The organism is Roseburia sp. TF10-5 (assembly GCF_003462365.1).
In the GTDB taxonomy this organism is placed as follows: domain Bacteria; phylum Bacillota; class Clostridia; order Lachnospirales; family Lachnospiraceae; genus Roseburia; species Roseburia faecis.
In genome coordinates, this window is the sequence record NZ_QTYW01000005.1 from 1 (window position 1) to 57671 (window position 57671).

Genomic DNA, 57671 nt, shown 5'->3' on the forward strand with positions numbered 1-57671 from the left:
TTAAAAGCCGATGGAATTTACTCTTGCACTGGAATTTACTTTTTCAAGTCAGCTATTTTATTTCTGTTTCATATTAAATATCAGAATTTTTTGCTGATAAATACAACTATCGTATCAAGAAAATTACAAACTGTTTGGTGATAAAATACTCGCCATTTCTTGTATATTTTCCACTAATTTATATAAAAATCGAGATCAACTTACTTTACATGATTATTTTTTCTGGCTCGATATTATTTCTTTCTTAATAAATACTCATATTAGTAATTTGTAGTTTCCTGCAATGCTTTGTTAAAATACAGATTAAAAAACAAGGAGCCTATAACATGGAAAATTTCAATATTCAGTTAAAGAGTTATATTCAATTTTGCCAGACTCAAAAATGTCTGGACGCAAAAACCATATGTGCATATAACATTGATATCTCCCAATTTGCCCGTCATATCAATTGCTCGGAGCTTGATGATATTACATCTAAACATATAGAGTCTTATATTGCACACTTACATTCTTCCTATAAACCAAAATCTGCTAAACGTAAAATTGCATCCTTGAAGGCATTCTTTCATTATTGTGAATTTAAGGAAATAATTAACAAGAATCCATTTGATAAAGTTGAAATCCGTTTCAGAGAACCAATTACTCTTCCCAAAACGATTTCATTGCAAACTTTAGAAATCTTTTTTAACTACAATTTATAATCAATATACCTCTGCCAACACACCGTATAAGCGGAAAAAAGCCTTTCGGGATATTGCAGTTGCCGAACTTTTGTTTTCAACCGGAATGCAAATATCAGAACTATGTAACCTCTCTCCTTCCGATATCAACCTCAATGATAATATTGTACTTATACAATATATAGCAGCAGACTTTCTAATGAACCTATTGAATCCTTAAATCGAAAAGTTAAAGACTTGAAAAAACTCGGACGTGGCTATCGAAACTTTGAGCATTTTCGAATCCGATTCCTATATGCGACCAGGGACACCTCTGTTATAAATGGAATAAACGATTACAATCCCGTCACTTATTTTAATATGGAAGATTAAAAAATATTTCGTTTCAAAACAGATCAGGCAGGTCGAAAGACCTGACTGTGTATCTATTCATGGTTTGATTAAGAAGCCCCTACGGAATGCCCCTAAAAAACTTCGGGAAACCCCACTAAACTTTGGAGACCCGACCACTTATTGCAGAAAACGGCATAAAAAGAAACCAGACTCCAGATTCTATCTGTTGTCTGATTCCTTTTTTCATTTAAGCATATTTCTATTTTATGCAAACATCCTTCTGTATTTCACTATTCCTGCATCTTCATATCAAATTCCTCTGATCCTGACACACCCTAATCCAAACAGACTATACAACACATATCTTGCTTAATGTTCTTCTAAAATTTGCTGTTCATAAGCCTTTGCTACCAATGCCTTTCTGTTAAGTTCAGCATTTTGCTCCTTATACTTGAAATACTCTTTTGTACGAAATTCCTGCATATCCTTACGAGCCTGTATGCGTTTCTCAATATATTCCTCTAAAAGATCCTTGTTTGTATCTTCTTTCTTCTTTTTTACATTATTTTCATGTTTTGATGAATTTCCTTTAATGTAACTATCATTCTCTTTCATTCCTTTAGTATACCCGTAACACCCTTCCCACGTACTATCTACATGAGTATACGCTATTTGTGGAATGTTGCCTCCAAAATCAACTGCCTTATTCTTTGCCAAGGCATCTAATATTTTTTGCTCATATTCCGGATCAGTCTGCATCCTTTTATAAGCAGCATCTGTAATATCAATAACCCAATTCATATTTCTCTGTGACGGATGAGTATATAGCGCATCCATCTTTTCATTAAAATACGCCTTGTATTCATCTAATGACATATTCTCTTTGCTTTTTATCTGCGAAACAAATGTACCTTGCTGAACTTCTTCCTGTTTCTTAACTTGACTTGAATACATCATTTGTGAACTCACATAACTTGAACTTTGTTCTATTTTCATATTTTTCCTCCATATTTATAATATATCTATTTCTTTGTAACCATTTAATGTTTGTATCAAATTTTCCACAAGCAAAGCTATTTTGCTTTTATAATAAATACCTTCCCCGAATTTTTGCCATTTTTCTTCAACATCATGCTGCTCTTGTCTTATATATTTTATCGGCATATATGTATTTAACGATAACCCATCCTGAATGTAGTTCGATATGTAAAAGGCATCTATATCTACATCAAATCTATATCTCATCAGCATCTTTATTTCACTGAGGTATTTACTTTCAACATCCGCATTGTAAAGATTAAAAATCATATAATCCGGTTTGACACTGTTAAACACTTCAAATGCAGAAACTCCAAAATGTTCTGGTTGTCGCCTCGTTATTGGAAGTATTCCTCCCGGTACACCTAAAACAAATATATCTGGCTTATCCATTTCCGATAAATATTTAATATAATTGTTATATGCAATGATTTTTTCACTTTCATCTTTTAGGCTTTGAAACATAAATGTTGGAAACGAATGTACTCCTAAGCAATTCACATGGGAACGGGATGTAACAACACTCACTTTATATCCAATTTCTTTTAATTTATTTGCAATTAGCAATTCAAGTTCAAACTTGTTGCAATTTTCTCCAGCCCCCGCAATCATAACAATAGGTATTTCTATATCTTTTAATGCATATCCTACTCCTGACTCCTCAAAACTTTGTTCAGGTAAAGCTCCAATAATATCTTTTTCTTCTATTATTCTTACAGAATTTGTCTTTGCAACTTCTTCTAGTTTATCAAATTCTTCTGCTGATAGTTTCCTTGATACCAAAATACTTTTTATATCTTGAGTTAAATAGATAAGTCGTTTTTCAAACTCCTCTAATGTAATCTTATTGGTTGATTTCACTATCCACAAAAGCTCTATTTCTTTTATATTAGAGCCTATTTGCTGTATATCCCCTTCTTTTATGAAATTCATCTTTCCCCATCCACACGGAGTATCAACTGCAATAATATCAATATATTCCATCCATGAATGAAACTCTAAAAATGCCTCGCATTCATCATCAAAAGGGTAGACAAGAGTTTTTATTTTCTTTTTCATTAGTTCCTCCATGTTACTAATCTTCAAATTTACACCCATATTCACGTAATGTACAATATTCTTTCAATCTTTCTTCAACTACATGCTTATTGGATTTACATTTCTCTAATCGTTTTTTGCGGGATAGTTTATCCCCTTCTTCTATACCTGCTGCACAACAATTACAAAAATTAATTGCCCAACATTCTCTGCATTCTCTTTCTGTCAGCTTACCAATATTTAATAACTCATAAGACTTATCATACCAAAATCCTTCATCTAAGTTACCTATATTGTATGCTTTACTTGTTTCGTTCACTCTTTCACATGGGAAAAAATCCCCTTCTACTGTCACAAATAATCTATTGACACCAGCAAGACAAGGACCACTTGGATGACACTTTATGGTACGGATAGTATTTAATTGCAATCTATCATGAATATCTGTTTTAATTGTTTTTATATATGAACGGACGAGCTTAGAAACATCTTGCTCCTCAATTCTGTCTAATCCCCACAAATAACTTTTGAATACTTCGTAAAAATAATTTAAACGAAACTCATCACTGTACATAATCGGATCAATAGCGTCCTTATCACTTACATTAACCGCTGTAACTAAGTTATTTGGACGATAATCAAATGTAAAATAATTGCTGCTATCCAAGAAATTGCTATCTGTTCCTAATACAGCATTAAACGAAATATTTTTTATATATTCTGGGTGTCTTTCTTCTATCTTGGCAATATTATCAATTACCACTTGATATGTACCGCTTAAACTTCCCGCAAATTTCCTTCCAGAATTTTGTACGTTCTCTGGTCCATCCAAACTTATAGTTAAATTAAAATTATTTGTTGCCAAAAAATCTATTTTATCATCATCAAGCAAAGATGCATTTGTAGTCATATTAAAAATAATTTCTTTTCCCCTGAAAAGGATTTTTGAATACTCTACAATTTCTTTAATTAATTCTATTTCTAACAGAGGCTCACCACCATAAAATCCAATCTGAGCGCTCTTAGTATTCTTACAATGATTATAATAAAAATCTACCGCCTTTTTAGCTGTTTCTAATGACATTCTTTTCTTTGAATGCACTCTGTTCACATAACTCCCCGAATAAACGCAATATTCGCATCTAAAATTACAGTTTTGCGTAACCTGCAAAATCAACAACTCTACATTATTTTCAAGCTGACTTTTCAATGTGTCAGTTAATGGATGCTCAATTTTAATAAGAGGATTATTACTTCTTAAAAATCCCTGCTCTCTCATTTGAACTATTTTATCATCTAATAATGTTTCAATATCTGTATGCTCATTTAATTTTACATATATTTCTTTGTTTATTCTTAAAATACTATTAGTATTAACATCGTAAACATAATAGTGATTATTTGTACTAAAACAATGAATAAAAGCTTTCTCTTTCATCATGAATCCCCATCTTTCCCAAATAGTAAGCACCTGAAGCAGAAAAATAGAAAACGACTGCTTCAGGTGCCATTCAGAGCATTACATATTGCTCCAATTTTCGCCCGACATTGTCTTTGAAACAATCTTTCCAAAGCTGGTTGTGCTATTGGTATTTTGCAAGGACATATCCGTAGCGCAGTTACAACTTGCCAGTGATCTGCATACGCTAATGCAATTGCAAGCAAATGCAACTAAAGTACCATTCTGAGCAGTTTTCTTTTTTCCTAATGCCTTCATATGCTTTTCTCCTTTCCTCAAAAATTATATAAGAAATTTTCTTATATTCCCCTTAACATTTTTTAAGAATTATTTCTTTTATATCCGAAATTTTATCAAGTCTATGTTCAATGATTTCTTTTCTATCAATTTTAATATTAAATTCTCTCTCTATAGCAAAAAATAAATTTAATAAATCTAACGGAGATAAACCAACATTTGAACTCAATAAACTTTCTTTTTCCATCTCAGCAATTGTTAATTCTTTATCAGTTATTTCCTTGATTAATTGTTCAAGTCTACCATTAACCTCTATCTCATTCATATGTACTACTCCAAACTTAATTAATTGATTTTTTTTATTATAAATAGTAGAAATAAAACCTACAATATGTTTTGCAGAAAGTGACCTTATTTTGCAGAAAACGGTACAAAAAAACTTTTCGAGCAAGCTTTGCCGCTATGAAAAGTCTTTTATACTCAATCTGCATTTTCCATCATAATATTTAATTCATCACTTTTACCTATCAGCTCATCATATGCCCCTATATCAACAACCACGCCTTTCTTCAGCACAACAATCTGATCCACTTTGTTCAATATCTCTTTCTTATGTGTTATCACTATCACTGTTTTTTCTTTCAGTTTCGTATTCAGCAGTTTGTTAATCTGCTGTTCTGAATAAGCATCCGTGTTTGATGTGGCTTCATCAAATATAATAATCGGCTTATCATGTATCAATGCCCTTGCAAGGGCTATCTTTTGTTTTTGTCCGCCGGAAAGCATTGCTCCATTCTGCCCTACCACATAATCCAAAGAAACCTCTTTTATAAAATCCTCAAGTCCACTATCCTTACAAGCAGCTTCTATTCTTGCTTCGTCCACCTGCTTATACAAACAGATATTATTTCTTATTGTGTCATTAAAAAGATATATCTGCTGGCTGACTACGGATATAATGTTTCTGTATGCCGACAATGACAGTTCTGAAATTTTCTCTGCTCCGAGCAATATCTTTCCACTTATTGGCTCATACATTCTGGTAAGGAGATTGATAATCGTTGTCTTTCCCGAACCATTACGTCCAATGATAGCAGTCTTACTGCCTTTTGCAAACAAAATGTCCACATCTTTTAAAACATATTTTTCTTTTTCATACGCAAGCTTTTCATACGCAAAAGAAACCTGTTCCAGTTTCAGGTCATCCGGGCATAAATCGGCGGTTTCCCCATTATCTGTTTCTTCCTCCAAATCCATAAACGCATAATACCTTTTTGTTGACGGGATAATCCCTGATAAGAGATAACCTATGTTAAGGATTGCAGAAATCGGTCCTGTAACATATGAACTGTATGTAATGAAAGCAAACACGCTGCCGACTGAAAGTTGTAGGTCAAACACCAAGTTTGCGCCTAGTATATATAACAACGTGGAAAGAAACTGCACCATAAGGCTATCCGTAATCGTATTCCACTGTCCCAGCATATTCATCTGCTTCTGCTTTTCAATAATATCCTTCTGGTTCTGATCAAACTCTTCATGTTTCCTGTCTAAAATATTAAACAGCTTAACTTCCCGTACCCCTCCGACAGTATCCCCAAACCATTTCGCATATTTTTGATTTTTCTTTATAAACTCATCCATAATCCGCTTTTGTTTCTTAGCAAAATATTTCATCACAGCACATTTAAACGGTATAAACAAAAGAACCAGTATCGTCATTCTGAAATCTATGATAAATAACCCGATAATGCCGCCTGTCATGCTAAACGCCTGCGTAATTACAAAGAATACACTGCTGTCGGCAACAGATGTCATCTGGTTAATATCCGTGTTAATATTGTTCAGCGTCTCTGCATAATTGGTATTGTTGAAATAATTTACCCACAGCTTCATAAGATGTGTAAAAGACTGTTCCGAAAGGAAATACTGTATCTTTGCCGAAATGTCAACACGCTTCTTTTCTTTGATTAAATCTACAAGGGAATTTATAGCGTAAATCACCATAGACACCAAAACCAGTTCTATCAACAATTTTTTATTTCCACCAATAAACCCATCGTCCATGATCCGCCTGCTGATCAGCGGCACACAAAGATTTAATCCGGTAGAAACAAGCAGACAGCCCACAATCACAACTATTGTTTTTTTATATTTTCCTAATAACAGAAGTAATCTTTTTACACCCTCTTTGTTATCCATTTTCTTCCTCCGTCAGTTTCATTTTTAAAATGTGATATATTGCCTCAATATCTTTCCTGTCAATCAGTTCTGATATTCTTTTTTCAACCTTTTCTTCTGCTAAAGAAAATTTAGCCAAAATATTTTCTCCCTCATTACAAAGAATAATCTCTACATCACAATCGGGATATACTCTCAATAATTTCTTTCTTTCTTCCAATAGAACACACCATATGACTAAATCGCTTTGTTTATAAAAAACTTGGCTTTCTATAAATTTTTTCCATGCCTCGCGATCTGCCACAGGCTCTGGCATATACTCCAAACCATACAGCACACATTCCGGCTCCATTCCTATTGTATATGCGTTATATCCATCACTGGCAAAAGCCCGCTTTAATTCAGTAAGTATATAGAAACTATCCATTGTAGCTTCAATAGCCAATATTATGACCGGAACTTCAAGACCATTGCCCTGATAATGGTTGTTCAAAATCTGCCGTTGTCTGGTTTTTCTGCTCCAATAGAACCCCTGCACATCTACATTATAAATATCCTCTTGTCCGAGATATATTAGATTTTTGTCTTTTATATCCAGATTATCCAAATCAGCCACAGAAAAAGCTATGACAGTATCTACTTCGTCCTGTATTTCGCTATATTCTTCCAAAACCGTTTCAAAGTAATAATCTGCCCTGCTTGTTTTCTTCTTGCCAACCACATATGCTTTATAAACCCAATCCGGCTCATATACTCCCTCAATCATTTCAATATGACTTTGATCTTTCACATATTCCTTTAATTTTATTATACCAAGATTTTTATCTGTATTTAGCCTATTTGCAATTAAAGCACATACAAATGGTGCAGCATAACTATTACTCAATGATGTTTTGATTTCTTCATCAAATATTTTGATTATATGTTCAGACGGTACAACAGTATCAATCCCCATCTGCATATAATCTTTAGAATAACTTAAAGGGCTACCTGTTGTTGCTACACCGATCACATTCGTAAAACTAGCTGGATATGATACGAAACCCGAATTAGCTGTTGCTGCCACAAGAATCATTCCACTATATACATACTTATTGACCAATTTTTTAAGTTTCTCACATTCATGAAAATTCGTAGTTCCGAAGCTCAAATTAACAACCCTAATGTTGTTTTGATAACACCATTCAAGGGCGGGTTCTATCTTATTGCTCCCACCCCTCCCATTTTTATCCAAAATTCGTACACTATTCAACATACAGTGAGAGTTATATTTTTCAATAATCAATGCACAAAATGTCCCATGCGGAAAATCCGTAATCTGAACTTCATCTTTATCTTCTATACACTTATTGTTGTCATCTATCACTATTTGTGATTGAATTTTTTCTTTGCTTATTAAATCTCTGCTTATTCCATTATCAATAATAGCTATCCTATCTTCTCTCAAATGTCTCATCATAATCCTTACATTACCTAATCTTCCATATATTGAACTTTTAATATCAAATTTTGTATCATAAATGAGCATTAACAATTAGATAATTTCACATAAAATTTGTCATAACATCTTTATCATATCAGAAAAACATATCAATAACATTTTCTTTGCAGAAAACGTCTTTGTATAGCAGAAAAAGGAAAATCTAAAAAGCAGGGTTCCACATTTTAAGAAAAACAAAAAGGTGCATGGAATCCCTATACACCTTTTCGTCCTTCTATGCTTACTATAAGAGCTTGTCTAAAACAAATGACAGTTCTTCAAGCATATGTAATAAATATTCCTGTTGCTTACAGCTTTTACTGTTTAAGGTATTTAAAATACGTTCTGTTATGGGGATTTTGTTTAGATTTTCATACACAAGAAACGATAGGGGAACATCCAATGCATCTGCTATTCTCATAAAGTTTTCTAACGACATCGTTCTGCTCCCATGTTCAATCCGCTTTATAGAATCAATTGAAAGTTCCGCTTTCTCTGCTAGTTCAAATTGTGTTAAATTTTGCTTTTTCCGGTATAATTTCACGTTATCGGCAATAATATATTTTGTATGATTCATTTTCTGATTCTCCATTCTTATAATTTATTTGTGAAATGAAGAATCTATAGGCGGTCCTCTTTTCGACTTTTGTATGTATATGTCCTGATAAATCAGCAATTTTCGACAGAAGCAAAAAAAGAGTACCTCGCACCGACCTGCCATGTCGATTTGTGTACTCGTAAGCTGCCGTATTCAGTATTAAGGAATATATTATACTGGATTGCCCATTGTATATATCTCTTGAATACAAATCTATGCAAAAATATATCATCAAAATCTATGGCATAAAAATATACACCTCACAACAGCTATATGTTATCAGGTGTAATCTAAATAATCCTTTTCATACGTTTTATGTTGTATTTTGCACAATAAATTAGATCATACTAAAAATGAGTTAGAAAAACAGCGATTTTACAGAAAACGGACTTTTTTTACAGAAAACGGCAAAAGTTCTTTCACTCAAATAAAATTAAACAATTCCTGAAGTGTTCATACACATTGAAATCCAAATATACAGTTATATGACCGTGTATATTAACATCTAATGGCTCTATCTGCTCATTCATTCTTAATGCATCTGCACAACTCCATATTTCTTGCCTTCTTCCAAAAGTAAACAAATTCTTGGAGCTGATGCTAATCCTTACTATAAATATATTTGCAAGTGTTTTCCAGACAGGCGATATATTCTACACAGGCATCACAATCTGTACATCGCTCAACGGGTTCATCATATATCAAAGATAAAAAAACATGGTAACTTTTTATACTTTATTCTATCGCACTCTCTTTTAATATATAATTTTACAATATTAAATCCCCTTGAGCAAAACTTCCGTCTAACCCAAGAGGATAATTCTTTAATTGGCATATATTCACATGTTACTATACCTCATTTAATACAAGTAGCCTTAATAACTGTAAGCTACTTTTAATGTTATCGTTACCGTTGAAACCGGATAGATGTTTCCATTATAAGATACACCATTATTTTGAATCCATATTGACCATGTTCCAGACGGATTCTCACCTTCAAATCCAGTTATGGTAATAGTCCCACTTTTTGTCGGTCCTGAGATAGATTTTGTTGTTCCACTCGGGCTTTTAACATAAATCGTATAAGGATCTGTTCCACTAGCCACATTACAATATAACTCCACCTTAGTTATGGAAGGATTGCTTCCCGAAACACTTCCTGATGTAACATTGCTTGTTTTTGAAGTTCCGCCGCTAATTGCATTCAGTTTTACTGTTGTCTTGCTGAAGTTATTGGTAGCAGCAAGCACAGGTGTTACAAACATCAAGCAAGCCATCATACAAGCCATAACAGCCGTAAAAACTCTCTTTGTTACTCTTTTCATTTTGTGACCTCCTTATAATTTGAAATAATTAGTGAAATATATGCCACATAAAACCAATTTACTATATCCTTGTATCCACTGACACCTGTGCCAGTGAACTGCCTGATTTCTTTAAATTAGCTTCCACGGATTCTCTTGTGATACCGTCTAATGTCCCAGATGAGACTGGCTTCCCTATTTCCCAACCTGGATCAGCAGCTTTTGCTGCGGATATAAATGCCTGCCGATATGCACGCTCATACTGCTGCATAGTATATCCCGCTGCTAATCGGTCATTTTTCTGTACCTTGCGATACATATTTGTATATACATCTGATCGTTTTGTCGTATCTCCATTCAGGACGCCATTTTCTTGCAAAAATTCCTTTTTCGTTTGCTCAAACATTTCATCTTTGCTGCTTTCCAGAATGGAAATAATACGTTTTTGACTACTTGCATTTTCATCTGTTAGCAAAAGACCTGCTAATCCCGTTGTTGGATCAATGTAATCTCCATCTTTGTCGTAACTTTTCATCAAATTTTTAATGCTCTGGATATTTGTGTACATTGCCCCATTTGCATTTGACATCATCTGCTTTATTGCAGCCTTATATTGGGCACTGTTCGTATCAATACCCGCCGCTTTTAACTGCGACTGTATAGAGCTGCTGTTTAACTGCGACAGCTGAAAGCTACCTATTGCACTTGTACTTTTTGTGCCTTTTGTTCCAAACATTTGCTGAAACAAAAATCCATAATCTGTGATTTTTGACATAAACTCGCCCTTCCTTAATAGAATAATTTGAAATCCGTAATTATTAAAATTCTCCTAATTTTATAATAGCAAAATACGATTAAAGGTCAATTACCCTTGCAGAAAGTGGACTTTTTTTGCAGAAAACGGCACTAAAAAAGCCTTTCAGGCACACCATACACTTCTGAAAGGCTTTTTCTTATACTTAATTTTCTTTTTCAACGCAATTTATCAAATCTTAATTCTCTTTCCGCTTCGGTCTTTTCGGTTGATGACCGATTCCAATACAATAAGGAGGACCTACCACATCTCTTTTTACTTCATTGCGGACAATTTTCTCCACTACCTTGAGTGCAACATTTTTGATATTTCTGCTTTTTTTCATTTTACACTTACCTCCTGTTTTATAATTTTTGCCAAACACATCAAGAATGCACATAATATGATAGCCACTGACATATAACCAATATACAGAATATCAGCCTTCAGATAAACTAAGACAGCAATTATCATTACTTCCATTATAACAATCAGTCTTGCCGCTTTCTTAGACTCCTGCAATTCACTTTTATTCATATCCACATTGGGGTGGTTTATTGTTCCTATTACATAGATTAAAATTATTGCAAGAAATAGCATTCCATAGATGACAGTTGGAGTTCTACAAAGCATAGGCATAGCCTGTATAATCGCAATATATGTTATGACTGTACCTAAATAGCACTGCCAAAACTTATCCGCATGAAAGCCTCCTGTCCGCTTCCTTAATGAAATAAAGAACGCCCAAAAACAAACAGTATGCAGGAATTTCTCAAAAATCACCCCTAAAAGTAAGATAGTTACAACTGTTACAATATTTTCAACCATAGCTATTAAAGCGTATTCGTAATATTCACAGCTTGATTTACTTATTATCTTCTCTATTTCCATTTGATTGACGATCTTTAATGCCATCTTCTCTATCATAAACATGTCTCCTTCATTATTTAGTATGAATTATATATGTGAAAAATCAAGTCGTTTTACAGAAAACAGACATTTTTTGCAGAAAACGGCACAAAATAGTTTTAGAATTAACTAATTTGCATTTATGCAGGAATAATAATTGAGAAGAAAAACTCTTTATTCTTATCTTCAATGACATATGAGCCACCATATTTTTCAATACTTTTTAACACATTCTTAATCCCTACACCATGTTCATCCAAGCTTGATGTTTTCGTAGATTTTATCTCACCATTCTCATATATAACATCATAATTAAACGTGTTTTTAACCGCAATAATTATCTTATCATCCTCTTTAAAAAACTTGAACTTAATTACCTTTTTATCCTCGCATGCCTCACACGCTTCAATGGCATTGTTCAGAAGATTGGCAAGGATAGTAACTACATCCTCATCTTTCATTTGCAGCTCTGAAAGATCATTTACCTTGAATACAAAAACAATTCCCTTTGCTTCTGCCTCCTGGTACTTTGTATTGAGTATGGCATTTACGATTACATTATTGGTGTTAATGGCATCCGGTTCATTATTCAGCGAGCCATAAATCTTTTTTACATATTCCTCTAATTTGAAATATTGCTTTTTGTCCAGTAAGGATTCTATACATGAAATCTGGTTTTTAAATTCATGTGTCTTTCTTTTTAGGTTATCAAAGTTTTCAGAGATAGATCTGTACATTTCCAACTGGTTTTTCGCCTGAATCTGAAAAACCTTGTTTTCATGCATCTTAACTTCCCTTTCCATAATATCGTTAATCAGATAAAACACAAGAATATTCATTCCCACCATTCCAAATGCAATGACAGCAAGCAAATTAGCCTGCTCTACTGTCTGTACATATTCAAAAACAGATAACATTACAGCAATAGCAGATATGGTAAAAACAGGAAAAAACAGAAACCTTAACCACTCTGTATCTAACATCTTTTCCATTGACTTTTTTGCAAACCGCTTCCTTATAACAAGAATGAGGAAAAACAATACTACTTTTACAAGCAAATATGCCAATACAGAAGCGATTGCGTATTGCTGCTCTGATATCTTCATATCTAAAGACAGCCAACTAATAATCAAGAATGCCAAAAAATCCATTGCAAGCAACAGCGCATCAAATAAAATAGCTAACACAAAGGATTTTTTCAGGCTAATTCTAACATGCCAAAACATAAATATCGAAAACATCAAAATGGCAATAATTTGCCTTATTGCAAAATATTCTGAAAAACCATACGCAAGCAGACACATGCTGCCAAGCAACAATACAAATTGAATTATATTAATCCAACCTTTATACCGTATTTCCCCAAAAGTTTCATAAAAAATCTTGCAACACATTATTTCAATAAATATCAATAATACACTCTGCATTAGCTCAAACATCACACTTCTCCTTGAAACGCTATAAACTTTTTCTTGACTTCAGCATACCTTGCTTTCGGTATGGGCAACTCAACCCTATTTGTCAGTATCACTTTACAGCGGACAACATTCTTGATATGTTTTGCATTTACAAGATAACTCTGGTGTGTCCTAATAAAACCATTCTCTGAAAGCGTATCGTCCAACACATTTAATATTTCATTCATGGTATAAACTGTTTCTGTGTCCTCCATAACATGAAACTCAAGTTTATGCAGCTTGCTCTCAATATACAATAATCTTTCCAGGGATATTTCTTTTCTGCCTTCCTTAAAGTCAAATTCCCTTTTTGTCACGGAATAATTCATTTTATCAATAATAGCATCCATACATTCATTAACTTTGCTCTGAAAGTTGACATTGCCCTTTAGTAAATACCTTACAACATCTAATCGGTATCCTTCCAGCGAATAATCCACATATGCGGTCACAAATACTATAAATACTTCCCGACTTACTTTTCTGATCATCTCAGCCGTCTTGATACCATCAACTTTCTCCATATTGATATCCAAAAACACGATAGTATACCGCACTACCTCAATTCCTAATTCTATCAATGCCTCCCCAGAGCTATATGTATCTATCTCAAAAGTAAGACCTTTTTCCATCATATAGCCGGAGATCAGTTCTTTTAGTTCTTCTGTAAAAAGATTTTCATCATCACATATTGCAATTTTGAACATCTGTGTTGTCTCCTCCTTTCCTGCTATTTGATAGCAGTCTGTCCCTGATCTTTTATACTCCGCCATGTTGTATTTCGACATATCTTACTAAATCTTTTAACCCTTTCTCTGCATTCATAGTAAGGAAAGGCGACATACCAAAATCTACATTTCCCCTTATTATTTTATTTTTCTTTAACGCATTAGTCAACTAAATTACAGAAATCGACCATATTATGCAGAAATTGACACAAACCTAAAATGCAGCACTCAAGATTCTAGAGGCAGAACCCGTTTTAGTCCATTTTTATTTTATTTTTTCATTAAAAGTGTTATACTGGGTTTGTTTCCATTTCAACCTCTAAGAATAAAGGAGCAATGATATAGATATGAAAATTCAAGACTTAAACATTTCTTCCGACTCCAAATCTGCCTTAAAAAGCATAGGCTTGACAATGGTTTCGGAACTCGCAGGACAAAACTATATTACTTTGATAAATAAATTCCCAAAAAATTATAATATTGAGCCTCTGATTAACGAATTGAACGCTTTAGGTTATCTACTGCCGCCAAGTAACGAAATATCAATTTATGATGTCCCTATGTCGAAGCGGTTGCAGAACGCCCTTATACGAAATGGTGTTATGTATCTTTCGCAGCTTTCTTCCTATTCTAAAGAAGATATTCTGCATTTTCGGAACTTAGGAGAAAAAACCATCTTAGAATTGGAACAAATCTGTCAGGAGTACAATATTGAAATACGATCTATGCTATCTATCAGAGAATATTTTGATAAATACCGATTTCCCTCAAAAATTTACCCCATGTTGTTCCAAAACAACATATCATGCATAGATGATTTTAAACATATGACAACCAATGATTTATATCTTATATGCCAAAATGATTACAGTCTTACTATGCAGACCTATTTTATTTTGAAGGAAAACGGGATTGTATTTGACGACTGGCAGGATAAATTCATTTTTGAGGTTCTGCCGAAAAAAAATGCTGCCTTGTTATGGAAAAAGCATAAAATCTATATGCTTTCACAAATACCGGACTGTAATGAATATATATTGAAAGAAAGCCTTTCCTCTTCAAATTCATTTGCGGCGGCAATGAAAGAATTGTTATCAATCGAATAGATATGTAAATCATGATAGTAAAATGACCGGTCACTGATCTGTCTTTTTATTTCAGTAATTCATCATACGTTGTGTTCAATACATTTCTGATAGCTCTAAGCTGTGATGCCTGTATGTGCTGTATACCCCTTTCTATCTTTACCAATGCTTCTCTTGTCAATGGAACATTCTCTAACTGTATCAATGCTACCAATTCCGTCTGCCGCATACCCTTTTCTTTTCTGATGCGCCTGATGTTCTGCCCGATAAATATTTCATCCTGCTTTATTTTCTGCTCCATATCATCACCACACTTCTGAACCCGTTTCGGTTCTTTTTAGAGCATTGTATTCAATAGAGCTATCGAAAAGGGACTGATTTTAGTCCACTTTATGTAATTTTTATTGCAGAAAACGGTCAATAAGTAGTATTAACTTTATCTAAAATATTTCCGCTATGTCAAAGATTATCCTTTCTACCTTGACACATAAAACTGATATGCAATATCCATTTTCTGCTGAAAATTGTCCTTTTCTGCTAAATATATTGCTATTCTGCTTTTATTACGAGTAAAATGGAACGAATAAAGTAAAGGAGTGCAAATTTATGGATTTACATATAGATGAGTTGAAACTTTCCTACCATGCTAAGAATACCCTTCATGAACTGGGCTTTACTATGGTTTCCGATCTGAAAGGTCATGACTATGTTTCTTTGATACAAAAGTTCCCCCTAAAGCGCCATTGTGTCTATTCCATTATTCAGGAACTTAATGGTGCGGGATACCTATTGTCCCCGGACAATGCAGTGTCAATTTACGATGTACCTATGTCCAAAAGACTTTTCCATATTCTTGAGAGAAATTATTTCCTCTACTTATCCCAATTATCTCTATGCTCCAAAGAAGAACTTGCAGGTTTGCGCAATCTTGGAGCGCAAACAATGATTGAGTTGGAAGAAATATGTCAGGCACACCATATAGAGTTGCACTCTGTACACAGCATTAAGGAAAATTTGGCTCAATATCACCTGCCATTTACTTCAAGGCATTACGAAGCACTCTATAAGTACAATATTGCTTCTATTGATGATTTCAACAAAATAACCACGCACGATTTACATATCATATGCCAACAATACTACTACGACACCATGAAGGCATATTATATCTTAAAGGATAATGGAGTTGTCTTTCAGGCATGGGAAGATAAGTATCTGTTTGAACTTTTATCAGGAAAAATTGCTCAGATATTAAGCGGAAAATACCGGATTGATACTATTTCAAAGCTACGATCCTGCTCTGAAAAATATGTTGAGAGTATGTCTTCGGCAATATTGCCTAGTGTAAAAGCGGTACTCACTGATAAATGAAGTTCCTCGCAGCAGAACTGTGTGGAATTAGACCCTGAGAGATTAAAAAATTATAATAATATATCATTAACAGTCAATATTTATCTTAAAGAAAAAATCCCCTTAAAGTAATTTATAATATACTTCAAGAGGATCTGCTATCTATCATTATACTGATTGTCGATCTTTGCCGTTTCAAATTTTGTAAGCATACTTAATAACAAGACACCTTATAGAAAGTGACCTGTTTTTGCAAAAATGACCGTCCAAAAAAACTAGCAAAATAAAAATCCTCCTGAGTCCAACCTTAGTCCTGTCAGGAGGATTTCTTTACATGTTTTTATGCCTGTACATCAAATGCATTTTGCAAACTGTCAGAATTTACTGAACCACTATCAGTCAACGGAATGCCTCTTTTAGCATTTCCCCATGCTTCATTATAAATCATGCACATTTCAGTCTGTCGAGCTGCCTCTGCATTTGTTGTATACATCGTCCAGCCATTATTGGAATAAGTTGCCACCATTTCTCCATTCTTGTCATAAAATTCAATATAATCAGTTTGACCAGACGGCATTCTTTGGTACTTAACTTTTCCCTCAAGGATTGTTGCAAGTAAATCTATCGGTTTTAGTCCACTCTGCTTGTTTCTCGAAACTGCCTTTAGACCAGACGTAATAATACCTTTTCTGTCTGGTGACACCTCAGATGTATACTTTTTCATAAGCTTATTAAAACCTTCTGATTTATTTTGAAACTGTCCATTTTTAAAATCTTCATAAGCCTGCTCTGCTATTTGCTTTTTGTATTCTGCATTGCTAGTGTTACTTTTCTTTTTTGAAAACACATATTTATCATTAAAATCCGGTAAATGTATTCCACCTATGCTATTTGTTCCCGAAAACTTTCTCTGTTGCAATGAAATACTGTTCAAATTTACATTCATTGAAATCACCTCCTCAAATAGCAGCAGAACCACGTAGGATTAAAACTCATCATCCCAATATATTGTTATTGATGGTTGATATGATTTTGTTCCCAAATTTAAAGAACTCATATTTGTAGCGTTAAATGAAATTGTATATGTGCCATTTGCTGCTGACGCAAGAAATTTACTCGTTGTCAATGTTTTGTTTGCCTGTCCAGTCCATCCAATTTGTTCCGTTCTTCCATTTGAACTTGAAATTGTTAAAGAGTTACATACAACTGCTCCTGAATAAGACATTGTTCCTGTGTTTACGGTTAATTTTGTAATAATAGCATCTTCCGGCAATCCAGATACTCTAATAGAAACTGTATTAGAATCTCCTCTTTGTCCCGGATTAAGAACTATTGTCATTTTTGACGACGCCTTATATGTACGGTTTCCTGTTGCAGCAAACACTGTCATTGAAGTTGTTAGCATAAGTGTCATCACTATTACCATTGCCAAAAATCTTCTTACTACTTTTTTTGTTCTCATAAGAGCCTCCTTAATATTCATTTTTTTCAAGCAAAAATGCTTATTTTTACAATAGCAAATTTATATTGTATTAACAATATCCCTTGCAGAATGTGTCCCGTTTTTGCAGAAAATGACCATCCAAATAAAAAATCCCTTGAATCAAACCTTAATTCAATTCAAGAGGACTTTTCTCTATCGGCTTTTTCCGCTCTTTGCAGGCTCATTCTTTGTTGCATTATCCTTAATCATTGTTTTCTCTGCTTGCTGAAAATACAAATCTCAAAAAAATATTGCTTGAATATAAAAACATATATTCATCAGAAATCAATCTAATCATTTTTTGTAAACCCGTCAGGCACTCCTTTGTCAGATCAAACAGTACGGAGAATGATTAACAAATACACTCCTCTTGCTGCTATTGAACAGCATATTACACCTCATATGTTCCGCCGTACATTTGCAAGCTCACTGTTAGATGCAGATGTTGACATTCGATATATTCAGGAAATGCTTGGTCATAGTTCTATCAATACAACTCAGATTTACACTCATGTCACTATGGCAAAGCAAAAAAACATATTAACAACAAAACATCCACGAAATAAGTTTAATTTTTAACCTCTGGTCTACCTTAGCTGACTGATAATACATGATTATCAGTCAGTTATCTTTAAATCAAATTCTAATATCAAAAAATAACAATTGATGGAAATAAGTATCAGGTTAATCGTGGAATACGCAGAGCCTTTACGCTCCAATAGCTCCCTGTACTGCATAACCAGCTCCTTTGTTATCTCATTTCCATCCACATATTTCAAAAATTTTTTGACATATCTGGTATAGCTTTCAATCGTTGATTTCGATTTTTCTTTATCTGTCAGGTATCCCACAAATGCTGATAGGTGCTCATTCATTTTTATCTACTCCCCTCGCACAATTATATTATTACGCAATTACGTGTGTCATTTATTATAAAATGCCACATGTATATAACAATCTGCCGTAGCGATGACAATAGTGTAGAATCAATAAAATAGGGACGCAGGATATTCTCCCACGCCCCAATTACTATCTGGCTTTATCTTCTCTTACCTTCGATACTTTCTCTGCTGTCCCCACTTTCACATCAGCACCACCTCTAGCCTCAAATGCATCGGCATTATACTGATATTCATGTGCTTCAGCTACCATCGGAACATACACAATCTCTGCATTGACTCTCTCCGACTCTGCTTCTTCCCTGTCAGGTACATTCTGCTCCTCACTCTTCGTATTCTCCATACGCTTTTCCTTATCTATCTGCACATTCATTGCCAGATTATCCAGCTTATCAATCGAAGCGTCCAGATGAAGTTCCATTGATACAAGCACATTATTTACTGCTTTCATCGGTGCAAGCACTGCTTTAGTTATTGTATGCTTCTGTTCTTTCTGTGAATAATCTACCTCCAGTTTATCTGCAAAAGTACGAAATGCATTGGCTGCTGTCTGTCCTGCCTCACGAAGTCCTTTTCCAAGCAATGCAGTTTTGGCTATATCCTTATCCGTAGTTCTGATTGCTCCTCTTACATTCTCCCGAATATTCAGAAGTTTATTCTTTATTCCTAAGAACTCTGATACTCTGTATAATGCTTCTCTGCCTTTTACCTTAGCCTCATATACAATGCTTTTTGCAGTAGATTTCACCTGCACTTTCACCTGAAACACCTGTGATTTTATCTGTTTGCATCTGGTATTAAGTCGCTCCTGTGCCTCTGATAATGCCTTTTTTGCATTATTGACCAGCGTATCCTCCTGCATTTCCTTGATCTGCTTCTGCATATTGGTAAGTTCTTCCGTCATGGAATCAATCTTTTTCTCCAATCCATCCACATAGCTGCATATCTCAAATACATCATTTGCCTGCTCTTTCATGGCATTCTTCTTTAATAATTCAAGAAGTTCTCTTATGACCTCTTCATTGGTAAGTGTTTTTCCTGCTTCCATATCCAATCTGTTTCCTCCATTCTGTAAATGGGGCAGCCTTGGCCGCCCCTGTACTCTGATTACTGATTATCGAAATGGTGTTGCCTCTTTGTCGTTTTCTTTATCGGGATTGCCATGATGTTTCTCGGCACTCTCCCTCGCCTTTTCGTTGCTCTTATCCTTTGCCTTCTCATATTCTGAGATAATCTCATTATAGAGTTTTTCCCTGAAATCCTTTGTGACCGGATAGCAGACATCCTGATAGATTGGCTTGCCCTGCTCATCCACCTGCTTTGTCTTATAAGAAGGCATTGATACAAAGATTTTCTCTTTTCCCTGCACGATATTGATATTATTTACGATGAAACTGTTTTCAAAATAAATGCGTGCAAGTCCCTTGATGTTACTACCTTCCCTCTCATAAGGTGTCACAGTTACGGAAAACTCCGGCATTTCCTGTGTACGCTCCTGCTTCTGTGTCTCCTCTTTCTCCGGTTCCTTAATTCTTGCATAGGCATCAAGGATATTGGTATAGAGTTCCTCTCGAAACTCTGCTGTGATAGGATTGCACACATCCTTATAGATCACACCATTGCTTTCATCACGCTCATTGGAGCGGTATCTTGGCATTGATACAAAAAGCTCACCCTTATCCTTATTCTCAAGGATTGCGATATTGGTGATCTTAAATGAATCACCAAATACTACTGTTGCAAATCCTTTGATGTTGCTGCCCTCTTTTGCCCTTACTTCGTTTACCTTAATTGAATACTTCATATGCTATTCCTCGCTTTCTTTTTGTTCTTTGTTTTGCTCCGGTATGATAAGCTCACACCAAAGCTGTTCTATCTGTTCACAAGACAATCTGCCATTAAGCCAGTTGCCAAGTGTAACGACCATTCCGTCCTGCTCATAATAGAGCCACTCCTGTGTTTCAATGTCCCCCTCATGCACGATAGTCACATCAAAATCAGGCATAAATAATCCTTCCTCTGCATCCCATACACAGGCTATTCCCTGTCTGAGTGTCAGATTCAGGCTTTCGACATACACAGACCAGCCGCTTACGACTATCTGAAAGTCATCATCAATCTCTGCAATATCATCCTCGATGTCAATTAGCTCTTCCATTTCCGATACTGCCTCTTCTATCTCACCTAACCGGTATCTCTTATTCATCCATCACCGCCTCCTTATAAATGCACCTGACCACAAAACGCATGGTTCCTTTCTGGGAACAGGTAAAAAGAGTTAGTTCTTTTTCATCGCCCTGTGTCTTGATGCTGTTATCATACGGATTTACTACCTCTGTCTCTGTTACCTCATAGATATGCTTCAGCCCATTTTTGTCGGTTATCATTACTTCATCACCTATGGATATCTGACTTAGTGGTGTAAAAAATGTGCCATATCTGCTGCCATTGTGACCGCACAATACACAGTTGCCACTCTCCCCAATCCCTGCTGTTTCTTCTATATGACCGATCCCGGCATTAAGCACTTTACTTGTGGTTCCTTCCATTACCGGATACCGGATATCTATGCCCGGTATCTCAATGATACCGATAACACCGCCTTCTTTAAAAATGGCTTCATCCTCTTTACTAATGGAGGTTTGCTCTTCCTCCACATCTGTTTCTTCATCGTAATCATCCTCCAATGTCTGCTCAAATTCACTTATGAGCTGTTCTGTCTGTTTTTCTCCTGTTGCCCGCCAGAAAAAAGGGACTGCCATAATGGCAATCCCTGCTGTAATCAGTAGTCCTGCGACCACTTTTCTTATGCTCATATTATTCACTCTCCTATCGTGTTCTGCCCTCTCTGTCGGCTGGATAAGCACCTTTATCCTCTGCTACAATTGCTGCAGATTCCATCCTGTCATCTGCTTCTCTTTCTTTCTCCGGTCCGCTCAGGTCTGCATCCACAGCCTTTGCGTTCTCAAGGTCAAGCTGGGCATTCAGTTCACACTGCCTAGCCAGTTTTTCTTCCAGTTCCTTGCTGTACGCAAATGGCTTGTCATACTCAGTCTTTGATGCTTCAAGGTCATTCTGATACTGCTCAATCTTCTTTTCCAGGAAATCAATGTTCTCATGAAGTCCGTTGAACAGGTTTTCCAACTTCACCATACTGCCGACCGGACTTGTGGAAAGCTCTGCCTTGTACTCAGTCTTTCCACGAAGCACCATATAATTGATGCCAAGGAAGTTCTTTTCCACAAGCAGCTCAAATCCGTGGAATTTACCGATTGCAGTTGTCTCTCCGGTCTTGCATTTGCTGATTGCTTCAAGCATCATCGTTCCGCCATCCACACGCTCAGTGTAAGTTGCTTTGCCTATAGTAATGGCAAATTCCGGATTATCAATCAGCTCTTTATCCCTTGCCTTTACATCCTCACGGACATTGGCAAGCTTTTCAGTTGCTGTCTTAATCAGCTTTGGGTACTTAATCATAAAGTTATCCTGCAAGCCGTATCTCTGATTGTCATAGGATGCCTTCAAAAGCTTTAATCTCTGGACATCATTGTCAATCTCCATCTTCTCACGAATAAGCGGATTGCCTGTGGCAACCGCCTTAATCTCAGCATAGGAAAGTGTTGCCTCGTCGATGTCCTCACAGCTTCGGCTTACTGCCTTGCTTGTCATGACCTGACTGATGAATTGCTGCTTATTTTCGACGAGCGACCAGTTGTATGCATCAAAGGTTCCTTTGGTGACATATCTGTAGATTGCAACCTCTTCATTTTCGTTGCCCTGTCTGATGCCTCGTCCTTCCCTCTGTTCAATGGAACTTGGCTTCCAAGGGCAGTCCACATGATGCATTGCAACAAGGTGTGTCTGCACATTTACACCTGTTCCACACTTATCTGTTGAACCGATAAGAACTTTCTTTTTACCTGTCCTCATCTCCTTAAAAAGTGCATCCCTCTGTGCATCTGTCTTGGCATCATGGATAAAAGCTATCTCATCTGCCGGAATACCATACTGGATAAGAGTTTCCTTCAGATAATCATAGATGGTAAAGTCCTTATCCGGTCCCGGTGTACCGATGTCCGAAAAAATAAGCTGACAGCCTATATGACCGTTGGCATTTCCTTTCTCATATTCCTTCCAGACATTCTCCGCTACCTTATTGAGCTTTCCATCCGGATTATTTGGTGCATCCTTATCAATCAGCCTTGCATCCGTTCCAAGAAGTCTTGCCTCATGGGTAATCTTTAAGAAGTTATCTACACTTGGATCAACTCCACCGCCTCTGATACGCTCTGCCCTCACAACAAAATCTTCCATGACCTGCTTCACATACCAGTCAGGCTCCGACTCCACAATAATAGGCTTGCCGCCACGAAGAGCCGGCACATCAAGGTCAAGCATGTCTGCAGTCTGCACATCAGCTACTTCACGAAAGATATTCATAAGCTCCGGCAGATTCGTAAACTTATTAAATCTGCTCTTAAAACGGAAACCGCTTCCCTCTACAGTAAGCTCCAGTGCTGTTGTCACTTCACCAAAGTTCGCTGCCCATGAATCAAAGTGATAAATCCCCATCTCTTCAAGTGCCGCTTTCTGCAAGTAAAGCTGCATGACATACATCTCACACATGGTATTGGATATCGGTGTACCTGTTGCGAATACAATGCCCCTGCCATCGTTTATCTCTGATAGATACTGGCATTTAAGCTGCATATCTGTTGACTTCTTTGCTCCACTGCTGCTGATACCTGACACATTATTCATCTTGGAAAAAATCGCAAGGTTCTTAAAATTATGTGCCTCGTCTACCATGATAGAATCCACACCAAGCTCCTCAAAAGTAATAAGGTCATCCTTCCTGCTCTCATCTGTTAGTGATTTCAGCTGTTCCTCCAGTTTTTTCTTCTGGCTTTCCATCTGTTTTACAGTCCATCTCTCTCCGTTACGCTCCTTCATCTCATCAATCGCATAGCTGATTTCATCAATCTGCTCGTTAAGCATTCTTTCTTTTCTCTCTGCGGAGATTGGGATTTTCTCAAACTGCGAGTGCGACATGATGATACAGTCATAGTCACCTGTCGCAATCCTTGATACAAACTGCTTTCTGCGGCTCTTTTCAAAATCACGCTCCGTGGCAACCAGGATATTTGCTGACGGATAAAGCCTTAAAAACTCTGATGCAGTCTGCCCGATAAGTGGCTTTGGAACAACCATGATTGTCTTATTGGCAAGTCCGAGTCTCTTCTGCTCCATGCAGGCAGCCATCATCTCAAAGGATTTGCCGGCACCAACGCAGTGTGCCAGCAGGGTATTTCCTCCGAGAAGGATTCTTGCCACCGCATTTTTCTGGTGTGGCTTTAACTCAATCGCCGGATTCATTCCCGGAAACTGTAAATGACTTCCATCATACTCACGCAGACGGATGTTATTGAATGTCTCGTTGTAATATTCTACATACTTCTGTCTACGCTCCGGCTCTGAAAACAGCCACTCCTTGAACTTTTCCCTGATCATGTTCTGCTTTTCCCTTGCAAGCATTGTCTCATTCTTATTGACTTCATAATGATACCTGCCATCTCCGTCATCAATCCTGTCCCTTACTGTTACAGTTTTAAGATTCAGCGTATCCTCAAAAATAGAATAAGCATCCATGCGGCTTGTACCATAAGTCTTAGTAGCTGCCACTGAATGCTTATCCATGCTTTTATTCTCGATGAACCATTCCATGCTCATCTTATTTAAGTGTACCTGAATGCCTGTATTGTAAAACTGGCTTCTGACTGCCCTTGCCCGCCTTGGCGTATTGAGAAGTTCATAGATAAACTGCTCATAATCAAGCGGCTCAATCCATGTCGTACCAATCTTTACATCAATGTCTGATGCTTCAATCCATTCCGGCTGCACCTTTTCAAGTGCTGCCACATTGCCTGCAAATCTTTCTGCCTGTGGATTGTCTGTATCCGCTGCCATAGCCTTTGCTACACGAAGCTTGTCTCTCACATTTCCGGACAGATACTCGTCTGCTGTCTCCCAGCCGATGTCCGGATTGTTCTCGTTGTAACGGTCAGGATTTAGGAAAACCAGTCCGTCCAGCTCTTCCACAAGAACTGCTCTTCTAAGCTCTGCCAAAGCATCATCACTTAGCGTTATCTCATCCGCTGTCTGCCCGGACTTTTCTGCAAGCTTTTCCTTTGCATTAGTAATATCCGGCTCATAGATAGAAAGCATATAGGCAGGGTTTACATATCCAAATTCATTGACGGATACATTTAATGCTTCCACAGCAGTCTCAACCCTGTCTATGACAGTCTTTGCCTTAATCGTCTGCTTATAAAACATATCCGCTTTTTTCACCTCCCCGTCTTCATTTACTTCCTCAAGACTGCAAAGAAGCGGGTAATCGCTGTCATCCCTGAAAGCTATTCTGTTTGCTTTTGAAGTAATGGCTCCATACTGCTTTACAAAAGCATCATATTTTACATTAAGAAGTCTCTGTTTATCAGAAAGCTCCTCCTCGCTGCAGCCATCCATCTGGATATCAATCAGCTCTCTTGTTATCTGTCTGATTTCATCAAGGCTTCGGATTCGCTCCTCGGCAGTCTGTGATACCTCTTTTCTTACCATCTCGGAATTTTCCCTGTAATAGAGCTTTCCTTCAAAAAATGTGTAAGTGTAGTTTCTCACATCCGGATCAGCCGGGATAACTTCCTCCGTCTGCTCCGCCTCATCTGCCACTCTCTCAAAATCTGTCATCTGGGCTTTGATATTACCGATAGCCTTATTGAGAGTCTCATACATATTGAAGTTCTCATCATTATTCACACAGACTGTATATCTGCTGTCCTGTCCGTAAATCCTTGTGTCATATTCCATAGATCCAAGCATCATCTCCGGATGCTCTGCAAAATAAGAGTTGACTGCAATGCCATTCTCAGTTACACCAAGGTGTACCCAGTCCGGCTCAATATCAATCTTTCTCTCCCTCTTCTGCAAAAACAGGATATCTGCTGTCACTTCAGTTCCTGCATTATCCTTAAATGCAGTATTTGGAAGTCTGACTGCACCCACAAGCGCTGCTCTCTCTGCCAGATACTTTCTTATGGTAGGATTTGCCTTATCAAGCGTTCCCTTTGTGGTGATTACTGCAACCATGCCTCCCGGTCTTACCTGATCAAGTGCTTTTGCCAGAAAATAATCGTGTATACGGAAGTTATACTTGTTGTACTTCGGATCAAATACCTTGTAATCGCCAAACGGCACATTTCCGACAACCACATCAAAGAAGTTATCCGGATATGTGGTATTCTCAAATCCTGTGATACTGATATTGGCATTCTGATAAAGCTGCTTTGCAATTCTTCCTGAAATGCTGTCAAGCTCCACCCCATACAGCTTGCTTCTCTGCATTGGTGCCGGCATACTTCCAAAGAAGTTACCGATACCCATAGATGGCTCTAATACATTGCCGCCTCTGAAACCAAACTGGACAAGTGCCGAATTTATGCACATGGCAATCTCCGGTGAAGTGTAAAAGGCATTGTTTACTGTTGCCCTAGCTGCACCGTATTCCTCATCAGATAAAAGGTCTTTCAGCTCTGCATATTCTTTGCTCCAGCCTGCGTTTTCCTCATCAAATGCCTGTGACAGTCCGCCCCATCCGACAAACTTCGACAGAACTTTCTGCTCCTCCGGTGTGGCAAGGCGATTTTCTGCCTCAATCTGCTTTAAGGTGCAGATTGCATCAATATTCCACTGGTAGCGGGTTTTTGGACCGGCTTTTTCTGTTTCCCAGAGATTGTAATGGAAGTTGTGCTTTTTCTGATTGTCAGCAACTGCCAGTTCTGTTTCATCCTGTAACTGAGATTCTTCGGTTGATTCTCTTTGACTGTCATCTCGATGCAAATCATCAGATACATCAACTGACGCTGGTTCGACATTATCTGACACAATACGACCATTCTCGTCAATCTTGGTATTCCAGCCATTTGCAATCGCTCTTTCCCTGGTTTCAAGACGATTGGCTCTTACACTATCCTCGATATCAAAGAATCTCTTATAGACCGGATTCATCTTATCCCTGTCAGCTTTCTGCTTTGTCTCCTGATAATACTTTTTCTGGTCTTCTCCACAGTAAAATGGCTGTTTTACCATATAGGATAAAATCTCGTATAACTCACGCCAATCGAGTGCACCTTCCTTACGCACACCATTCCTGTTCTTATAGCTGATCTTCACATATCCGCTTCTGATTGAGTACTCCACAAGACCATACTTATTGTTGGAATATGCTTTTCTTTCTGCGTTATCTGTCCCTAATGCAATATCCCTGATAAGGTCAAGTTTATTGGGCATAAATGCAAAATCAGACTGCACCACATCCATAAGGAATGCCCTAAACGGAGTGTAGCAGCTGCAATCTGTCACAAGAATCTCTGCTGTATCACGCAGGTCTTCATCAAGCTCCTCAATACGCTTGGCATAATCAATCGGTGTAATATACTTAAGCTCTGATGGATCTTTTTCAGTTGTTTCAGCTTCTATCTCTGCACCATATTCTGCCTGTGTTACCATGCGGTCTTCATCAGCAGTTTCCTGTGGTGTCATGCCTTTTGCACTTACATAATCTCTGTTAGAAGCATAGCTCTCCGGCTCATCCGGTATTGCATAATCATCAATCTCTGATTCTGCCTCCTCCGGTTCCACTTCCCGGTATTCGGCATCAATGACCTCATCATCCTCACGGAGTCCGTCCATCGCAAGCTCATCAATACGAGGTGTCTCAGGCTGGTATTCCCCTGTAAGAATAAGGACACCAAGCTCTTTTTCGATATCTTTCCACGAAACATATCCTTCAACCTCTCCATCCTCATCTCGCCACTGAAAACGCAGTCCATTCCCATGAAATGTGTCATATCCGTGCAGTCCCAGTCCGTCAACCGGCCAGCCTGCACCTCCCTGACCATATTCTGCTTTGATACGCTTTGCCCTGGTTCCTGCATCAATCTCTGTTTCAAAAATCTTGCATACCCTGCCCTTACCACCGATAAAACCTGTACCTCTCATAAGCACCTGTTTGATATACTCACCTGGTACTGTGGCTGACTTCTTTGGATTCAGATAATTGTATTTACCTGCTAATGCAGCTTTTCTGTCCTGCTCGAACTGACGCATAAACTGATTATTGTTTTCATCCTCAGTATGAATGGTGCCAATGCTTGCCTGCCCGTTCTGGTCGAAAAAAAAGGAAGCCTGTGTATATTCGGCTTCCTTACTAACACCCAATGAATTGATTTCATCAAGTTCCCTATTCAGTTCTGTATCATCCGATTCTAGTGGAATCGCATCACTATCTGATGGAGTACCACTTCCTCTGCCTGCATCTTCGCCTGCTCTCTTATCTTCCACATCTCCATTGTCGATGACGGATCCTGTGGCTTGTGCTTCGCCAGATACTGCATCTCTAACTGGTCGTACAGCTGATTCGCTTCCTCCTCTACCGCTGACATCTTCTCGTACATCTTCCCGAATCTCATCAGCGTCTTGTATCTTGCCGGCTCGTTCTCCTTTAGATAGTTCATCGCCATCCTTCCGTATTTGCCCAGCTTCGTGAGATCCTCCGTCTCGTCCGGCATCTCTATCTGCGGATAAAGCAGTCCGTCCACTTCCTTGTAAGTCATTTCTTCTAACATATCCAATTCTCCTTTCGCTCTCGATTGCCTTTAAGTTACGACTAAATTCTCTAAGAACACTACAGGAGACATCGCATACAATGGAACCAAGACGGTAAATGATCTCTTCGTCTTTGATATTTACGATCTGACTAAAATCCTGTTCTTGCACAGATAAGTCAAATCCGCATCTCGTCCCTACAGCATACATGACACTTGCATATACAAGCTGCTCCATGTCCATTTCCTGCTGTAAGCCATTGCGTTTCTTACTTTCTTCCTTTATCACACTACCTGATAGCTGCATAAGCTCGGTCATTCGGTCTCCGAACTCTTCTTTTATTATAAGCCAAACATCTGTTCCTGTAAACTGTTTTAATATATTTTTTAGAGACTCCCTGTCGCTGTTATCGTACTGCTCAATCTGACCTTCTGACACAAGAAAATCCACATAATCTTTAAGATTTTCTCCCTCAAGGTCCCATGTCAACTTAACATTCTTCCCTCCGGTATCACTGATATCAAAGATATACCTCATGCGTGGATTCAGTGCCCTTGACGGGAAGATGGCGCAGCCTTTCGCACCACGCTTTACATATCTTCCCACCTTTTTCCAGGTATCATAATCTGCCATGAGTGTGCTTTTTTCCGGAGGTCTCTGAGCTGTTACCATAACGATATTGTCAAATTCATAGCAGTATAACTGACCCGCAACCTTTAACACATCCTTCCAGTTCTTTTCTGATCTGGTGATGTTACCAATTTCAGAATCGTATATCGCTTTGACCTTCATATCAACGCCCATACCTTTGTCCTCCTCTACTTAAACATCTCTGCAAACAATCCCTTAAATAGCTTTAACTCATCCTTATCCAGCTCGATTGCAAATTCATTGTCGATTGCCTGTTTTTCACATTTATCCTTTTTCTTTGCAATCTTACGCATCACACGAAGAAGCACATAGCATTCCTTGGACTTTGCAATGCTCTGTTTAAAGGTCAGCTCATCCTCATCGACTGACTTCTGTGTCTGATAGATAATCTCTTTTAACTTATCATTGATACCATCTACTTCCTCAATGGAAATAATAACGGATGCCTTAGAAGCACCCGATCTGTCCCACTCCTTATGAAGTTCCTTTACTAAAAACTCCATGTTCTTAATTACTGTTGTTGAATCACTTTTCATCTTGCTTTTCCTCCGTTTTCTTTTAATGAAGAAGGGAGCTGACCTTCGCTGATAGGCGCAAAATCAACTCCCTTCATGTCCTCTGCTCCAAGGACTATCTGCTCTGCATAATACATATCCATTGCCTTATTGATGGCATCGTCAAGCGACTCTGCCTTTACTTTCTGTACTCGTGAAAGCACTTCTTTTATCTCAACATCAAATTCCTGTTCCATATGATATCGCCTCCTGTAAAAATCTCATCACCGGCACTTTTCTTCCTTTACCTGTCTTTCCTTAAAGCCCTCATCGTACTTTCCATCTTCCAGCCTGTCGTAAAAACAGTCCTCTTCAATCGTTCCGAAATCCTCATACATCTGGTGAAGGAAGTCATTCTGCAGCTTCTTTGGCACATCATCATCCTTTGACATATCCTGATAAAAATAGAACTTCTGCTTTAGCTTTGCCCTGTAATCATAGATATCCTCTATCTTTCCCGGTGTGCCATACTCCCTCTTGTATGCCTTGAAATTCGTGGTTGAGAGTGTGGAACCGAGATAAATGCCATGCTCCCACGATACTCCCATTGTGGTATTGTCCTTTGTAGGCTTCTCATCCTTCGGATAACGCTTATACTCTGTCGCACCAAGAGCGATTGTAAGAGAACCTGACTTCATATCCATCACCACAAGATTTCTTGGTGATAATGCTTCAAGCACCATGTAATCATGGTCATTGAAGTTATGGAATGTCTGTCCCCTTTCAAATGAGCGGTTCTCCATTTCATAATGCAGGTTAAAATCATCCACCCAGCCCTTATCGGTCATTCCAATCTCCTTAAGCTTTGCAACACATTCTGAAGAACTGGCTTCTTTATCAAACCGAAATTCTTTGGAATCGTTATAAAGTCCCTGAAGAAAATGTCCCAGCTGAATATCATCCAGACAGAATCTCGCAGATACAGTTACATTTGCTGCCCTGTAATACTCTGCGAAGTTATCTGCTTCACCAAGTGTTCTTCCAAGCTGCAACAAATTGTCTGCAAGCTCTGACATGTCATCAACTGCTATAAAACTCTTATAATCATCCAGAGTCATCAGCATATTTGTCTCTGTTCCCCTGTCGTTTTCTGTTACCAGTATCATATCTTTTAAATCCATTCTTACCTCCAGTCTCAGAGAGGGACTATGCCCTCTCTGCAAATTTCCTGTTATGGTCTTCCTATCACAACAATCTTTCCTGTGCTTGCCACATCCCTGTAGACCACACCAAGACTTTCATTAAGTGCCTCTACCACCTTGCCATTTCCGACATATACTGCCACATGGCTGATGTTCTTATATCTTCCGTTGCTAGTAAAACTGTAGAAGATAAGGTCTCCCGGCTGTAACTCATCAAAGGAGACAGTCTTTCTGGCTTCATCAAGTCCCTGTGCCTCCGCTGCTGCTGTGGTTGCTCCGCCGTAACTAATATCCACGCCTGCATCTTTCCATGAATAATAGGCTAAGGAACTGCAGTCATAATAGTTACCGCTGTCTCTTAAATCCTGACTATAAGGGAAGCCAACTCTGTGAAGTGCATAAGAGCAGACTGTTTTCTGCCTGCTGTCTGTAATTTCGTTTAGGATGGCATTGATTTCATCCTCAGTCATGGAGCTTACTCCCGGACTTCCGCCTCCGCCGCCACTTCCGCTTCCGGCATATCCAAGCTGTCCCATAAACTCCGGACTCATGATCTGCTCAAGCATTTCCACATGATCAGAGTTAAACCCATAGACCGAAATCATATCCCTGTACGATTTCAGCGTTACATTCACATACAGAACAGACTTCGTGACAGTAGTCACATTGCCGTCTGCATCCGTTTCTTCCACATCCTTTGTTCCGGTGCTTGTGGTGTATGAACACATATCATTTACAACTGCCTGCAGCCAGCCTTTAGAAGTATCATTCATGACTGTTGCAGTATCTCCGACACCATGCTTGACCATATAGACTGCCATGATGTCATAGTAATTACTTGGGTTTTCTTCCATACCTTCATAGTCCACATATACAAGCTCTCCAAGATCATATCCGGTATGCTCATTCACTTTCGTATTCACATCCCGGTTAAACTCCTGCACATAGGCACTCGTTACTGTCTGCACGGTATCTCCTGATTCAAGTGGTGGCAGGAATAAAGCAAATGGTGAATTGTAAAGGATTGCTATCACCGCTATAACCGGAACCGCAATCATGGCAACTACAAGAACAAGTAATAAAAGCACCAATCCGATAATCGGTGCAGCTGCCTTTACCCAGGTAATCGCTTTTCGCACAATCAGATCCTTTACCAGTTTTGCCACGCTGTCTGTCTGATTCTCCTGTGCTTTCATCTTATCCAGAAAGAATTTTATCTTCCTGCTCCGGTTGGTCATCTTTTCATCCTTGACCTCTATGGACACACCTGCAGCATATCCGGCTGCCATGCCGATTGCCGTGCCAACTCCCGGTGCAACCGCTGTTCCTGCCGCTGTAGCAGCTGCCTTTGTCGCAGTTTTTGTTGCAACCTTGGCAGTAGTCTTTGCTGTTTCTTTTGCCGTCTCTTTAGCTACCGTCTTGGCTGTATCTTTGGCAGCTTTCTTTGCTGTCTTTTTTGCCAGCTTCTTTCCTGCCTCTACCTTCTTGATACGCTTCTTTGCCTCGGCTGCCGCCTTTTTCCTGAAAAGTGCTGCCCCCTTGGAAGCAGTTCCGGTAACAGGTTGGCTTGCTTCATATGCAAGATATGCTGCCTGCGATACCTCATGCCCGCCTTCCACCTGTTCTGTTACTGCCCCAGCTGCAAGTGCTCCTGTTCTTCCTGCAATGTGAAGATTGGTGTTCTTGGTCTTGATGGAAGTTCCTGACTCTCTGATGTTACGCTTAAACCTAGAAAGACCTTTATCCTTAGCCTCCGATTGATGAATGGTACTCTTTCTATAAGTACGCTTTCCACCAGCACTTTTCTGAAGCATTAATTTTGCAGATGCTTTTTTATCCATTTCATTGGCTTTAGCATCATGCACTTTCGGACCTCTCTCTACTGTATAGATGTTGCTGCCTTTAATCTTGGCACCCTTTGGCTCGTGGGCATGAATCTTGGCTTTCTCCTTGGTGTGAATGACCATTGGTTTGTCATCCACTTTCTTTATCTTCATTGTTCTCACCTTCTTTCTACATCCATTACCCAAAAATGGGTAAAAAAATAGCCATCACAGAGATTTGCACCTCTATAATGGCTACCGTCAGCATCGTTATTTAATTGTTTGCTTCTTCTGTTTCAATTTCTAAACGTTGAAGTATATCTGAAATAATTCCAACATCTTCTATCCGGCTTATTCCAAAACACTTTTTTCCTGCATCTTTAATCGATGCCCCAATATGATATGCTGTTTCTTCATCTATAATAAAAAATCTGTCGTGAAAAACTCCCGTATAATTCACAGTTAATGTTGGATACTGACTGTTAAAATTTGCAATATCTTGACTTGCCAAACGTGTTCTGCGAACAGTATAAATTATTACATCTACACCATCTTTCTTTTTAGCAAGAATATTCAATGTCCCAACGTCTATATAATTGTCTATTAAAACTATTGATTTTTCTGCTTTTCCCACAAGACTTACCAGAAGACTGAATGCATCATATATCTGTCCATCAAAAAATATCTTCTGACCTACCTCTTCGTGTTCCGAAATATAAGCAAAAATCTGATCAAATTTCTCATTAGACTCCTTTTGATACTCTAATTGCTTTAGTTCTAAGCTATTTAGCTTATCAAACATCAAAGCATTTTCAGCCAAAAATCGTCGCATTTTTACGAAAGCATTCATAATATTTACACTTACCTGAATAGCTTCGTCACTTCTTAATACTGCTGATAGCATTGCTATTCCCTGTTCTGTAAAGACATATGGCAAATACCTACGTCCACCTTTTGAAGATGTATTTTCTGTGTTTGAGGTCGCAATTTGCGACCTCAAATCAGCATATTCATCCTCGGTCAGTTGGAAACAAAAACTTTCTGGAAAACGTTTCGCATTTCTTTTAACGCTTTCATTCAATCTTTTTGTTTCAACATTATAAAGTAGTGCCAAGTCGCTATCTATCATAACCTGCTGTCCACGTACATAATGAATCAGATTCTCAATTCTTTCTTCTGTGCTATCAACCATTACAGGTACATTTATATTATCAGACAAATCAACATCTCCTATGTTTTTTATTTGAGGTCGCAAATTGCGACCTCAAATAAATTGTACCTTCCCTGTACAACATAGTCAATCAGTTTCGCCCTCAATCGACAACTATTTTATTCTGCATTTCACGTTTCTTCTGTTCCGCAATCTTCTCATGAATGTTGGTATTGTACAGCTTGTACAAATCCGTATCCTTACTGATCTGATTATCAAACGGAATTACCACAGAACCACACTTGATAAGTCCCATTCCCGATGCGGTATTGGTTACGAATCGAAGCTGTGCCTCTGATACTCCGATAACCTCTGCCATCTTGGAACTATCCGTATTAGCCTGCTTTAAAAGTGCTACAAACTCTGAGTTTGCAAGCATTGTGGTTGCTGTGTAATTCTGCAACAGATCGACAACATTCTGCGTGATACCGGTACAAAGACCCCCCTGCTTTCTTACTTTCTTCCAAAGCTGCTGCAGATATTTTGCAGAATACTCGGAATTAAGTAAGACGTGGAACTCATCAATATAGAGCCATGTTGCCTTGCCTCTCTTACCATTCTCAACAATCCTGTTCTGAATGGATTCCATCATAACAAGCATTGTGATAGGACTAAGTTCTGTACCCAAGTCCCTGATGCCATATACTGTAAATCTGTTATCCACATCCACATTTGTCTGGTGATTGAAGATGTTAAGTGAACCATTTACGAAAAGCTCTAGTGACAATGCAATGTCCTTTGCCTCGTCCTCCGGCTGCGCCATAAGGATATCGTAGAAATCACTCATTACAGGGATATACTTCTCTTTGCTTCTTGCAATGTCGATATACAGTTTTCTCACACAGCGGTCGATGATTGACTTCTGTCTTGAATTTAAGCTATCACCGATGCACTGCTCACAAAGACCAAGCATGAACTCGCCCTTTTCTCTTACCATTCCCTTGGAATCATTCGGATCAAGGCTCCATACATCCATCTCCAGCGGATTCACATAGTTATCCGTGTAGGTGGACATATTTACCACTGTTCCACCATAAGTCTCAGCAATATCAAAGTATTCGTTCATTGGATCTATGACGATTATTTCATCATCTCCCGACAAGAATACGCTGCCCATTTCCATCTTGCAGAAGAAGGATTTACCGGAACCCGGCACACCAAATACAAAGCCATTTCCATTAATGAGCTTCTTTCTGTTGCCGATATTCACATTCTTGCTGATCTGGTTGATGCCATAATAGTTGCCGGTGCTGTCATTAAGCTCCTGCACATTAAATGGCATAAGCACCGCAAGTGACTGGGTAAGAAGTGCACGCATTGTCTCCACCTGTCTTACACCAATCGGAAGTGCTGTGTTGAGTGCTTCCCTCTGCTTTAAATAGTGTGTATCAATCGTGCAGCTGTTACGCTTTCCGATAGTCTCCACAGTCTCACATACACTCTCAAGCTCCTTCTTGCTTTCTGCCATAAGAATAATGGTTACTCCCACAAAGAAAAGGCACTGGTCATTCTCACGGACATCATCCATGATTTCCTCAATCTCCTTTTTCTCCGTTCTCTTGGCATATGAGATTTCCGTAGAAAAATCGTTATTCTTATTACGGACTCTCTGCTGCTTAATGATATCCGACTCAATACCAAGGTATTTCTTCTGAAGCACCTTTGTTGTCAGATCCTTGGGAACAGGCACCACATCAATGCTCGTGATGGAATGAACCGGAAGGGAAGTAATCTCATTGATGAATCTGTCTGACAAACTGCTCGGATACTTTTTGATAAAAAGTGCCTTGCAGAATTTACTCTCATCCTCAAAATGGTCCGGGAAATATTTCACCATCCCATTGCACAGATCATTTCTAAAATCTGCCCCGACCTTCTTTGCCTGTTTGATATCAAAATCAAAACTGCCCTCATCTCCAAGATGATAATAGTCATAGAGCACTTTCATTCTCTCATTGCCATTAAGCGGCACGATCTCTGCCCCAAGCTCAATGAAAGCCTTGTGTATCGTTGCCTCAAGGGTTGCAAACTGTGCCTTCGCCTCCTCGAAGTTTTTTCTCTCAATTGTAATTGTCAGGTATCTTTCCTGCTCAATCCCCTGTCTGCCCTCAATAATCTTCTCTTCAATGATGTCATTGTAGATTCTTCTGTAATTATTGAAGCCATCATATTTCTCAGCAATCAGAACCTTATCACGGAGGTCATCCATGTTTTTGTTCTTATTGTTGATCGTAATCTTATAATTACAGTCCAGCGAATTTAAGAACTTGCAGTATCTCTCGAAAATACCGATCTGCTCATCCTCGGTTGCTGTCGTGTAATTGATGTCCTGAAAGCGGTAGCATTTGGAATACTTATTTTTGCTTACTTCAAAAATGCCGTTTTCAGCCACCGCCATAATCTCTATGGTTTCATGAATGGATTTAGGTGTCTTATACAAAGGCTCGCTCGCCTTCTTTAATAACTTAAATCCGTCTGTAAATAAACCCATGTCTCTAACCTCGCTTTCTTATAATGAAAGCCCGCCGGGAACTTCACCCTGCGGGCTGTGTTCCCGACCTTGCGGTCAGATACTTTTTATCTAACGCATCGCCTTATATGCTGCAATACCAGCTGTTATCGCAACAATGACTGCGACAAGTCCAAGCAGCACGTTTCTCGTCTTTTTCTTCATCGCTTCAAACTCCTCCTGCTTCTTTACAGCCGAATCAGCTGTTACAGTCTCCGGTTCAGCCTTTCTGCCTTTCTTCTTTACCTGTTCATTCTGTTCTGCTTCTAACTGCTTTATTGCAGGCTCTCCCTCTGTTGATACATAGGTAAGTGCCCTGTTTCCAAACATAAAATGCAGTTTCTTTCCCATATACTCGTAGAAATTCATCCCATTAAAGGAATAGAAACCACCAAGTGCAATCGGTGCCACACAAGGAATTGCCACATAAGCAGAACCCGTAAGACCGATATACTTGTAAAGAAGAAGGACGATACTTCCACCGACCACTACGCTTGCAATGGAAAATATAAGCTGCCTTGCAGTAAGTCCCATCGCAACCGATTCCTGATAGCGGTCAATATCCTTGTTTACTTCGATTACCATTGTCCCTGCCTCCTATCTTGATAAATCCTTTTTCTCTGGCTTTCTTGTCATTCCAATATTCGCCTCATACTTATCCATTCCATCCGGACACAGTTCCCTAAGCTTATCTACATTGAACAGATAAAGAGGATATTCACAGAACCCGCTCCTTTGCGTGAATCCTGTAAACTCTCCAAGGTCGTTATCTGTAATAAACTTTTCAATATCCGGCATGTCATTCACATTCAGATATCCGCAGTAATTTGGTGCTGCAACCGACAAATTCACAGTCACATCCCCAAAAGGCTCCTCATATCCATCTTCATTACACATAAGACCAATAAACATTGCCCTGTTATTCATATACTGCTGGATATCAAATGTCACCTGCGTTTCTCCGGTTATACTTGAATTATAAGTAACCTGTTTCTTTTCATTATCCATTTCTGCCTCCTTCTATAATCCAAATGCCTTGCTTGTAAGTGTCTGTGCACCCTTCACGCTTCCGACAGTCATTGCAATCGTAAATGTCATTTCACACAGATATATAAGTGTCTGTGCCCAGTCAGCGTAACTTCCTGTAAATGCCGGAAGTCCTGCATTGATAAATGCATTACATACCACAATTGCAAGTGCCATCGTTACTGCCTCGAATACACACGAAAGAAAATATTTGCAGTAGGTAGCCATTGTATGACTGACCATTCTGTTTCCTGCCATTGTGGAGCATGCAATCGCACCAAGCGGCACAATAATCAGTATCTTTAAGAACCTGAAATACACTGTGTAAATGATAAAGAATCCACAGATAATAATGATGATTGCAAGCAAAGCTGTAAGTATCAGCATTACCAGACTCTCACCAAATCCGAGTCCCTTAATGATGTCTGCCTGTGTACTGTCAATGGCAAGCTGCGTCGTTGTCCCGGCAGATATAAGTCCCACCAGATTTCCTATGGAAGTAAAAAACGCTTTCATAATCGTGACATTATTTGCAACAAACCATTCTGCAAGTCCCAGTCGGATAAGCATACGAAATATAGACTCAAACCTCATCTCATCTTTTACATCTATGCTTTCCGAGCAGAAACCGATAACAAAGAACAGCACAACGAGGGATGAACCGACCGCTACAAAGACCGGCTCTATCCCCTCAATGACTGCCCAGGGACCTCCGCCCTTGAAACTGACCGGTGACTGTCCAAGCATTGCAAAGACCAGGGATATCTGATTGTTCCAAAACCCAAACACTGCCTCAAGAAGTGCAAGGATCTTGTCTCCAAGCTTAAAAATATCCATACTTGTTATTCACCTCTTTCCTTTTACTAAAAGGGGAACTTTTTCCCCCATCTTAGAAGCCTAAGAATGTCAGTACTGTTGAAATACCAGCCATCATGACACCTGCCACAATTCCTTTCAGAGCGGAGTTCATGGTAGATGAATCCTGCTGCTGATATGCTTGTGCGAACTCCATGACATTCTTTGCAAGAATGATGACACCGACCGCACCAATGACTGCAATGATAAGTGTCTTTAAGTTCTCAAGCGGCTGTGTTACTGCGGAAGTACCTGTACCTGCTGCAAAACAAGTAGTGCTCATAAGCATTACTCCCATAAGTGCTCCGGATAATGCCGGAACGAATCTCTTCTTAAAGTGAATGAATCTGCTCTTCATGCCTTTCTCCTCCATCTGATTGTTGTTAGTTGTAATAATCTGTTCTTTTCTCATGTTGTCTCTCTCCTTTTTGTTAAAAAAATAAGCCAGCAGGGATAATCCCTAACTGGCTGTTAAAAGTTACTCTATATGATCAGGCAATGCCTGTTGTAATGATTAAATCGGGCTTTCCCCGATGTGCTATGCTTCAACCACCTCCTTTTCAAGGTACAAAAAAAGCACCTTAACCATATTGGCTAAAGTGCTTGTATATTAATTATCTTTTCTCTCTTTTGTTCTATTCCATTCAATTTTAAGATATATCCTCATTGCATTAGTTAACATATCCACATCACTAAATAATTTATTATTCTGTTCAGCAACACACTGACATTTTGCAAGATTGCCATTTATAAAAGAGCTACACTCATTTTCTTGTTGTTGATTTGAATAATGCTCATTATATATATTGCAATTCTCATATTCACTTCCCGATTTACGGCATGACTTACATAGTGAATCCAAATCATTACATGTTTTCATTGTCTTGATATTGATAAAATAACTACAACATCCTATATATATATCTTCTATCAACTTGACTATATGCTGATTTTTAGAAATATTATCACCCTTATTTAATAAATCAACTTTATCATTTTCCACTTTATCTGGTCCAAAATAAAGAATTAATAAATTACTCTTTTCCCTTACAGACATTAAATTCATTTTTACCAAATCAACATCATTTTCGTCAGAATAAATATAATTATTTATTGCTGTGAGTAAATCAGAAGTTTCTCGTCTTACATTTTGTATCCACTCAACTCTTGCTGACCATACAACACTTGCATCTATTTGAGTTTCATTTCTCTTATTTTCAGCATCTTGCTCAAACATAGCTATTTCACTATTTGTTCTATTATTCACTTCATCTCTTTGTGCCGCTCCTTTTTTTGAATCTTTTGCATTATACAATGCAATTCCTGCCGATACTAACGATGCTACTGCTGCAATTACTGCTGCAATTATTGTTGCGTTTCCACCATCCATTGATTTAATTCTCCTTTTATTGTATAGACACAGTATACCATATTCCCTACGCCTATGCGATAACATTTACTACTTCTTTCTGTAAAAACTCATCTTCTCCACAGTAACCTCCGGATAGAAATAAGTAAGAATCGTTGCTTTGGAGACGCCTGCAGCAAGTGCTTTCTTCACCTCTTCTTTCTGCTCCGGTGTATATGACCAGTGCAGCATTCTGTTTGTGATGGTATCCTCCCACTTAGGCTTTTCCCTCTCAGGATTCCTTACAGGCTTACCACCAGCACTTCCATTAGATGCATTGGCACTTTCTGCAGCATCTGACTTCTGTGATTCATCAACATACTCAAGCTCATTTGCCTGCTCCCTGTCTATCTTTGCTTTCTGCTCTGCTTCATCCTGCATGGAGAATCTTCTGCTTAATTCCGCATCGCCAAGCATCATAAACTGCTCATAGGTTAGAGAATCTATATACACATTCTCGCCCTTATCCTTCAGTTTTTCATAATACTTAACTGCCTTGTCTGAAAGAATCTCAAATGGCGGACCGATAAGATTATTTGCTCCTCTTATCTCGTGAACATAAGGCTCTCCCTTGCCATCTGCTGTCTGGTTAAACATCGGATGATTAAATGGAATAAACTTGTTGTCCATGATAGGATCAAATCCACGGATAAAAATAATACATTTCTTATTATCCAGCTTTCTGACTTCATCGGGTGTAAACAGTTCCCTGCCTAAAACATCATAATTTCTTGACGAGCTTCCCTGCCTCCCCTTTGTCTCTCCGCTTGATTTTTTATCAATCGTGCCTTTTCCAAGCAGTTCCGAGACATACTTGTGCGTACTCTGCTCATTGCCTCCAAGATAGATGAAAGTATCGCAGTTGCCTGGAATGGTTTCCCAAGTATCCTTGAAAAGTGCCTTTAACTGGGCAAAGTTCTGTATGATGATAATACTGGAAATTTCCCTGCTTCGCATTGTAGAAAGCAGCGAACAAAAATCATCTGGCAATGCAACATTCGCAAATTCATCTAACATAAATGTCACATGAATCGGGAGTCTGCCACCGCAGTTAAAATCCGCCTGATAGTACAATTCCTGGAATATCTGAGTATAGAGCATTCCGATAATAAAATTATAGGACTTGTCACTATCGGGGATTACACAAAAGAGTGCTGTCTTCGTCTCTCCATCACCATTGACTCCAATACCTATATCAGATAGATTCAGCTCATCCTTAGAAAGAAGTCGTAAAACCTGCTTATTCTCAAGAAATGCAAGTCTTGAGTTTGCACTGATAATAATGGAACGTACTGTATCTCCTGCACCTCTCATACACTTGTTGTACTGTTTTACTGCCGGATGATTAGCTCCAAGTGGAGAACTCTCCTCTAAGAACTTCATTCGCACATCCAGTTTCGATGCCTTTCCCTGCTCTGTCACTTCTGCTTCTCCAAGAAGCTTCAGTACTGTCTCAAAGTTTCTCTTTGCTGGCTGTACTTCAAGCCATACATAATAAAAGATTGACTGTAAAAATAATCCTTCTGCTTTCTCCCAGAATGGATCACTTGGAGTGGAACCCTTTGGTGTGGTATTACTGATAAGATTGGTAATCAGCTTTACCACGTCCGTTTCCTCTCTGATATAGGAAAACGGATTGTAACAGTCTGACTTATCCATCTCAAGCAGATTGATGACCTTCACATTGTATCCGTTATTCTTTAACATCTGCCCGCAGCTTCTAAGAATCTCACCTTTTGGATCAGTACAGATAAATGAACAGTTATGTGGCATCTGCATCAGATTCGGCTTTACCTCATAAAATGTCTTACCGGCACCGGAACCACCGCAGATAAGAATATTTCCATTGAGCTTCAGCCTTCTGAAATCAAGTGACATCTTCACATTCTGGCTTAGTATTCGATTGAAATTCTCGTCCTTATCCGCCAGTATCTTATTAACCTGCTTTGGATTTTCAAATCTCGCTGTACCAAACTCCTTGCCGGGCATATAGTTTCTCTGGCTGGTGTAATACATAACAATAGCCATCGCATAGATTCCTAATGCAATGGCTACCGCTTTTATAGTATTCGTATTGTAATAGTTTGCAAAGGGAGCAGCACATACTTCATTGAATCTGTTCATAAATTCATTAAATGCCACTCCCTCCGACCACGCACCATTTATCAGATAACCAAGGTACCCGGCTAACACTGCACCCACAAGGATGAATATCAGTGACGGCTTTTTCTTTGTTGTCTGCATAGGCTGCTACCTCGCTTTCTTTGTGGTAACAGTTTTCTTCTGTGTGGTCTTTTTCTGCTGCTTCTGCACTTTCTCGTAACGCTCCCTGACAGATGACTCCACCTTGTCGTAGTGAGTATAAAGCTCGGTTCCTTTCTGGGTTGTCACCACACGATTCTGCTCATCGTAGAGCTTATAATCCTTGGTGGAATCAAGGAAGGTAAGCATTGTCTTTCCACCATGAATCTCCATGATGTTTTCCTTACGGAGCCATACATATCTTGCCTCTTCTCCCCATGTGCCGGGAACTCTGGTCTTAACAGCATGGTCATTTTCTTCGATAATCAGCTTCTTGCTGATTGTCACATCTGACAGGTTCGCATTTTTTGATGCTGCAACTGCCCTCATTCTCTCAGCAAGGTCCTGATAGCCTCTGACACGGTTGATAAATGCATCCTTGTCCATCATGACTGTATGGGTGCCATCCTCATTTTTCTTTCCAAGCACACCGATTGTCTCAAGCTGTTTGATAACACTTTCAGCCTGCTCACCATTGATACTGAAATTCTCCTTGACCTGATCCACACTGATAGCTTTCTTTTCCATTGCAAACATTCCGACCTTTTCGATCAGTCCGTCAATAGCGGTATTAACCCTATCCCCTTCTATCGTGTGGCTTTTCTCGTTTCCCTGCTGTTTCTTCAAAAAATCCATCAGCTTGCCAAGGGATTTTTCATCTCCATTCTTCAGATAATCGTCAAATGTGGCAATCTTACCAAACTTGAGCTTCTGTATCATCATATTCACACGGGGAACTGCCTCTGTATGAAAGATTACCTCACTCAGTCCATCTTTCCTGTTACAGTCTGGAAGTACCGAATACAGGATTCCATACTTCTTTGCCATCTTTTCAACCTTTTTCATATCTTCGGTATTAAACTGCAACACCTGTAAATCGCCACCTTTTAAGATCAGCTTTCTCATGGATGTCTTGCCAAGTGACTTTTCATAATCAAGCATCCCTTTTAAGAAATCTATTGCCTTCTGCATGGCAGCAATGCCGCCGCTTCCTACCTTCATGGCAATCTCAATGCCATCATAAGCTACACGGATGATCTGCACCGCTTCCTGAATCTCTTCTGCCATTATCGCACCTCCACTTTCTCTCTGACTGTTGTTTTAAGCGTTTCTGTCTCTGTAGTACGGATTTCCTCGGCTGATACATCAATACCATAAGCAGTCAAAATATCTGCCAGATGATTGATTGCTTTCTCCTCCTCGATACGATACATTTCAAGTGCCACAAGCAGGTTTTCCACCTGTTCCACCCATGCAGGCTTCATATCATATTTAGACCTGTATGTGACCATAATCTCGTCCGACTCAGCCTTATCCGCTGAATGTGCCAAAGCTTCAATAAGAGAAATCGTGTCTTCCTTGCTGCCACTTCTGAATGCGAACTGGACAACAAAGTTTTTCTCTTCCTCTGTAAACTGATGCTCCACACCATTCATCTCTGTTACTGCTTCATTTACTACTGCTAAATTCATAAGTTCCTCCTAATCTGCCATGCTGTTTTCAAGCACAGCAATCTCAATGATCTCCTTCATCTTTTCCGCTGAAATGTTGTTGTTTATGAGCTCTACAAGCTGTGACTCAGTAAGTCCCTTTTCTATTGCACTCTTAATCTGCACAAGCTGCGCCGGAACAAGGTCTCCCGATGCAACCAGCTTTACAATGTCTGCTCTTGACTTTTTCTTAAATGACAGTCTTGCAAAAAGACTTGCCACTCCGCTGTTGCTGCTCTTTCTCACACTTCTCTCAATCGGAAGTCTCTGCACCACATTTCCAGTACCATCAACTACCGGAATCTGATAATAGACCGGAATCCCGTTTGCCACAGCCTGCATATTCTGCGGAACTGCAACTGTATCAACCATCTTTTTTTCTGCCTGTGGTACGGACTGGCTTTCCTGCGGCTCTGCCTTACTTTCTGCCTCTTTCTTATTCTCTGTGGCAACACTTATGATCTTATCTTCCAATGACTCTATTCTGTCTCCCATACGCTTTATCTCCTTATCCTTTTTCTCAATATCATCCCTGAGTCTTGCAATCGTACTGCTTGCCTTATTCAGTTCATTCTGCTGACTGTTGATAAGAGCATCCTTATCCTGGTTCTCCTTGACCAGACGCTCCCTGACTTCCTCATCATCTTTGGAAGTTTCTATTTCAGAAAGCTTCTTATTCAGGGCATCATACCTTTCATTCTGGTGATTGATTTTTTCGACCACTTCATCCATCTGGGCTACAAGACTTTTCACATACTCTAAATCCTGTGGCACCTGCTCTTTAGCTTTATTAAGCTTATCTAATACGACATCAAACATCCTGCGCATGTTTACTGCTGTATCATCTTTTTGGACTACCTCTCTGATTGCATCAATCGGCACACCTTTTTCATAGTAATCCAATGCTGTCTGCATCTTAGGTGCTGCCATCCTGCTATCTTTCAGCAGCGTTAACAACTCTTCTGATACACCCTTATGCAGACATTTTGATAACACCTTCATCTGCTCAATGTCATAACTTTTGTTAAGATACAGACCGATTTCATCATCAGTCAGTCCATATTCATAATCGCTTTTGACAAGAGCAATAACCTCACTGTCCATATGCTTATTACGAAGAATCTGTATCTTTCTCTCAATCGCCATTTCACTTAATGGCTCTCTTTTTTCTTCCATATATGCCTCCTAACCACTAAAAAAACAGCCTAACGTATCGGCTGTTCTTTTCTGTCTCTTATTGTTTCTTTGTCATACTGCTTCTCTTCTGCCGAAGCTGATACAGTAAGTTCCTTCCATATTGATCTTCCAAGGCTAAGTTCCTTTGATACCGCCCGTTCTGCCTTACAGTCCTGTGCATACTTGCTCTCATATTTCTTTCTAAGACTCTCGACCTCTTCCACACTGTATCCCTGTGCTAAAAGTTCAGTGTTAAGCCTTTCCCATGCATTGTGCTCATCTTCAAAGAAGGTATCCCCACTCTGATAACACGATTCCGCATCATTAAGCTCCCGGATCTGTTCAGCCTTGTCAAAAATATCTTTGAATCTTTCCTTAGCCTTATAGGTCTTACTCTTTTCCTTTGATGCTTCTTTCTTCTTATCCGTCAGATTATCAAGTACCGACACAAGTTCTTCCGCACTCTCAATCTTATGCCTTACCAGAAATAGATACTGCTCCTGCAGCTTATGCATCTTTCGGATATCATCCCTATACTTCCATACCTGACTGTATGGCTTCTTTTTCAGCTTTCCAATCCGGTAAAGCTTTGCATAATATCTTTTCTGCAAGCCTGACATCTTCGCCCTGTGGTATCTTTTGACATAGCACTTTACTATCGCTGCCTGTTTTTCCTCATTCTGTGACTGGTAAAAAGATAAATCTTCCTTAGCAATACGCTCCACAATAGCTTCCTGTGAATAATTCTCGCCAAGAGTCTTACATCTTCTGAATCTTGTCATCCCCTGTGGTCTGACTGCCAGATACTTTCCCTGCTTGACCTCATATCCTTTTTCCGACAGCAACTCCAGAAATCCACTGAAATCATTTGCCTGTAAAATGCAGGCATCCAAATCTCTTTTTATCATATCTGCCCACACAAAGCTGCCTTCACGATATTCGCTCCAGTCCTTATAATTCTCGTGCTGTTTCTCTTTGCTGCCATCCTCCACATCTATAATGGAAAGACCATACTCCTGACACAGCTTATTGGTAATCGGCTGGATATACTTTGCCCAGTCACCTTTCTCATAGCGATACTTTTTCCCATCCACAAAGCTTACACTGTTAAATACAATGTGTGAATGAACATGGTCTGTATTATCATGAACCACAAATACCACTTCATAGGCATCACCAAGATATTCTGCTACAAACTTCTGTGTTATCTCAAAAGCCCTGTCCGGTTCCACCTCATCCTCTTTGAAAGAAAGAATGATGTGATACCCCTGTCGCTTGTCTGTTTTTCCAAACTGCTTCTTTGTATCAATCATCTGTTCAAAAGCCATATCTGCCTGGCAGTTTATGGCTCCCACAAGTCTTCCTCCCTGCGTTTTCTCAGGATTCATCACATAATCCAGTGCCCGTTTCAAATGCCTTGCATGAAAAGAATTCCCGCTATCCTTCATGTGAAGTATCTTACTGATTGCCAATCTTTACCACCGCCTCGCTGACAGACTGATTCAGCTTTTTCATATATGCCACAAGCTGTTCCTTATCTTTCTTGGAATACAGCTGTGCATTGCTGTTAAATACAATCTGATTGATGTTAATGCCGATTCGGTTTATCTCATTGATAAGCTCTTTAAGAAGTTTCCTTACTTCCGGATAATCATTTGGTTTCTGACTGATTAGAAGCCTGATATATTCAGCTTCATTCATTCCATTTGCCTTTGCCATATCAGAAAGTACCTTCGCTTCCTGTGGCATAAGTCTTAGTGTTTTCCTTATACAATGAACTTTATCCGCCATAGAATCACCTTCCTCTCTTACCCGTACTGTATTCTCTTACTCCTTCTGCTACTGTTACAGCAGCTTTTTCCAGTTCTTCATTACCCAGCTGGGCAATAACCCTGTCTGCAAGCTCTGTGGCAACTTCTATAAGTTCCTTACCATAACTGGTTTTATCAAACAATCTGTCCAGTCTCTTTTCATCTGCTTTCAGACTTTCATACCTGTTCTGATACTCGTTATAGTCGTTAAAATCCTTTGGATCACTCCTATGTGCTTCCGCATCAAGTATCAGTTCATAGTTCCATTCACAGACAATATCTATAACATCATCAATTGGATATGGTTCTATCTCACCATTCTCCTCAGCTACATCCTGCCTGTACATCTTCCCATCTGAATCTATGCCAATGGCATAATCATGTCCTTCCATATAGTTAAGCAGAATTGCAGCATCTTCTATCGAAGGGTTTAGTAAGATATCAAATGTGTCTGCCCAGGCAATAAGTTCCTCTGGTTCTGCGATTATTGTAAGTTCTTTATCCATTGCTTTCCTGCACCTCCCTTATCCGTGTTTTGTATATCTCTTCCACCCACACGCCTGTCTGAATCTCTTAGGTTTACGGCTAGATACGCATTAGAGACATCTCTGTCCTAATGCCATCTAGTTAGGGAGAAAATCTCCCTAAAACCCTCTGTTTATGGAAGTGGGGGCGCTTTTTGCCCCCACTTTGCTACTTTGGGGGCGCTTTCTGCCCCCACTTTGTTATTTTGGGGGCGCTTTCTGCCCCCACTTTTATACTGAATTCAATCCGGTTTTTATCGTGTCCGAATTGCGGGGGCGCTTTTTGCCCCCACTTTGACATTTTGGGGGCGCTTTCTGCCCCCACTTTGCTGTTTTTGGGGCGCTTTCTGCCCCCACACATCAAAATCCGGTTTCTCATGCCCTGACTGGTTCATCTGCTCGCTTATTCATCCTGTTCAGATTAAGCTTTGCCGCTACAAGCCACTCGTTGTAATCCTTATATCCGGCTGGAGGCGGACAGTCTTCTACCTCATATCCAAGCTCATAATACTTTCTCATAAGTTCAGCTGCTGCTTTTCTCCCCGGCTCATCTCCATCAAGGCAGAACCGGATGGAAGTAATCTGCGGATGTTCCCGAAGAAAAGTCTCAAGTGGTGCATCTGCAAGCATCCCAAGTGCCAGCTTATTTGATTCATAATCCGTGAAGATATCGACATAACTCATAAGGTCGATTGCAGCCTCAAATACTACAAGCTCTGTACTGTTAACATTTACCACATTAAATCCATAGTTCTTATCATTGCCTGTGACATCACACTTGAATGGCTTGCCCTGCTTATCAAACACTCCCCGCATACTTGCAAATCTTGTCACTCCATTTTTATCATTTCCTTTGAAAACAACATTGTGGTAATGCCTGCTCTCATAAATCAGTCCTTCTTTTAAAAACAGATCTATGACTGCTCTGCTGATTCCTCTCTTCTGATTCAGATAGGAAATAAGATAGGAATTATCTCCTGCCGGTTCCGGTAGGACAAATGGCTTTCTCTCCTCTGCCTGCTTCTGCGATACCTGATGAACAAGAGGCTGCTTTACAGGCTTCTCAATTCTTTTGTATCCTGCGAAATCTAAAAGCCAGAACACAGCCTCTTTTACACTCATTCCACAAAATACCCGTAAGAAATCTATCTGTGAGCCGCCATTGTTGCCTTTGTCAAACTGCCTTGACCATCTGTACCAATGGCTTCTGTTATAGATACGGATGGAATCCATCTCCTTTAAAGTGTGGTATTTGCCAATCCTCTTTACTGTATACCCAAGGCTTTCAGCAACTGCACACAGGTCAACACTCTTTGCTATGGCAAGCTCTTCATCCGTAAATCTTCCATCCATGCTTTCACCTTGCCTTTCCCTGCTCTGCTACAAGCGGTGACTTGATATCAAGTGTCCGGTAATCTGTGCTTAGGGTAATCTTAGGATTATCAATCATGCCTTTTTCCCTGAAACTGAAAAATTCACGGTTGTCTCCACCGACTATGATATGGTCAATGAGCGGTATTCCCATCAGTTCACACAGCTTGTTCATGCGGTCTGTCATCATCGTGTCTGCCTTGCTTGGGAATACATTCCCGGATGGATGACAATGGATTAACATCATGCTTGCCGCATTGCTTAGGATACTTGATTTAAACAGCTCTCTCGGATGTGCCATTGCCTCATTTAAAGAACCAACACTTGCAAAATGCACATTGATAGGTTTTAAATCTGACCTTAGATTGACCCCACACACTACCTCCCTGTCAAACTGGCACATACAGTCTCCCATGACAGCAGCTATATCCGCCGGATTGTTAAAGGTATGCTCCGAATAAATCGGAGCATCCTTTACAAGTCTTACCGAAACCACATCAAGCTTGAAGTCATTCTTCTTTGGCATCAGACACCGCCTCCTCTCCAAACTCGACACGGATAACAAAGTCACCTTTCTGGCTGTTTATGAGAGCAATGAGTTCTTCCATTGTAAGTTCCTGCTCCATAACTGCCTCCTATCTGGACTTTTCCTTCGCATCATATACAAGGGGAGGTTCTGCAACGATACCATCAAGTCTCTTGTTTGGTGTATCAGTTGCAAGGGTGAGTTTTCTTAAATCCTTATCATAGTGATATACCTGATTGGAAAGTCTCTCGTCCAAAGACACCTCCTGCATATTTACCTCGACTACCATCTGTGCTAGCATCTCAGGGCTTCCCATATCTGAAGATACTGCAATAACCTCATGCACGCTCGAAGGAAGAATATAAAGGTCACTCTCTAGACTCTCTGCCAGCTCATGAAGCTCATTCTCATAAAGCATGGATGCTGCACCATTGATACCCTTTTCATTGGAAATCACCCACATCGTCTGCTCCGGTGGAATCTCAGCTATCATCATCTCTGCGATCTCCTGTGGCATCCCATCCCTTGCGAACATTTCTTTCATAATGTCATTCATGCTACGAACGACAGGTGGGAAGAGTCTTCTTGTGTTTTCCGCTGCACACTTAAAGAGCTGTTCCTCGCTCATTCCAAGTCTTTTTGCAAATTCATTTGTAATTTTTGAACTCTGCACCGCATCCTTATCTGCACTGATTATTACCTTATACACAATAGAAAGATCCTGGAACTCCCTGTGCGGCACCTGTTCCAAAAATGTCTTATTCTGCTCTGTATTGATGAGCTGGAATACAATCTTCTCGTTAGCATCCTTCATAATGCTGTCCACATCAACAACTGGAACCTGCTCATATGCCCTTTCCATAAAGTCACATGCAGCCATAAGTGTTTCCTCAAGATCACCACAGTCCTGATACTTCTTATACATGTCATTGATATAAATCGTAGGCGAAATGTTCCTGCCTTCTTCTCTTAAGATGATGCCATCAAGAGTCACATTCACCTTTTCCACGGGTTCTGCCACAAGCTCCATTCCTTTGAACTTCTCTGGCATATAATCCATAAACTTTTCTTTTACTACTTCCTTAAAAATCTCGTAATTCATCATATTACGTTTCCTCCTTAATCTAAAAAAGCAGGGAACATAAGTCACTGGCTTACATTCCCCGCAAGGTTAATTGTTACTGTTTATTCTTTTTCTTTCTTCCACGAAGTCCTACTCCAACACCTGTAATAAGTGCAAGTGCACCAATTCCAAGATAAAGAAGCGGATTTGCATTGTCGCCTGTCTGTGGAAGCTTAGGCTCTGTCGGTACATTGACAAGCTTAAGAGTTGCTACAACAACATCCGGTGCATTATCATCATATCGAAGTGTTACATCGTGCCATCCACCCTTGCAGTGAACTATTTATCTGTAATGCACGGGACACATAGGACTGTCCCGTATTCTGTGCATCTTAAACTCCTTTCATTATACCAGCTCTCTTATTTTAAAGAAATACTGCATAAGTCTTCTGTTTTTCTTATAATTTAAGAATAAACCCTTTACCTGCATACGCTCACCTCCTCTCAGAATGTGCCCATTCTTACGAATGAAAGAAATATCCTTGCCACCATAGCAAATAGAAGAAGAATTATTCTGGCAAGTCCTAAGACCAGCTTCAACGCTCCAAGAATTATCCTTAATATCCACTTGAGTATCTCTAAAATTACTGTTCCTACGGCTCCCATAACTCTTCTCATAATAATCAGTCTCCTTTCGACATCCATCCCATTGCAAGTCCTGCAACATCTGCATCGTCCATAACATCTTCTGTAGGTTCTTGTGCTTCACTATTGGCTGCCTGCATTATTACCGGCTGACCAACATTCATCCCGGATATCACTCCGCCTAACAGCCTTATGACCTCTTTCCTAGCCTCATTGGTTGCTGCTTCAATGACTTCTTCCTTAATATCCTCAATATCTTCTGACCGGATATATTCAGCCCTCTCTTTTTCCTTCTTCTTGATAACAAAGGTTTCTTTTCCATAATTATCAATATAGAACTGAATCGCATCTATGATGAACTGGTTCTTAGATTTGAAAATCTTCGGATCAAGGTTCTGAATCACATCATTGATTTTCACATGCTGAGGATTGCTCATGTTGAGGCGGACAGAAGTTTTTACTTCATATTCAAGTCTTCTTCCCATCATCTGCCTCCTTATGATAATCGCTTAGTGCTTTTAAGTCCCATTGTGGCAAGCTGCTCATATCCTCTTGCATTTGCCTTTACATCAAGGTTATAGGAAATGTTCTTAGCATCATGACTACCAAAATTCTTCATCACAACTGCCCCGCCTCCAACAAATATAATCGGTGTAGTCTTTAAGTTATACCCAAACTCACGGATTGAGTTATATACCTTATCAACAAAACCCTCTATCTCTGCCTTGATAATGGCAAAGTATTCATCATCAATATCTGCCCTGCCATATCGCATGATATTCTGTATCTCCGACTCGTCTACCTCTCCGTTAAGCTGTCTTACACACTGCTCATTGATAGAACGCATACAGGTAATAAGACCTTTTGGAATCGTCACACACTTTGATTCATCCGGTGACTTGTTGATTACCGGCATAATGTCGATTGTCCAGCTTCCAATATCAACAATCAATGTCTTCTTTGCCATAGCAGGAATCTTGTCCACTACTGCTGCATAGCACTGAGGAAATACTGCCACATCATCAATTTCAATATGATATGACTCATTCTCATATTTGAAGCTTACACGCTTATTCTTTGTAAGGTACTTGATAAAATCATTCTTCTCTGCACCAAACCTTGTAAGCGGAAGTCCTACAGCAAGGAATACCTTTGCCTCTGCAAGACCTCTTCTTTTAAGTTCCTTAGCAACTGCTGCAAGAGTAAGAAGATAAAAGCTGTCATCTTCGACCTTTGTATCCTTTACTTCCTGCCTCACAGTTCCAACCTTATAGAACTTTCCTTCATACTCAAGTACATCGCCGAAAAGTGCCGGAGTTGTTGTAATCTCCTTAACTCCTGTGACAAATACCTGAGAGATTGTTTTCATCATTGACCAGCCATGATCAATGCCGATTACTTCTAACTTGTTATTCATGTTCCTTTCACTCCTTTTCTGTATTGTCTGCATTATTGTTTTGCAAAATTTCATATAATTACCCACACCCTTTCAAGTGCTCAGTTTTGTCAGATGCAGGAATATCATCAGACCTGCCATAAAAATGCTTTCTCACTAATTTCTCATACAGTTCATCACTCTCTGCCTTAACTTTCATAAGACAGTAGAGAACCACTGTACTAATAATGATTACGAACCAAATTAACACCTTGCCCATTCGACCACTCCTCTCAAATAAAAAGAGGACCAAATCAGCTGATGGAATATTCCATCTCAAGTGCTAATTTAGTCCTCACTAAATGTTTTTGATATAAAATTGTACCTAATCTAAGCGCACAGATTCACTCTCAGACTGATTGTGGACATCTGTGATGCTGACTTGAATTTTCGGTTTAATATTGCAGCGCTGCCCTATCTTTACCGCTAAAATGGTATAAAAATAAGGACTAAATTAGTGCTAACCCCTTGATTTTACTGGGTTTCTCTAACTTTGTCCTTATTATAACGCGCTCATCATCTACTACAATATAATTATATTTTTCCTGCGTATATTTCTGATAGTTCCGCATCATATAAGCAAATGAACAAATTTCAATTTGCTCCTGCAGATCTGGGAGAGATTTCTTCACTCGCTGCCTCCAATCAGCAATAATGTTTGTATTAGGAGCCATAATAAGCGCATGAAATTGTGTATTCTTTCTGGAAAAAATACGCAAATCTTCTTCCACAATCCTGGATTTTCCACTTGCCGTTGGAAATACCACAAGAAATGTATTTATTCCCGCAGCACGCTGTTTTTGTATTTCCTCAAGCGTATTTTCCTGATGCTCATATAACTTTACCGGACGATCAGCAAGGAGTCCATTTTCTTCAAACTCATCGGTATTTTCACCAAAAAAAATTTTTATGTCATCCTCAATTCGATTTTTAAATCTACAATCTTCTGAAGAAAAACGATATAACTTAATTCCCCATTCGGTACATGTATTTTGCTTTTGCAGCTGTCTACGATAACGTTCCAAACCGATCTGCTGCGGATGATGATAAGTTACCCCATTTTCTTCAACTGCATAATCTCCATGCTTTGTTCTTAACAAGTAATCCAGGAAATAATTATTTCCCTGTTCATCCAAAATACCATATTCTTTCTGTAAATATTTCAAGCTATTACGACCATATACACTTGCAAAATTATTTTCAAAGTCGATTTCCAATGGAGAGGCATCTGCATGATCTTCGCGATTTGCCACATACTTTATTGGTATTTCTTTCTTTTTGCATGGCAATGTAATTACTTCATTGATTATTCCCATGTCTTCTTTTAGAAAGCGATATACTTTTGCATATTTATTCATATATGTATTTTGCTTGTCCGTAATTAAAGAATAGGAAAAAGGTTTCTCATCCTTTTTGTAATTACATATCCCATCATCAATAATAATAGCCTGCTGATCTCTTGCATAAAAATAGCTTGCACCACCATTTGGATATGAGACTGTTTCTATCAGATCATATTGTCCGTTTTCCAGCTTTAATACTTTATCCATTCGTCACACTTTCCTCAGTATAAGATTCAGCCATTGTTCCGACTCACGGCCTGGTCTCACATCTCCTGTCAGCCATTGTTCTTCTATCTTTACATGTCTTATACCACTTAAAAATCCATCAAATGTTTTTTCTGTAAAATCAGTAAAATATCTTCCATTTCGTTCACCCTCAAATGTTCCATATTTAAACGATGTATAAATCACTCCATCATCCTTCAATGCACACAACATTCGCTGCATAACATTTTTAAGTTCATCCTTTGACAAATGCAAAATAGAGGAACATGCCCAAATGCCATCATATTTTTTCTGCTCGTCCAACTCCTGAAATAGCATATATTTAACCGAAACTCCAGTATATGTGCTTGCTAATTTGCACAACTCTTCTGAACCATCCGTTGCTTCCACTCTATATCCATGTTCCATAAAATACTTTGTATCACGACCAGACCCACAACCAAAATCTAAAATATATGCATTTGGCTGTAACAATGCAAGGAACTTATCCTGCGTTATGGAAAAATCTACGATTTGTGTAGTAGCAGAAAAAATTGTAGCATTTTCATTGTAGTATTTTAATGTTGTATTTTCACGAAACTTTTCTTCTAATTTTCTCATATAAATTTTTCCATCATTAATCTTTATATATTGCACCTTGGACATTGTGCTATCGTATTCTCAATCAATCATATCATATGAAATAACAAAGTTCTGAGAGCCAAATACCTCATCGCAACACTTCTTGAGATTTTCTTATTCATGTTTTGTTTACATTATCTATTATTTGCAATTTGTTCAATCTCCTTCTGCAGCTATCCACTTCGTTTCGTTATCCTTGCACTATTAATATATCATTTTTGTATATTTTTCATCCTCTGTCTCAACAAATTCTGCCTCAATATCATAATAAATCTTCTTTTCTTCCGCATTTGATTTATGATCTGGGTTGCTGAGCATCGTATCTTGAAGCGCATCCTTCAATCGATAACAGCATGGTTTAAATGTCGCATATGTAATTCCACACCCAACAACCCCTCCCAATACCGGAATTGCTTTTTTAAAAAATCCCGCAAAAATTTCCTTTGTCATATTTACGGAAAACCATTTTGCAATCGCTTTTACAATTGGATATATCGTGCCTTTAGTCAACGCCTTCTTTATTAATTTTTTCTCTATTCCAGTTGCCAGAGCCTTTGCCATTGCCTTTATAGCATTATTTGCATTTGCAACACCATACATGATACCCAAGCAAAGCGTCAATGCATTCATGGTTTCTGAATCTAATGCAATTGCTTCCTCCGAGGTATCCAACTCTGGAAATCCATATAAATACAACATCTTCTGCGCAGCTCTCAACATATATCCATAATACTGAGCTATATCTGCTGGAATTGTGGCTGCCATTGCCACGCCTCCCGGTATCCCAAGTGCCAATGATATTCCCGACACAGCATTACGCTCAAATTTAATCACTTCATCCGCGATCTTATTGATTTCCTCTAACGAAATTCCTGCCTGTGCAGGTGTTGATGCAAGTGCTACATCAATTACCTCTTGTGGATGATTTTTGAAAAACTCCTTTTGCAAAAACTTAGCCCTATCAATTTTTACTCCTGGTACTTTTAACGCCAACAAAATAATATCTACACTATCTATTTGTCCATTTCCATCCTGATCCAAAAGCTTAACAACAGCTTCCTTTGAATTTATAGCAATTTCTTTTGCTTTTCCCTTACTGCTACTCATTTTCTAACTCCTCACAGATAAACTCCCACTACTTCATATTCATAACAAACGCAATCATAGAATCCGCAACGCATACTGGCTCACTTCCCCCAATAGTCTCATATACTTTTCCATCCTGACTCTGCCAAATTACAATCTGATCGATATTTGTCTCTTCAATCACATACCAACTTTTTGAGATCTTACTGCATTCCAACCATTTCTGTTTTGTCACCTCAACCACATTGGTTCTTACCGCCTTTGATAATCCAGTAAGCTCATGACCATCGTACGCAGCTATTGTCATTCTGAGTAAATATTCTCTGTAATCTGCAGCAAATTTTAAATTAAGTTCTCTTTCAGCTGCTGCGACAACGCTTTCCTCTACTCCATCCCCATTTAGTAGATTTTCTTTTCCCTGCAATGCCTGTATGATATTCATTCCTATCTCTCCTTATGTTAAAGCCTTACACAAACCTTGCCAAAACGCTTTTCTTTGCCCATCCCACTGTACCTTTGACAATTGACTGTGAACCCCTTGACCATCCGCAATATTTAAATCATGTAATATTCCATTGTTTCCTGCACTTATATGTTCTTCCTTTGTCAATATAGCAAACGGTGAATCCACGGACTGTCCTATATGATGTAATTCATACGCCAGACCAGTTGTTGGATCAATCGCCGCATAACCTTGTTTCATCCTCTCAAGATTTGTAACTGTTTTCCCTGCTAACTCACTCTTGTATGTCAGATCAATATTTCTTATTAATGCAGGTTTTCCATTAATGACCGTCTCTATTAATCCTGCCTCTTTATAAATCTCTGCCTCTTTAGTTGAACGAAACATTTTAATCAATCCAAGAGAATATTTTGTATCTTTTTGTATTTGTGCAACTTCATTTAAAGTCAATCCACCCTTTGTTGCTTTGGATAACTGAAAAATCTTTCCGGTTCCACCTGTCGCTACACCAAGTATTGCACCGAATTTAAAATCTTGACTTGCCGATAATGCAGTTTGCTTCAAAGTTTCATTAACATCATGTGTCTGTATGCCTGTAACCGTCGCAGTAATTGCTGCTCCAATTGCTGCTGATTGTACCGCCATTACAGTCCCCGTTTTCGCAGCAGCTGCAAATATTACACTGACTGCAGGAACTCCAACACCCGCAGATACTACCGACACTGTAGCACAAATCAAAACGACTCCAGTTCCTATTGCTACATTCTGCACAACCTGATTGAAAGTATTGTCATATTGTTCATATCTTTCAACTACTGTTTGTCCAGATTCATCACATGTAAAAATATACTTTTCGTTCCCAAACTCCTTTTCTACATCTTCCAAGTTATATCCAAAATAAATATTCGACTTTGAATTATAGGCCAGTTCATCCAAATATTCTTTCGAGACATATGTTGCCTTAACATCTTCAACAAGATAATCCGCACTATCTAATGTGGTTATAACATCTGTATATATGTTTTTCTCCAAATAAGAACATAATTCAGGATCGCTCAAATTCGTAAATTCAGGAACATCTTCATCTTCTGATCCAACTACATCTGTTGCCTGACGTTCCTGTATATTATTACTTCCTGTATCGTTATTTACAGACTTATTAAAAGAACAGCTGGATAATATAACACACAGAAAAAGTGATAATGCTATGATTTTTTTCATTCCATTTCCTCCGCAGAATCTTTTTCTTTAGTCTTATGTTTCTTTCTTTTTACAATTATAAATAACACTAAAATAACAGCCGCAATAATAACTCCGATAACTGAAAGAATATTTGTTCTATTTTCTTGCATAACTTCAACTTTCTTTCGATTCGGAGCTTTCCCATTTGTCATGGTTTCAACCATCTCTGTGGTTTGCTCAGTTTCTTCTATTACTTCTTTCGAAGCCACTGTAATTGTTCCATCATCCTCAATTACTGCACCTTCGCTAAGCAATTTTTTAATTTGATCTATATCTTCTCCCGTTGTTACATATGCCTTCAAAATTGGATCTGTTCCAACATAAATTTTCTTTTCCGTTTTACTTTTCGTATATTGATTACTAACCATGATAGTATAAATTCCTGGATCAGTAAACTCTTCTCCATCTTTGGCTGGTCGATTAAAACGAGTATCTTCGATTAATGTTCTATTC

59 protein-coding genes and 1 pseudogene (1 of these 60 running past the window's edge) are annotated in these 57671 nt (G+C 38.8%); 6 read left to right on the forward strand and 54 right to left on the reverse strand.

Annotation, left to right across the window (positions count from 1 at the left end):
- Positions 1–326: 326 nt before the first annotated feature.
- The 3 genes from DXD06_RS06445 to DXD06_RS18110 are packed head-to-tail and all read left to right on the forward strand — an operon-like array spanning position 327 to position 1052.
- Positions 327–701 (forward strand): tyrosine-type recombinase/integrase, encoded by a 375-nt coding sequence (locus DXD06_RS06445; RefSeq protein ID WP_117831090.1) that lies wholly within the window; start codon positions 327–329, stop codon positions 699–701.
- A complete protein-coding gene (locus DXD06_RS18105; protein WP_117831091.1) occupies positions 694–900 on the forward strand; it encodes a tyrosine-type recombinase/integrase in 207 nt (68 codons plus the stop codon). Before DXD06_RS06445 ends, DXD06_RS18105 begins: the two co-directional genes overlap by 8 nt.
- Positions 858–1052 carry a transposase gene (locus tag DXD06_RS18110; protein WP_117831092.1) on the forward strand — a complete coding sequence of 65 codons (195 nt, stop codon included), beginning with the start codon at positions 858–860 and terminating at the stop codon, positions 1050–1052. The genes DXD06_RS18105 and DXD06_RS18110 overlap by 43 nt, the downstream gene beginning before the upstream one ends.
- A gap of 330 nt (positions 1053–1382) precedes the next feature.
- Here the strand turns inward: DXD06_RS18110 and DXD06_RS06460 are convergent, their stop codons facing one another.
- The 14 genes from DXD06_RS06460 to DXD06_RS06525 all read right to left on the reverse strand — a co-directional run bounded on the left by DXD06_RS06460 (position 1383) and on the right by DXD06_RS06525 (position 14214).
- Positions 1383–2009 (reverse strand): hypothetical protein, encoded by a 627-nt coding sequence (locus tag DXD06_RS06460; RefSeq protein ID WP_117831093.1) that lies wholly within the window; start codon positions 2007–2009, stop codon positions 1383–1385.
- Between the two features lie 15 nt (positions 2010–2024).
- Positions 2025–3110: a TIGR04066 family peptide maturation system protein gene (locus DXD06_RS06465; protein ID WP_158569499.1), complete on the reverse strand. Its 1086-nt coding sequence runs from the start codon at positions 3108–3110 to the stop codon at positions 2025–2027.
- Positions 3111–3126: 16 nt separating this feature from the next.
- Positions 3127–4530, reverse strand: a complete 1404-nt coding sequence (gene ccpM / locus DXD06_RS06470) for a Cys-rich peptide radical SAM maturase CcpM (RefSeq protein WP_117831095.1) — start codon at positions 4528–4530, stop codon at positions 3127–3129.
- A gap of 78 nt (positions 4531–4608) precedes the next feature.
- Positions 4609–4806: a CLI_3235 family bacteriocin precursor gene (locus DXD06_RS06475; protein ID WP_117831096.1), complete on the reverse strand. Its 198-nt coding sequence runs from the start codon at positions 4804–4806 to the stop codon at positions 4609–4611.
- A 52-nt stretch (positions 4807–4858) separates the two neighbouring features.
- Positions 4859–5110 (reverse strand): hypothetical protein, encoded by a 252-nt coding sequence (locus DXD06_RS06480; protein WP_117831097.1) that lies wholly within the window; start codon positions 5108–5110, stop codon positions 4859–4861.
- A gap of 155 nt (positions 5111–5265) precedes the next feature.
- Entirely contained in the window at positions 5266–6987 is a 1722-nt protein-coding gene (locus DXD06_RS06485; protein WP_117831098.1) for an ABC transporter ATP-binding protein, read from the reverse strand.
- On the reverse strand, positions 6980–8425 hold the full coding sequence (locus DXD06_RS06490) for a S8 family serine peptidase (protein ID WP_243000905.1): 1446 nt from the start codon (positions 8423–8425) through the stop codon (positions 6980–6982). Before DXD06_RS06490 ends, DXD06_RS06485 begins: the two co-directional genes overlap by 8 nt.
- A 265-nt stretch (positions 8426–8690) precedes the next feature.
- Positions 8691–9023, reverse strand: a complete 333-nt coding sequence (locus DXD06_RS06495) for a helix-turn-helix domain-containing protein (RefSeq protein ID WP_117831099.1) — start codon at positions 9021–9023, stop codon at positions 8691–8693.
- Between the two features lie 896 nt (positions 9024–9919).
- A complete protein-coding gene (locus DXD06_RS06500) occupies positions 9920–10369 on the reverse strand; it encodes a hypothetical protein (protein WP_117831100.1) in 450 nt (149 codons plus the stop codon).
- Positions 10370–10430: 61 nt separating this feature from the next.
- Positions 10431–11123, reverse strand: a complete 693-nt coding sequence (locus DXD06_RS06505; RefSeq protein ID WP_117831101.1) for a DUF3879 family protein — start codon at positions 11121–11123, stop codon at positions 10431–10433.
- 217 nt (positions 11124–11340) lie between these two features.
- A complete protein-coding gene (locus DXD06_RS06510) occupies positions 11341–11487 on the reverse strand; it encodes an AgrD family cyclic lactone autoinducer peptide (RefSeq protein ID WP_117831102.1) in 147 nt (48 codons plus the stop codon).
- Complete coding sequence (locus DXD06_RS06515) at positions 11484–12068, reverse strand: accessory gene regulator B family protein (RefSeq protein ID WP_117831103.1); 585 nt, start codon at positions 12066–12068, stop codon at positions 11484–11486. Before DXD06_RS06515 ends, DXD06_RS06510 begins: the two co-directional genes overlap by 4 nt.
- A 122-nt stretch (positions 12069–12190) precedes the next feature.
- On the reverse strand, positions 12191–13489 hold the full coding sequence (locus tag DXD06_RS06520; RefSeq protein WP_117831104.1) for a sensor histidine kinase: 1299 nt from the start codon (positions 13487–13489) through the stop codon (positions 12191–12193).
- Positions 13489–14214 carry a LytR/AlgR family response regulator transcription factor gene (locus DXD06_RS06525; RefSeq protein ID WP_117831105.1) on the reverse strand — a complete coding sequence of 242 codons (726 nt, stop codon included), beginning with the start codon at positions 14212–14214 and terminating at the stop codon, positions 13489–13491. The genes DXD06_RS06520 and DXD06_RS06525 overlap by 1 nt, the downstream gene beginning before the upstream one ends.
- A 368-nt stretch (positions 14215–14582) precedes the next feature.
- On the opposite strand from DXD06_RS06525, the gene DXD06_RS06530 reads away from it, so the two are divergent.
- The gene (locus tag DXD06_RS06530; RefSeq protein ID WP_117831106.1) at positions 14583–15341 is read left to right on the forward strand and encodes a DNA-directed RNA polymerase subunit alpha C-terminal domain-containing protein; all 759 of its coding nucleotides are present in this window, start codon (positions 14583–14585) and stop codon (positions 15339–15341) included.
- Positions 15342–15387: 46 nt separating this feature from the next.
- On the opposite strand, the gene DXD06_RS06535 is transcribed toward DXD06_RS06530, so the two are convergent.
- Positions 15388–15621 carry a helix-turn-helix domain-containing protein gene (locus DXD06_RS06535; RefSeq protein WP_117831107.1) on the reverse strand — a complete coding sequence of 78 codons (234 nt, stop codon included), beginning with the start codon at positions 15619–15621 and terminating at the stop codon, positions 15388–15390.
- A gap of 305 nt (positions 15622–15926) precedes the next feature.
- On the opposite strand from DXD06_RS06535, the gene DXD06_RS06540 reads away from it, so the two are divergent.
- Positions 15927–16691 (forward strand): hypothetical protein, encoded by a 765-nt coding sequence (locus DXD06_RS06540; protein ID WP_117831108.1) that lies wholly within the window; start codon positions 15927–15929, stop codon positions 16689–16691.
- A gap of 319 nt (positions 16692–17010) precedes the next feature.
- Here DXD06_RS06540 and DXD06_RS06545 read toward each other — a convergent pair whose 3' ends face one another.
- Positions 17011–17616: a hypothetical protein gene (locus tag DXD06_RS06545; RefSeq protein WP_117831109.1), complete on the reverse strand. Its 606-nt coding sequence runs from the start codon at positions 17614–17616 to the stop codon at positions 17011–17013.
- A 39-nt stretch (positions 17617–17655) separates the two neighbouring features.
- Positions 17656–18132 carry a hypothetical protein gene (locus DXD06_RS06550; RefSeq protein WP_117831110.1) on the reverse strand — a complete coding sequence of 159 codons (477 nt, stop codon included), beginning with the start codon at positions 18130–18132 and terminating at the stop codon, positions 17656–17658.
- A 318-nt stretch (positions 18133–18450) separates the two neighbouring features.
- On the opposite strand from DXD06_RS06550, the pseudogene DXD06_RS06555 reads away from it, so the two are divergent.
- Positions 18451–18732, forward strand: a pseudogene (locus tag DXD06_RS06555) (tyrosine-type recombinase/integrase); the annotation flags it as partial.
- Positions 18733–18770: 38 nt separating this feature from the next.
- Here DXD06_RS06555 and DXD06_RS06560 read toward each other — a convergent pair.
- The 37 genes from DXD06_RS06560 to DXD06_RS06750 all read right to left on the reverse strand — a co-directional run.
- The gene (locus tag DXD06_RS06560; RefSeq protein ID WP_117831111.1) at positions 18771–19028 is read right to left on the reverse strand and encodes a phage integrase N-terminal SAM-like domain-containing protein; all 258 of its coding nucleotides are present in this window, start codon (positions 19026–19028) and stop codon (positions 18771–18773) included.
- A gap of 154 nt (positions 19029–19182) precedes the next feature.
- Positions 19183–20100 carry a DUF6674 family protein gene (locus DXD06_RS06565; RefSeq protein WP_117831226.1) on the reverse strand — a complete coding sequence of 306 codons (918 nt, stop codon included), beginning with the start codon at positions 20098–20100 and terminating at the stop codon, positions 19183–19185.
- Between the two features lie 66 nt (positions 20101–20166).
- A complete protein-coding gene (locus DXD06_RS06570; RefSeq protein WP_117831112.1) occupies positions 20167–20856 on the reverse strand; it encodes a SpoVG family protein in 690 nt (229 codons plus the stop codon).
- A gap of 3 nt (positions 20857–20859) precedes the next feature.
- Positions 20860–21258: a hypothetical protein gene (locus tag DXD06_RS06575; protein WP_117831113.1), complete on the reverse strand. Its 399-nt coding sequence runs from the start codon at positions 21256–21258 to the stop codon at positions 20860–20862.
- A complete protein-coding gene (locus DXD06_RS06580) occupies positions 21251–21868 on the reverse strand; it encodes a class D sortase (protein WP_117831114.1) in 618 nt (205 codons plus the stop codon). The genes DXD06_RS06575 and DXD06_RS06580 overlap by 8 nt, the downstream gene beginning before the upstream one ends.
- Positions 21869–21881: 13 nt before the next feature.
- Positions 21882–29522, reverse strand: coding sequence for a helicase-related protein (locus DXD06_RS17805; protein WP_117831115.1), 7641 nt, complete (start codon positions 29520–29522; stop codon positions 21882–21884).
- A 14-nt stretch (positions 29523–29536) separates the two neighbouring features.
- Entirely contained in the window at positions 29537–29905 is a 369-nt protein-coding gene (locus DXD06_RS06590; protein ID WP_117831116.1) for a hypothetical protein, read from the reverse strand.
- Positions 29902–30120, reverse strand: a complete 219-nt coding sequence (locus DXD06_RS06595; RefSeq protein ID WP_004611546.1) for a DpnD/PcfM family protein — start codon at positions 30118–30120, stop codon at positions 29902–29904. The genes DXD06_RS06590 and DXD06_RS06595 overlap by 4 nt, the downstream gene beginning before the upstream one ends.
- Positions 30121–30147: 27 nt before the next feature.
- Positions 30148–31044, reverse strand: a complete 897-nt coding sequence (locus DXD06_RS06600) for a hypothetical protein (protein ID WP_117831117.1) — start codon at positions 31042–31044, stop codon at positions 30148–30150.
- 50 nt (positions 31045–31094) lie between these two features.
- On the reverse strand, positions 31095–33032 hold the full coding sequence (locus DXD06_RS06605; protein ID WP_117831227.1) for a C40 family peptidase: 1938 nt from the start codon (positions 33030–33032) through the stop codon (positions 31095–31097).
- 130 nt (positions 33033–33162) lie between these two features.
- Entirely contained in the window at positions 33163–34107 is a 945-nt protein-coding gene (locus DXD06_RS06610; protein ID WP_117831118.1) for an ORF6N domain-containing protein, read from the reverse strand.
- Between the two features lie 94 nt (positions 34108–34201).
- Complete coding sequence (locus DXD06_RS06615; RefSeq protein ID WP_117831119.1) at positions 34202–36589, reverse strand: VirB4-like conjugal transfer ATPase, CD1110 family; 2388 nt, start codon at positions 36587–36589, stop codon at positions 34202–34204.
- A gap of 90 nt (positions 36590–36679) precedes the next feature.
- Complete coding sequence (locus DXD06_RS06620) at positions 36680–37192, reverse strand: PrgI family protein (protein ID WP_117831120.1); 513 nt, start codon at positions 37190–37192, stop codon at positions 36680–36682.
- Positions 37193–37204: 12 nt separating this feature from the next.
- On the reverse strand, positions 37205–37615 hold the full coding sequence (locus DXD06_RS06625) for a DUF4313 domain-containing protein (RefSeq protein ID WP_117831121.1): 411 nt from the start codon (positions 37613–37615) through the stop codon (positions 37205–37207).
- A 12-nt stretch (positions 37616–37627) separates the two neighbouring features.
- Positions 37628–38470, reverse strand: coding sequence for a hypothetical protein (locus DXD06_RS06630; protein ID WP_004611540.1), 843 nt, complete (start codon positions 38468–38470; stop codon positions 37628–37630).
- Positions 38471–38522: 52 nt separating this feature from the next.
- The gene (locus DXD06_RS06635) at positions 38523–38900 is read right to left on the reverse strand and encodes a hypothetical protein (protein WP_005340540.1); all 378 of its coding nucleotides are present in this window, start codon (positions 38898–38900) and stop codon (positions 38523–38525) included.
- Positions 38901–39098: 198 nt separating this feature from the next.
- Entirely contained in the window at positions 39099–39878 is a 780-nt protein-coding gene (locus tag DXD06_RS06640) for a hypothetical protein (protein WP_055262779.1), read from the reverse strand.
- Positions 39879–39947: 69 nt separating this feature from the next.
- Positions 39948–42140, reverse strand: coding sequence for a VirD4-like conjugal transfer protein, CD1115 family (locus DXD06_RS06645; protein WP_117831122.1), 2193 nt, complete (start codon positions 42138–42140; stop codon positions 39948–39950).
- A 6-nt stretch (positions 42141–42146) separates the two neighbouring features.
- Positions 42147–43265, reverse strand: coding sequence for a PcfB family protein (locus DXD06_RS06650; protein WP_004611534.1), 1119 nt, complete (start codon positions 43263–43265; stop codon positions 42147–42149).
- A complete protein-coding gene (locus DXD06_RS06655) occupies positions 43265–43669 on the reverse strand; it encodes a hypothetical protein (protein WP_006858865.1) in 405 nt (134 codons plus the stop codon). Before DXD06_RS06655 ends, DXD06_RS06650 begins: the two co-directional genes overlap by 1 nt.
- 9 nt (positions 43670–43678) lie before the next feature.
- Entirely contained in the window at positions 43679–44863 is a 1185-nt protein-coding gene (locus tag DXD06_RS06660) for a hypothetical protein (protein ID WP_006858864.1), read from the reverse strand.
- Between the two features lie 29 nt (positions 44864–44892).
- Positions 44893–46311 carry a relaxase/mobilization nuclease domain-containing protein gene (locus DXD06_RS06665; RefSeq protein WP_117831123.1) on the reverse strand — a complete coding sequence of 473 codons (1419 nt, stop codon included), beginning with the start codon at positions 46309–46311 and terminating at the stop codon, positions 44893–44895.
- Positions 46312–46321: 10 nt separating this feature from the next.
- Complete coding sequence (locus DXD06_RS06670; protein WP_117831124.1) at positions 46322–46654, reverse strand: plasmid mobilization protein; 333 nt, start codon at positions 46652–46654, stop codon at positions 46322–46324.
- A 4-nt stretch (positions 46655–46658) separates the two neighbouring features.
- Positions 46659–47180, reverse strand: a complete 522-nt coding sequence (locus DXD06_RS06675; RefSeq protein ID WP_117831125.1) for a multidrug transporter — start codon at positions 47178–47180, stop codon at positions 46659–46661.
- Positions 47181–47573: 393 nt separating this feature from the next.
- The gene (locus DXD06_RS06685) at positions 47574–48551 is read right to left on the reverse strand and encodes a DUF3991 and TOPRIM domain-containing protein (protein ID WP_117831127.1); all 978 of its coding nucleotides are present in this window, start codon (positions 48549–48551) and stop codon (positions 47574–47576) included.
- 4 nt (positions 48552–48555) lie between these two features.
- Positions 48556–49095 (reverse strand): JAB domain-containing protein, encoded by a 540-nt coding sequence (locus tag DXD06_RS06690; RefSeq protein WP_117831128.1) that lies wholly within the window; start codon positions 49093–49095, stop codon positions 48556–48558.
- Between the two features lie 109 nt (positions 49096–49204).
- Complete coding sequence (locus DXD06_RS06695) at positions 49205–50200, reverse strand: DUF5688 family protein (RefSeq protein ID WP_008395346.1); 996 nt, start codon at positions 50198–50200, stop codon at positions 49205–49207.
- A 73-nt stretch (positions 50201–50273) separates the two neighbouring features.
- Positions 50274–50501, reverse strand: coding sequence for an LPXTG cell wall anchor domain-containing protein (locus DXD06_RS18115; protein ID WP_081021251.1), 228 nt, complete (start codon positions 50499–50501; stop codon positions 50274–50276).
- A 161-nt stretch (positions 50502–50662) separates the two neighbouring features.
- Positions 50663–50836, reverse strand: a complete 174-nt coding sequence (locus DXD06_RS06705; protein ID WP_015516967.1) for a hypothetical protein — start codon at positions 50834–50836, stop codon at positions 50663–50665.
- 5 nt (positions 50837–50841) lie between these two features.
- Positions 50842–51291 carry an ATP-binding protein gene (locus DXD06_RS06710; RefSeq protein ID WP_117831129.1) on the reverse strand — a complete coding sequence of 150 codons (450 nt, stop codon included), beginning with the start codon at positions 51289–51291 and terminating at the stop codon, positions 50842–50844.
- Positions 51292–51299: 8 nt separating this feature from the next.
- The gene (locus DXD06_RS06715; protein WP_117831130.1) at positions 51300–52220 is read right to left on the reverse strand and encodes a ParM/StbA family protein; all 921 of its coding nucleotides are present in this window, start codon (positions 52218–52220) and stop codon (positions 51300–51302) included.
- A gap of 467 nt (positions 52221–52687) precedes the next feature.
- Positions 52688–53788, reverse strand: a complete 1101-nt coding sequence (locus DXD06_RS06725; RefSeq protein ID WP_117831131.1) for a DEAD/DEAH box helicase family protein — start codon at positions 53786–53788, stop codon at positions 52688–52690.
- Between the two features lie 3 nt (positions 53789–53791).
- A complete protein-coding gene (locus DXD06_RS06730; RefSeq protein ID WP_117831228.1) occupies positions 53792–54406 on the reverse strand; it encodes a class I SAM-dependent methyltransferase in 615 nt (204 codons plus the stop codon).
- Between the two features lie 225 nt (positions 54407–54631).
- On the reverse strand, positions 54632–55534 hold the full coding sequence (locus tag DXD06_RS06735; RefSeq protein WP_117831132.1) for an EcsC family protein: 903 nt from the start codon (positions 55532–55534) through the stop codon (positions 54632–54634).
- Between the two features lie 28 nt (positions 55535–55562).
- Positions 55563–55955: an SMI1/KNR4 family protein gene (locus DXD06_RS06740; RefSeq protein WP_117831133.1), complete on the reverse strand. Its 393-nt coding sequence runs from the start codon at positions 55953–55955 to the stop codon at positions 55563–55565.
- Positions 55956–55967: 12 nt separating this feature from the next.
- Positions 55968–57197, reverse strand: a complete 1230-nt coding sequence (locus tag DXD06_RS06745; protein ID WP_117831134.1) for an HNH/ENDO VII family nuclease — start codon at positions 57195–57197, stop codon at positions 55968–55970.
- A protein-coding gene (locus DXD06_RS06750) for a hypothetical protein (RefSeq protein ID WP_117831135.1) crosses the window boundary here: on the reverse strand, positions 57194–57671 show its final stretch. Its footprint extends 809 nt past the window's final position; the window shows 478 of its 1287 coding nt (coding positions 810–1287); its start codon lies beyond the right edge, outside the window; its stop codon occupies positions 57194–57196. The genes DXD06_RS06745 and DXD06_RS06750 overlap by 4 nt, the downstream gene beginning before the upstream one ends.

Coding starts and splice junctions, on each gene's coding strand:
- DXD06_RS06695 (WP_008395346.1), bottom strand. CDS start 50,200: ATGATGAATTACGAGATTTTTAAGGAAGTAGTAAAAGAAAAGTTTATG.
- DXD06_RS06575 (WP_117831113.1), bottom strand. CDS start 21,258: ATGAATAAGAGATACCGGTTAGGTGAGATAGAAGAGGCAGTATCGGAA.
- DXD06_RS06590 (WP_117831116.1), bottom strand. CDS start 29,905: ATGAAAAGTGATTCAACAACAGTAATTAAGAACATGGAGTTTTTAGTA.
- DXD06_RS06690 (WP_117831128.1), bottom strand. CDS start 49,095: ATGCCAAAGAAGAATGACTTCAAGCTTGATGTGGTTTCGGTAAGACTT.
- DXD06_RS06745 (WP_117831134.1), bottom strand. CDS start 57,197: ATGAAAAAAATCATAGCATTATCACTTTTTCTGTGTGTTATATTATCC.
- DXD06_RS06685 (WP_117831127.1), bottom strand. CDS start 48,551: ATGGATGGAAGATTTACGGATGAAGAGCTTGCCATAGCAAAGAGTGTT.
- DXD06_RS06460 (WP_117831093.1), bottom strand. CDS start 2,009: ATGAAAATAGAACAAAGTTCAAGTTATGTGAGTTCACAAATGATGTAT.
- DXD06_RS06635 (WP_005340540.1), bottom strand. CDS start 38,900: ATGAGAAAAGAACAGATTATTACAACTAACAACAATCAGATGGAGGAG.
- DXD06_RS06485 (WP_117831098.1), bottom strand. CDS start 6,987: ATGGATAACAAAGAGGGTGTAAAAAGATTACTTCTGTTATTAGGAAAA.
- DXD06_RS06715 (WP_117831130.1), bottom strand. CDS start 52,220: ATGAATAACAAGTTAGAAGTAATCGGCATTGATCATGGCTGGTCAATG.
- DXD06_RS06465 (WP_158569499.1), bottom strand. CDS start 3,110: ATGAAAAAGAAAATAAAAACTCTTGTCTACCCTTTTGATGATGAATGC.
- DXD06_RS06605 (WP_117831227.1), bottom strand. CDS start 33,032: ATGGTCATTCACACCAAGGAGAAAGCCAAGATTCATGCCCACGAGCCA.
- DXD06_RS06500 (WP_117831100.1), bottom strand. CDS start 10,369: ATGAAAAGAGTAACAAAGAGAGTTTTTACGGCTGTTATGGCTTGTATG.
- DXD06_RS06620 (WP_117831120.1), bottom strand. CDS start 37,192: ATGGTAATCGAAGTAAACAAGGATATTGACCGCTATCAGGAATCGGTT.
- DXD06_RS06655 (WP_006858865.1), bottom strand. CDS start 43,669: ATGAATTTAGCAGTAGTAAATGAAGCAGTAACAGAGATGAATGGTGTG.
- DXD06_RS06540 (WP_117831108.1), top strand. CDS start 15,927: ATGGATTTACATATAGATGAGTTGAAACTTTCCTACCATGCTAAGAAT.
- DXD06_RS06510 (WP_117831102.1), bottom strand. CDS start 11,487: ATGAAAAAAAGCAGAAATATCAAAAATGTTGCACTCAAGGTAGTGGAG.
- DXD06_RS06740 (WP_117831133.1), bottom strand. CDS start 55,955: ATGAATATCATACAGGCATTGCAGGGAAAAGAAAATCTACTAAATGGG.
- DXD06_RS06535 (WP_117831107.1), bottom strand. CDS start 15,621: ATGGAGCAGAAAATAAAGCAGGATGAAATATTTATCGGGCAGAACATC.
- DXD06_RS06705 (WP_015516967.1), bottom strand. CDS start 50,836: ATGAGAAGAGTTATGGGAGCCGTAGGAACAGTAATTTTAGAGATACTC.
- DXD06_RS06550 (WP_117831110.1), bottom strand. CDS start 18,132: ATGAGAACAAAAAAAGTAGTAAGAAGATTTTTGGCAATGGTAATAGTG.
- DXD06_RS06710 (WP_117831129.1), bottom strand. CDS start 51,291: ATGATGGGAAGAAGACTTGAATATGAAGTAAAAACTTCTGTCCGCCTC.
- DXD06_RS06615 (WP_117831119.1), bottom strand. CDS start 36,589: ATGGGTTTATTTACAGACGGATTTAAGTTATTAAAGAAGGCGAGCGAG.
- DXD06_RS06495 (WP_117831099.1), bottom strand. CDS start 9,023: ATGAATCATACAAAATATATTATTGCCGATAACGTGAAATTATACCGG.
- DXD06_RS06565 (WP_117831226.1), bottom strand. CDS start 20,100: ATGGAAGCAGGAAAAACACTTACCAATGAAGAGGTCATAAGAGAACTT.
- DXD06_RS17805 (WP_117831115.1), bottom strand. CDS start 29,522: ATGGGCGTTGATATGAAGGTCAAAGCGATATACGATTCTGAAATTGGT.
- DXD06_RS06725 (WP_117831131.1), bottom strand. CDS start 53,788: ATGGATAAAGTATTAAAGCTGGAAAACGGACAATATGATCTGATAGAA.
- DXD06_RS06630 (WP_004611540.1), bottom strand. CDS start 38,470: ATGGATATTTTTAAGCTTGGAGACAAGATCCTTGCACTTCTTGAGGCA.
- DXD06_RS06645 (WP_117831122.1), bottom strand. CDS start 42,140: ATGCAGACAACAAAGAAAAAGCCGTCACTGATATTCATCCTTGTGGGT.
- DXD06_RS06525 (WP_117831105.1), bottom strand. CDS start 14,214: ATGTTCAAAATTGCAATATGTGATGATGAAAATCTTTTTACAGAAGAA.
- DXD06_RS06580 (WP_117831114.1), bottom strand. CDS start 21,868: ATGAGCATAAGAAAAGTGGTCGCAGGACTACTGATTACAGCAGGGATT.
- DXD06_RS06665 (WP_117831123.1), bottom strand. CDS start 46,311: ATGAAGGATAGCGGGAATTCTTTTCATGCAAGGCATTTGAAACGGGCA.
- DXD06_RS06675 (WP_117831125.1), bottom strand. CDS start 47,180: ATGGATAAAGAACTTACAATAATCGCAGAACCAGAGGAACTTATTGCC.
- DXD06_RS06730 (WP_117831228.1), bottom strand. CDS start 54,406: ATGAGAAAATTAGAAGAAAAGTTTCGTGAAAATACAACATTAAAATAC.
- DXD06_RS06650 (WP_004611534.1), bottom strand. CDS start 43,265: ATGGCAGAAGAGATTCAGGAAGCGGTGCAGATCATCCGTGTAGCTTAT.
- DXD06_RS06545 (WP_117831109.1), bottom strand. CDS start 17,616: ATGAATGTAAATTTGAACAGTATTTCATTGCAACAGAGAAAGTTTTCG.
- DXD06_RS06505 (WP_117831101.1), bottom strand. CDS start 11,123: ATGTCAAAAATCACAGATTATGGATTTTTGTTTCAGCAAATGTTTGGA.
- ccpM (WP_117831095.1), bottom strand. CDS start 4,530: ATGATGAAAGAGAAAGCTTTTATTCATTGTTTTAGTACAAATAATCAC.
- DXD06_RS06570 (WP_117831112.1), bottom strand. CDS start 20,856: ATGAAGTATTCAATTAAGGTAAACGAAGTAAGGGCAAAAGAGGGCAGC.
- DXD06_RS06625 (WP_117831121.1), bottom strand. CDS start 37,615: ATGGATAATGAAAAGAAACAGGTTACTTATAATTCAAGTATAACCGGA.
- DXD06_RS06600 (WP_117831117.1), bottom strand. CDS start 31,044: ATGGATTTAAAAGATATGATACTGGTAACAGAAAACGACAGGGGAACA.
- DXD06_RS06660 (WP_006858864.1), bottom strand. CDS start 44,863: ATGGAAGAAAAAAGAGAGCCATTAAGTGAAATGGCGATTGAGAGAAAG.
- DXD06_RS06490 (WP_243000905.1), bottom strand. CDS start 8,425: ATGATGAGACATTTGAGAGAAGATAGGATAGCTATTATTGATAATGGA.
- DXD06_RS06515 (WP_117831103.1), bottom strand. CDS start 12,068: ATGATAGAGAAGATGGCATTAAAGATCGTCAATCAAATGGAAATAGAG.
- DXD06_RS06480 (WP_117831097.1), bottom strand. CDS start 5,110: ATGAATGAGATAGAGGTTAATGGTAGACTTGAACAATTAATCAAGGAA.
- DXD06_RS06735 (WP_117831132.1), bottom strand. CDS start 55,534: ATGAGTAGCAGTAAGGGAAAAGCAAAAGAAATTGCTATAAATTCAAAG.
- DXD06_RS06445 (WP_117831090.1), top strand. CDS start 327: ATGGAAAATTTCAATATTCAGTTAAAGAGTTATATTCAATTTTGCCAG.
- DXD06_RS06475 (WP_117831096.1), bottom strand. CDS start 4,806: ATGAAGGCATTAGGAAAAAAGAAAACTGCTCAGAATGGTACTTTAGTT.
- DXD06_RS06520 (WP_117831104.1), bottom strand. CDS start 13,489: ATGTTTGAGCTAATGCAGAGTGTATTATTGATATTTATTGAAATAATG.
- DXD06_RS06560 (WP_117831111.1), bottom strand. CDS start 19,028: ATGAATGAGCACCTATCAGCATTTGTGGGATACCTGACAGATAAAGAA.
- DXD06_RS06670 (WP_117831124.1), bottom strand. CDS start 46,654: ATGGCGGATAAAGTTCATTGTATAAGGAAAACACTAAGACTTATGCCA.
- DXD06_RS06595 (WP_004611546.1), bottom strand. CDS start 30,120: ATGGAACAGGAATTTGATGTTGAGATAAAAGAAGTGCTTTCACGAGTA.
- DXD06_RS06640 (WP_055262779.1), bottom strand. CDS start 39,878: ATGGATGGTGGAAACGCAACAATAATTGCAGCAGTAATTGCAGCAGTA.
- DXD06_RS06530 (WP_117831106.1), top strand. CDS start 14,583: ATGAAAATTCAAGACTTAAACATTTCTTCCGACTCCAAATCTGCCTTA.